Origin of the sequence: Halalkalibacter okhensis (assembly GCF_000787375.1) — a bacterium.
GTDB lineage: Bacteria > Bacillota > Bacilli > Bacillales > Bacillaceae_D > Halalkalibacter > Halalkalibacter okhensis.
In genome coordinates this window covers 1-48626 of the sequence record NZ_JRJU01000028.1, presented here as the reverse complement: position 1 = coordinate 48626, position 48626 = coordinate 1, and the positions used below count along the sequence as shown (strand labels likewise).

The 48626-nt window shown below is 38.5% G+C and carries 49 protein-coding genes, 2 tRNA genes, 2 pseudogenes and 2 riboswitches; of the genes and pseudogenes, 12 read left to right on the top strand and 41 right to left on the bottom strand.

Features of this window, described 5'->3' with window-relative positions:
• Positions 1 to 22: 22 nt before the first annotated feature.
• The gene (locus LQ50_RS17680; RefSeq protein ID WP_034631779.1) at positions 23 to 610 is read right to left on the bottom strand and encodes a cob(I)yrinic acid a,c-diamide adenosyltransferase; all 588 of its coding nucleotides are present in this window, start codon (positions 608 to 610) and stop codon (positions 23 to 25) included.
• A gap of 230 nt (positions 611 to 840) precedes the next feature.
• Positions 841 to 1026, top strand: a riboswitch (cobalamin riboswitch).
• Between the two features lie 127 nt (positions 1027 to 1153).
• Here LQ50_RS17680 and metE point away from each other — a divergent pair.
• Both metE and LQ50_RS25515 read left to right on the top strand, forming a co-directional pair.
• A pseudogene (metE, locus tag LQ50_RS17675) lies at positions 1154 to 3425 on the top strand (5-methyltetrahydropteroyltriglutamate--homocysteine S-methyltransferase).
• Positions 3426 to 3435: 10 nt separating this feature from the next.
• Complete coding sequence (locus tag LQ50_RS25515; RefSeq protein WP_161784697.1) at positions 3436 to 3609, top strand: hypothetical protein; 174 nt, start codon at positions 3436 to 3438, stop codon at positions 3607 to 3609.
• Between the two features lie 48 nt (positions 3610 to 3657).
• On the opposite strand, the gene LQ50_RS17670 is transcribed toward LQ50_RS25515, so the two are convergent.
• From LQ50_RS17670 to LQ50_RS17625, 10 genes are all read right to left on the bottom strand, one after another.
• Positions 3658 to 5436 carry an ATP-binding protein gene (locus LQ50_RS17670; RefSeq protein WP_034631778.1) on the bottom strand — a complete coding sequence of 593 codons (1779 nt, stop codon included), beginning with the start codon at positions 5434 to 5436 and terminating at the stop codon, positions 3658 to 3660.
• A gap of 2 nt (positions 5437 to 5438) precedes the next feature.
• Entirely contained in the window at positions 5439 to 6152 is a 714-nt protein-coding gene (locus tag LQ50_RS17665) for a response regulator (protein WP_034631777.1), read from the bottom strand.
• A gap of 165 nt (positions 6153 to 6317) precedes the next feature.
• A complete protein-coding gene (gene ccsB, locus LQ50_RS17660; protein ID WP_034631776.1) occupies positions 6318 to 7508 on the bottom strand; it encodes a c-type cytochrome biogenesis protein CcsB in 1191 nt (396 codons plus the stop codon).
• A 74-nt stretch (positions 7509 to 7582) separates the two neighbouring features.
• Complete coding sequence (gene resB / locus LQ50_RS17655) at positions 7583 to 9211, bottom strand: cytochrome c biogenesis protein ResB (protein WP_034631775.1); 1629 nt, start codon at positions 9209 to 9211, stop codon at positions 7583 to 7585.
• A 15-nt stretch (positions 9212 to 9226) separates the two neighbouring features.
• Positions 9227 to 9754 carry a thiol-disulfide oxidoreductase ResA gene (gene resA, locus LQ50_RS17650; RefSeq protein WP_034631773.1) on the bottom strand — a complete coding sequence of 176 codons (528 nt, stop codon included), beginning with the start codon at positions 9752 to 9754 and terminating at the stop codon, positions 9227 to 9229.
• Between the two features lie 79 nt (positions 9755 to 9833).
• Complete coding sequence (locus LQ50_RS17645; protein ID WP_034631785.1) at positions 9834 to 10562, bottom strand: pseudouridine synthase; 729 nt, start codon at positions 10560 to 10562, stop codon at positions 9834 to 9836.
• 141 nt (positions 10563 to 10703) lie between these two features.
• Positions 10704 to 12119, bottom strand: coding sequence for an NAD-dependent succinate-semialdehyde dehydrogenase (locus LQ50_RS17640; RefSeq protein WP_034631772.1), 1416 nt, complete (start codon positions 12117 to 12119; stop codon positions 10704 to 10706).
• 243 nt (positions 12120 to 12362) lie between these two features.
• Complete coding sequence (locus LQ50_RS17635) at positions 12363 to 12896, bottom strand: spore maturation protein (RefSeq protein WP_034631771.1); 534 nt, start codon at positions 12894 to 12896, stop codon at positions 12363 to 12365.
• Complete coding sequence (locus LQ50_RS17630) at positions 12897 to 13490, bottom strand: nucleoside recognition domain-containing protein (protein ID WP_034631769.1); 594 nt, start codon at positions 13488 to 13490, stop codon at positions 12897 to 12899. It abuts the gene before it with no gap.
• Complete coding sequence (locus LQ50_RS17625; RefSeq protein WP_034631768.1) at positions 13483 to 14631, bottom strand: D-alanyl-D-alanine carboxypeptidase family protein; 1149 nt, start codon at positions 14629 to 14631, stop codon at positions 13483 to 13485. Before LQ50_RS17625 ends, LQ50_RS17630 begins: the two co-directional genes overlap by 8 nt.
• Before the next feature lie 211 nt (positions 14632 to 14842).
• On the opposite strand from LQ50_RS17625, the gene LQ50_RS17620 reads away from it, so the two are divergent.
• Positions 14843 to 15556, top strand: coding sequence for a DUF421 domain-containing protein (locus LQ50_RS17620; RefSeq protein WP_034631767.1), 714 nt, complete (start codon positions 14843 to 14845; stop codon positions 15554 to 15556).
• A 280-nt stretch (positions 15557 to 15836) separates the two neighbouring features.
• Here the strand turns inward: LQ50_RS17620 and LQ50_RS17615 are convergent, their stop codons facing one another.
• The 8 genes and pseudogenes from LQ50_RS17615 to LQ50_RS17580 all read right to left on the bottom strand — a co-directional run bounded on the left by LQ50_RS17615 (position 15837) and on the right by LQ50_RS17580 (position 19899).
• On the bottom strand, positions 15837 to 16697 hold the full coding sequence (locus LQ50_RS17615) for a DUF421 domain-containing protein (protein WP_034631765.1): 861 nt from the start codon (positions 16695 to 16697) through the stop codon (positions 15837 to 15839).
• A gap of 14 nt (positions 16698 to 16711) precedes the next feature.
• A complete protein-coding gene (locus tag LQ50_RS17610; RefSeq protein WP_034631763.1) occupies positions 16712 to 16918 on the bottom strand; it encodes a DUF1657 domain-containing protein in 207 nt (68 codons plus the stop codon).
• Positions 16919 to 16931: 13 nt separating this feature from the next.
• Positions 16932 to 17282, bottom strand: a complete 351-nt coding sequence (gene spoVAE, locus LQ50_RS17605; RefSeq protein ID WP_034631761.1) for a stage V sporulation protein AE — start codon at positions 17280 to 17282, stop codon at positions 16932 to 16934.
• Positions 17282 to 18295: a stage V sporulation protein AD gene (gene spoVAD, locus LQ50_RS17600; protein ID WP_034631759.1), complete on the bottom strand. Its 1014-nt coding sequence runs from the start codon at positions 18293 to 18295 to the stop codon at positions 17282 to 17284. The genes spoVAE and spoVAD overlap by 1 nt, the downstream gene beginning before the upstream one ends.
• Before the next feature lie 3 nt (positions 18296 to 18298).
• Positions 18299 to 18760: pseudogene (gene spoVAC / locus LQ50_RS17595) on the bottom strand (stage V sporulation protein AC); the annotation flags it as partial.
• A gap of 32 nt (positions 18761 to 18792) precedes the next feature.
• Positions 18793 to 19230: a hypothetical protein gene (locus tag LQ50_RS17590; RefSeq protein ID WP_152608249.1), complete on the bottom strand. Its 438-nt coding sequence runs from the start codon at positions 19228 to 19230 to the stop codon at positions 18793 to 18795.
• A 176-nt stretch (positions 19231 to 19406) separates the two neighbouring features.
• Complete coding sequence (locus LQ50_RS17585; RefSeq protein ID WP_034631757.1) at positions 19407 to 19610, bottom strand: DUF1657 domain-containing protein; 204 nt, start codon at positions 19608 to 19610, stop codon at positions 19407 to 19409.
• An 85-nt stretch (positions 19611 to 19695) separates the two neighbouring features.
• Positions 19696 to 19899, bottom strand: coding sequence for a DUF1657 domain-containing protein (locus LQ50_RS17580; protein ID WP_034631755.1), 204 nt, complete (start codon positions 19897 to 19899; stop codon positions 19696 to 19698).
• A gap of 153 nt (positions 19900 to 20052) precedes the next feature.
• Here LQ50_RS17580 and LQ50_RS17575 point away from each other — a divergent pair, with 153 nt between their 5' ends.
• Genes LQ50_RS17575 through LQ50_RS17565 form a run of 3 tightly spaced genes read left to right on the top strand, consistent with a single transcriptional unit; the run spans position 20053 to position 22916 of the window.
• The gene (locus tag LQ50_RS17575) at positions 20053 to 20583 is read left to right on the top strand and encodes a hypothetical protein (RefSeq protein WP_034631754.1); all 531 of its coding nucleotides are present in this window, start codon (positions 20053 to 20055) and stop codon (positions 20581 to 20583) included.
• A gap of 59 nt (positions 20584 to 20642) precedes the next feature.
• Entirely contained in the window at positions 20643 to 21323 is a 681-nt protein-coding gene (locus LQ50_RS17570) for a DUF421 domain-containing protein (RefSeq protein WP_034631752.1), read from the top strand.
• A gap of 18 nt (positions 21324 to 21341) precedes the next feature.
• Positions 21342 to 22916, top strand: coding sequence for an alkaline phosphatase family protein (locus LQ50_RS17565; RefSeq protein ID WP_034631781.1), 1575 nt, complete (start codon positions 21342 to 21344; stop codon positions 22914 to 22916).
• 64 nt (positions 22917 to 22980) lie between these two features.
• Here LQ50_RS17565 and LQ50_RS17560 read toward each other — a convergent pair whose 3' ends face one another.
• The 3 genes from LQ50_RS17560 to LQ50_RS17550 all read right to left on the bottom strand — a co-directional run bounded on the left by LQ50_RS17560 (position 22981) and on the right by LQ50_RS17550 (position 25325).
• The gene (locus LQ50_RS17560) at positions 22981 to 23883 is read right to left on the bottom strand and encodes a superoxide dismutase (protein ID WP_034631750.1); all 903 of its coding nucleotides are present in this window, start codon (positions 23881 to 23883) and stop codon (positions 22981 to 22983) included.
• Positions 23884 to 23979: 96 nt separating this feature from the next.
• On the bottom strand, positions 23980 to 24561 hold the full coding sequence (gene scpB, locus LQ50_RS17555) for an SMC-Scp complex subunit ScpB (protein WP_034631749.1): 582 nt from the start codon (positions 24559 to 24561) through the stop codon (positions 23980 to 23982).
• Positions 24558 to 25325 (bottom strand): segregation/condensation protein A, encoded by a 768-nt coding sequence (locus LQ50_RS17550; RefSeq protein WP_034631747.1) that lies wholly within the window; start codon positions 25323 to 25325, stop codon positions 24558 to 24560. Before LQ50_RS17550 ends, scpB begins: the two co-directional genes overlap by 4 nt.
• Before the next feature lie 183 nt (positions 25326 to 25508).
• On the opposite strand from LQ50_RS17550, the gene LQ50_RS17545 reads away from it, so the two are divergent.
• Complete coding sequence (locus LQ50_RS17545; RefSeq protein ID WP_034631745.1) at positions 25509 to 26036, top strand: DUF309 domain-containing protein; 528 nt, start codon at positions 25509 to 25511, stop codon at positions 26034 to 26036.
• A gap of 27 nt (positions 26037 to 26063) precedes the next feature.
• On the opposite strand, the gene LQ50_RS17540 is transcribed toward LQ50_RS17545, so the two are convergent.
• The 6 genes from LQ50_RS17540 to ribD all read right to left on the bottom strand — a co-directional run bounded on the left by LQ50_RS17540 (position 26064) and on the right by ribD (position 31425).
• Positions 26064 to 26417: a GNAT family N-acetyltransferase gene (locus LQ50_RS17540; protein ID WP_034631743.1), complete on the bottom strand. Its 354-nt coding sequence runs from the start codon at positions 26415 to 26417 to the stop codon at positions 26064 to 26066.
• Positions 26418 to 26732: 315 nt separating this feature from the next.
• Positions 26733 to 27662: a manganese-dependent inorganic pyrophosphatase gene (locus LQ50_RS17535; RefSeq protein ID WP_034631741.1), complete on the bottom strand. Its 930-nt coding sequence runs from the start codon at positions 27660 to 27662 to the stop codon at positions 26733 to 26735.
• 230 nt (positions 27663 to 27892) lie between these two features.
• On the bottom strand, positions 27893 to 28360 hold the full coding sequence (gene ribH, locus LQ50_RS17530; protein ID WP_034631739.1) for a 6,7-dimethyl-8-ribityllumazine synthase: 468 nt from the start codon (positions 28358 to 28360) through the stop codon (positions 27893 to 27895).
• 80 nt (positions 28361 to 28440) lie between these two features.
• Positions 28441 to 29661 (bottom strand): bifunctional 3,4-dihydroxy-2-butanone-4-phosphate synthase/GTP cyclohydrolase II, encoded by a 1221-nt coding sequence (locus LQ50_RS17525; protein WP_034631737.1) that lies wholly within the window; start codon positions 29659 to 29661, stop codon positions 28441 to 28443.
• Between the two features lie 21 nt (positions 29662 to 29682).
• Entirely contained in the window at positions 29683 to 30339 is a 657-nt protein-coding gene (gene ribE / locus LQ50_RS17520; protein ID WP_034631735.1) for a riboflavin synthase, read from the bottom strand.
• Positions 30340 to 31425, bottom strand: a complete 1086-nt coding sequence (gene ribD / locus LQ50_RS17515; protein ID WP_034631734.1) for a bifunctional diaminohydroxyphosphoribosylaminopyrimidine deaminase/5-amino-6-(5-phosphoribosylamino)uracil reductase RibD — start codon at positions 31423 to 31425, stop codon at positions 30340 to 30342.
• A gap of 198 nt (positions 31426 to 31623) precedes the next feature.
• A riboswitch (FMN riboswitch) is annotated at positions 31624 to 31769 on the bottom strand.
• Positions 31770 to 32042: 273 nt separating this feature from the next.
• Between ribD and LQ50_RS17510 the strand changes: the two genes are divergently transcribed.
• Positions 32043 to 34496, top strand: a complete 2454-nt coding sequence (locus LQ50_RS17510; RefSeq protein ID WP_034631732.1) for an SNF2 helicase associated domain-containing protein — start codon at positions 32043 to 32045, stop codon at positions 34494 to 34496.
• A complete protein-coding gene (locus tag LQ50_RS26310; RefSeq protein WP_034631731.1) occupies positions 34484 to 35245 on the top strand; it encodes a DEAD/DEAH box helicase in 762 nt (253 codons plus the stop codon). The genes LQ50_RS17510 and LQ50_RS26310 overlap by 13 nt, the downstream gene beginning before the upstream one ends.
• A 66-nt stretch (positions 35246 to 35311) precedes the next feature.
• On the opposite strand, the gene rbsK is transcribed toward LQ50_RS26310, so the two are convergent.
• From rbsK to LQ50_RS17480, 5 genes are all read right to left on the bottom strand, one after another.
• A complete protein-coding gene (gene rbsK, locus LQ50_RS17500) occupies positions 35312 to 36208 on the bottom strand; it encodes a ribokinase (protein ID WP_034631730.1) in 897 nt (298 codons plus the stop codon).
• A gap of 105 nt (positions 36209 to 36313) precedes the next feature.
• Complete coding sequence (locus LQ50_RS17495) at positions 36314 to 36784, bottom strand: SMI1/KNR4 family protein (RefSeq protein WP_034631729.1); 471 nt, start codon at positions 36782 to 36784, stop codon at positions 36314 to 36316.
• 108 nt (positions 36785 to 36892) lie between these two features.
• Positions 36893 to 37930, bottom strand: coding sequence for an FUSC family protein (locus LQ50_RS17490; protein ID WP_034631728.1), 1038 nt, complete (start codon positions 37928 to 37930; stop codon positions 36893 to 36895).
• A gap of 96 nt (positions 37931 to 38026) precedes the next feature.
• Positions 38027 to 38641, bottom strand: coding sequence for a hypothetical protein (locus tag LQ50_RS17485; protein WP_034631726.1), 615 nt, complete (start codon positions 38639 to 38641; stop codon positions 38027 to 38029).
• Positions 38642 to 39104: 463 nt separating this feature from the next.
• The gene (locus LQ50_RS17480) at positions 39105 to 39770 is read right to left on the bottom strand and encodes an SIMPL domain-containing protein (RefSeq protein ID WP_034631725.1); all 666 of its coding nucleotides are present in this window, start codon (positions 39768 to 39770) and stop codon (positions 39105 to 39107) included.
• A 140-nt stretch (positions 39771 to 39910) separates the two neighbouring features.
• On the opposite strand from LQ50_RS17480, the gene LQ50_RS17475 reads away from it, so the two are divergent.
• Positions 39911 to 40672 (top strand): PRC-barrel domain-containing protein, encoded by a 762-nt coding sequence (locus LQ50_RS17475; protein ID WP_034631723.1) that lies wholly within the window; start codon positions 39911 to 39913, stop codon positions 40670 to 40672.
• Positions 40673 to 40903: 231 nt separating this feature from the next.
• On the opposite strand, the gene ltaE is transcribed toward LQ50_RS17475, so the two are convergent.
• Entirely contained in the window at positions 40904 to 41920 is a 1017-nt protein-coding gene (gene ltaE / locus LQ50_RS17470; protein ID WP_034631722.1) for a low-specificity L-threonine aldolase, read from the bottom strand.
• A gap of 150 nt (positions 41921 to 42070) precedes the next feature.
• Here ltaE and LQ50_RS17465 point away from each other — a divergent pair, with 150 nt between their 5' ends.
• A complete protein-coding gene (locus tag LQ50_RS17465; protein ID WP_034631721.1) occupies positions 42071 to 43249 on the top strand; it encodes an MBL fold metallo-hydrolase in 1179 nt (392 codons plus the stop codon).
• 2 nt (positions 43250 to 43251) lie between these two features.
• The gene (locus tag LQ50_RS17460; RefSeq protein WP_034631719.1) at positions 43252 to 43524 is read left to right on the top strand and encodes a DUF3006 domain-containing protein; all 273 of its coding nucleotides are present in this window, start codon (positions 43252 to 43254) and stop codon (positions 43522 to 43524) included.
• Positions 43525 to 43614: 90 nt separating this feature from the next.
• Here LQ50_RS17460 and LQ50_RS17455 read toward each other — a convergent pair whose 3' ends face one another.
• The 7 genes from LQ50_RS17455 to LQ50_RS17430 form a co-directional block, all read right to left on the bottom strand.
• A complete protein-coding gene (locus tag LQ50_RS17455) occupies positions 43615 to 44532 on the bottom strand; it encodes a fumarylacetoacetate hydrolase family protein (RefSeq protein WP_034631718.1) in 918 nt (305 codons plus the stop codon).
• 15 nt (positions 44533 to 44547) lie between these two features.
• Complete coding sequence (locus LQ50_RS17450; protein ID WP_034631717.1) at positions 44548 to 45603, bottom strand: DmpA family aminopeptidase; 1056 nt, start codon at positions 45601 to 45603, stop codon at positions 44548 to 44550.
• 239 nt (positions 45604 to 45842) lie between these two features.
• On the bottom strand, positions 45843 to 47018 hold the full coding sequence (locus LQ50_RS17445) for a M20 peptidase aminoacylase family protein (RefSeq protein WP_052144833.1): 1176 nt from the start codon (positions 47016 to 47018) through the stop codon (positions 45843 to 45845).
• Positions 47019 to 47109: 91 nt separating this feature from the next.
• Positions 47110 to 47796 (bottom strand): AEC family transporter, encoded by a 687-nt coding sequence (locus tag LQ50_RS17440; RefSeq protein WP_052144832.1) that lies wholly within the window; start codon positions 47794 to 47796, stop codon positions 47110 to 47112.
• Between the two features lie 25 nt (positions 47797 to 47821).
• Complete coding sequence (locus LQ50_RS25025; protein WP_052144831.1) at positions 47822 to 48055, bottom strand: hypothetical protein; 234 nt, start codon at positions 48053 to 48055, stop codon at positions 47822 to 47824.
• A 241-nt stretch (positions 48056 to 48296) separates the two neighbouring features.
• Positions 48297 to 48378: transfer RNA gene (locus LQ50_RS17435), tRNA-Leu, on the bottom strand.
• A 37-nt stretch (positions 48379 to 48415) separates the two neighbouring features.
• Positions 48416 to 48488, bottom strand: a tRNA-Lys gene (locus LQ50_RS17430).
• Between the last annotated feature and the right edge of the window lie 138 nt (positions 48489 to 48626).

Below are 48626 nucleotides of genomic sequence, written 5' to 3'. Positions count from 1 at the left end.
CTTTTACAGTGCCTTCTTCTAGTTATTGTTCTTTCTTGCGATTGCCTCCCTTAAACACAATCGCACTCCGTTCATATTCTACATCCCCTACCCCTAGCCTAGCATTCACTACTCGGGCAATCGCAAAGAAATAATCAGATAAGCGATTTAAATACTTTAGAACAATTGGATTCACTTCCTCATTACGCTGGAGTCTTGCTACATATCGCTCCGCTCTCCTTGTCACCGTACGGCACACATGAAGTGTAGCGGCTGCTTCTGCTCCACCAGGTAAGATAAACCGTTCTAATTTTGGAGCTTCTTCAATATAGACATCAATTCGTTCTTCTAAGAAATCAATCATTTCTTGTTTAGCTTTGTAAGGGTAATCTTTTGTTGATTTGATCATTGCTAAATCTCCACCACAATCAAACAGTTCATGCTGAATTTTTATCAATTCCATTTTTATATCAGAAAATTGATTTTCATTTAATTGCGCCACCGCCTGACCGATAAATGAATTCAATTCGTCTGTTGTTCCATATGCAATAACCCGTGTATCATCTTTATAAAGCCTTCCTCCTATTACACTTGTTTTGCCTTCATCCCCAGTTCGAGTATATAGTTTCATCTAAATTCCTCCTTTAGTGTATTTGTTATCCCAGTATATTTAAACCCATTTATGAAACCGCTTTGTTAAGAAATATGTATGCTTTAAAAACAACAATAGACAGCATTCGTTCTTACTAGTATACATGATTTGTTCTTTCAATTTCACATGATTGCAATAGAATTTTTTATCATATGAAAATTAAAAAAACTGTTGACAATAAGCTCCCTATTAAGCTAAAGTTTAAAACAATTTCATATGTTGAAAATAGGTACTTTGAATTTGATTCAAAGTTTAAAAGGGAATCCGGTGTAAATCCGGAGCGGTCCCGCCACTGTATTAGAGGAGTTATCATGAAAGTGTCACTGGCTAAGCTGGGAAGACCATGATGACGTTGATTCTAGAGCCAGGAGACCTGCCTATTTTAACAACACTGCTTTACCTACGGGAGATAGGGAGGTGTTAACAATATATCATTGATTTTCTATGGATATCGTTACCCTTTTTTCGGTAATGATATCCATTTTTTCGTCTTACTCTAACAATATTTAGGAGGTTTATTTTATGAAATCAATAAAAAGTAGTAACTTGGGTTATCCACGCATTGGAGAAAATCGCGAATGGAAGAAAACATTAGAAGCATTTTGGGCTTCATCCATCAATGAGGATACTTTTTTAACACAGATGAAAAAATACCGATTGAACCATCTTAAGAAGCAACAAGAAAAAGGGGTTGACCTCATTCCTGTTGGTGATTTCACTTATTATGATCACGTCCTTGATACAGCTTCTATGTTTGGACTCGTACCAAAACGATTTGAACATCAAGCTGGTCCCATTTCATTGTCAACTTACTTTGCCATGGCCCGTGGCAACCAAGAAGCTCATGCTTGCGAGATGACAAAATGGTTTGATACAAATTATCATTACATCGTTCCAGAATTCGAAGAAAAAGAACCAGTATTAGTTGAAAACAAACCTCTTAAGGCCTTCTTAGAAGCAAAAAAATGAATTAAATATAATTGGAAAACCAGTTATTCTTGGGCCATTTACATTCTTAAAGCTCTCAAAAGGCTATAAAGAAGATGACTTTGCTCGTGTCTTAAGCAGCTTTGTCCCACTCTATATACAGTTATTATCTGAATTAGCTGATGCTGGTGCCGAATTCGTACAAGTTGATGAACCATATCTTGTAATGGATATGACAAATGAAGAAATGGAGGTATTCTCACGCCTTTACGAAGAAATTTCATCAAATACATCCGTTCATATTATTTTGCAAACATACTTTGAGTCTGTTTCTCACTATGAAAAATTAGTAGGAATTCCCGTTAAAGGCATTGGACTCGATTTTGTCTATGGCTTAGAAGACAACATTGAAGCAATTGAGCAATATGGCTTTCCAAAAGATAAAATTCTAGGGGTAGGAATTATTGACGGTAGAAATATATGGAGAAGCAACCTTAGAGAAAGTCATCAACTTATAAGTAGGCTCAGCAAACATATACCGTTACAAAATCAACTTTTACAACCATCATCTAGCTTGCTACATGTTCCGGTTAGTTTAGCCCAAGAAACACACCTAGACCCTATTGTAAAAGATGCGTTAGCTTTTGGAGACGAAAAGCTTGAGGAGTTGCGTCTACTTCGAGATGTAGCTAATGACCCATCTCAAACATCGTTATTAACTCATCACCAAGAGACGTTTGAAAAACTAAATCAATCAAACTGGCGTGATAAGAAAGAAACCCCTTCTCTTCCTACGAAACGAACGCAGACGTTTAGCGAAAGATATCGAGTACAAAATCAAAAATGGGACTTACCACTTCTGCCAACAACAACGATTGGTAGTTTTCCACAAACAAAGGAGGTTAGAAGAGCGCGCTTTAGTTGGAGAAAAGGCGAAATATCAAATGATACATACGAGACTAACATCAAGTCTATGATTGAAAAATGGATTCGAATCCAAGAAAAATTAGACATTGATGTACTAGTACATGGCGAATTTGAACGCAATGATATGGTTGAATTTTTTGGTGAGAAGTTAAATGGATTTGCCTTTTCTAATAATGGTTGGGTCCAATCCTATGGCTCAAGGTGCGTCAAGCCCCCCATCATTTTCGGTAACGTTTCACTCGATCACCCTATGACGCTTAAAGAAACGCTTTATGCTCAGTCACTTACAGACCGGCCAGTTAAAGGGATGTTAACAGGGCCGGTAACGATTCTAAATTGGTCTTTTGTTCGCAATGACATACCACACCAAGAAGTCGCTTATCAAATTGCTGAAGCCTTACTAAAAGAAGTCCAATCCCTAGAGCATGCAGGAATTACCATGATTCAAGTAGACGAACCTGCTTTAAGAGAAGGTCTGCCATTGAAGAAAGAAAAGCATGAAACCTATCTACATTGGGCAGTTGAAGCATTCCGAATGAGCACGTCAGACGTGGCAGTAACGACTCAAATTCATACACATATGTGTTACAGCGATTTTAATCAAATTATTGAAGCGATCAAAGCGCTTGATGCAGATGTCATCTCCATTGAGACGTCTAGAAGCCACGCAGAAATCATCTCTGCATTTGAATCGACCGTATATGATAAAGGGATTGGCTTAGGTGTATATGATATTCACAGCCCTCGTGTACCAGCCGTAGAGGAAATGACATCAGTCATTGAGCGTGCACTGTCTGTTTTACCAGCAGAATTGTTTTGGGTAAATCCAGATTGCGGATTAAAAACACGTGGCGAACACGAAACGGTTGCCGCTTTAGAGATTATGGTGAAGGCGGCCAAAACGGTGCGAAACCAGCTAACTAAAGAATTGATTCGATAAGGAGTTGCAAATGAGATATGAACTGATCACCTTTTTAACTAAAACAAAAGATGAGAAAGTCATTCTTACCATGATTAAAAATATGGATCGCAACAGCTTAATGACCTTATTCCATTATCTCTCATTTACTGACGCGAAAACAAAAGAGCGATGGCTTACTGCATACGATAAGCTATCTTCGTAATAAATAGAAAAGGTGTTCCTGCTTAACAAGGAACACCTTTTCTTAACATTAAAGTTGAATATTTCTAGGAATGAAGAAAGAAAATGTCGTTCCTTCATTCATTTTACTATGAACAGAAATATGTCCTTCATGCGCATCTATGATATTTTTCGCGATGGCAAGTCCGAGACCTGTGCCTCCACGCCCTCTAGTTCTAGCCTTATCCGCCTTGTAAAAGCGTTCAAAAACATAAGGAAGATCCGCTTCTGGGATGCCTGTTCCTGTATCAACAACATCAAATTTGCATCCTTCATCATAACCACGTATCACAAGTTTCACTTGACCATTCTCACTGTGACGAATCGCATTATGCAGCAAATTTGTTAGCACCTGTTCGATACGATCAGGGTCACATATAATTGTTGTTACATCAGCCATGTCTAAAGAGACTTCAATTCCTTGCTCTCTTGCTAACCCGTGGAACTTCCGAATCACTCGTTCTGCAAAGGAGCGAACATCCAACTCCTCCACATTCAACTCAACATGCCCAGCCTCCATTCTAGCAATGTCGAGTAACTCATTCACTAATCTACCCATCCGAAGCGATTCATCATAAATAATTTTCGCTATTTCTTTTTTCTCTTCGTCCGAACCTGCAATATCATCAATAATAGCTTCACTATAACCTTGCAACATTGAAATTGGTGTTCGCAGCTCATGTGAAACATTAGCAATAAAGTCCTTACGAAGTTTATCATGCCTACGCTCTTCCGTCATATCTCGAAAGACAGCAACAGCTCCACGAATTTCCTTTCGGTCATATAATGGAGTCATTAAAACGGTCCAGCTTCTTCCTTGCATTTCTACTTCTGTCACTTGCTCTTTTTCAAGAAGGACCACTTTTTCAAACAAAGTTTGTAAAGTAGCTGGTAAGGGCTCATCGATCTCTTGCTTCATGCCCTTTTCATAGTACCATGATTGAATAAAGCGATCTGCCGGTGGATTAGTTAAAACAACTCGTCCTTTTTTATTTAATGTAATAACACCATCAGCCATACTTCCTAGAATACGAGAAAGCTGTTCTTTTTCTTGATTTAAAGCATTAATATTATTATTTAACTCACGTCCCATTCGATTGAAAGCAATCGCGAGATGACCAATTTCATCATGGGTAAGGATCGGTATTTTTGTATCAAATTTCCCTTGTGCCACTTCTAATGCGACTTCCCTCATTTTACGTAATGGCGCATTAATTCTTGTCGACAAGAAAAAGGCAAATATCGTTGTTAACACAAGGGCTATACCTGCGGAGAAATAAATAATTTGTCTTGTTTCATTAGAAGCTTCTTCAATAGCAGACAATGATTGATATAAAAAGACTGCCCCGTCATCAAAACGTTCAGAAGAAAGTGGAACGCCGACGATCATAATTTCTGAATGAACTTCTTCTCCATCTCCAATAAAGAGAAAGTCTCCTTCTGTCATCACAACTTGTTCCCCTGAAAACACTTGGGATAATGTCTCATCTGTAAAAAAAGTATCTAACGCCACTTGATGAGCTTCCGCTTCATCTGTACTCCACGTTTTTTCACCTTCTACAAGGATAATAATGTGTGTATCAAAAGCCCGTCCGTATTGATCAATCGTATAAAGAGCGTCCCTTTCATTTTCATAGCCTTCATACATAGAAGCAATCATTGTTGCATGATTCAAGAGTTGAGACTCTGCTTCATTTACATGAAACCTTTCAAATGATTGTAGCATTAACACCATTAAAATACTTAGGACTACTGATACTAAAGCTAATATAGTAAACCAAAGCTTTCCTACTACACTTCGCCAAAACATTCTTATTTCACAGCCTCAAATTTATAACCGATCCCCCAAACAGTGGAAATCATAGAGGCAGCTTCAGGTGATATTTTGTTTAGTTTTTCACGTAACCGTTTAATATGTGTATCAACCGTCCGTAAGTCACCAAAGAAATCATAATTCCAGACATCCTTTAACAATTGCTCCCTTGAGAACACTTTATCTGGGGATTGAGCCAAATAATGAAGCAATTCATATTCTTTTGGAGTTAAACTAATTTCTTCATCAGACACAGTTACCCGATGAGCGTCGTTATCAATCATCAAATGTTGAAACACAAGGACATCTTTAGTTTGTGTGTCCGTTTGCAAGAACTTTGTCGAAGACGAGCGTCTTAATAAAGCTTTTACTCGTAATATCACTTCACGTGGGCTAAATGGCTTCACGATGTAGTCATCCGTACCTACTTCAAAACCTTGAACGCGATTAGCCTCTTCCCCTTTTGCGGTCAACATCATCACAGGAGTAGCTTTTGTCTTTCTAAGCTCCTGGCATACTTCAATGCCATCCATACCTGGCATCATAATATCAAGTAGTATTAAGTCATACTCCACATCAAGAGCCATTTCTAATGCCTGTTCGCCATTCTCTGCTTCTTCTACTTCATAATTTTCACGCTCTAAGTACATTTTTAATAATCTGCGAATTCGATCTTCATCATCCACTACTAAAATACGTGCTTCTTTTTCCATTATACTGCCTCCTCAAACGACCTTATTATATGTATTTCATTTTACCACAAAATCACAAAATGGAAGAAAATCCTCATTAAGTCCTCCATCTATTAGAGGAGAAGCCTACTAAAAAAGGTAGTTTCTCCTTTTTCAGTAGGCCTCTTAATGATTTCTTCGAGCTTCTTACATGGCATATGAATGTAAACCTGCAATAACTAAGTTTACAAAGACAAGATTGAACATAATGATGGCAAATCCACCTACGCACAACCAAGCTGATTTCTCTCCATGCCAACCTTTTGATAATCGCAAATGCAAATAAGCTGCATAATAAAGAAATGTAATTAATGCCCACACTTCTTTTGGATCCCAACCCCAAAAACGTGTCCAAGCAATTTGCGCCCAAATCATTGCGAATATTAAACCACCAAGTGTAAATACCGGAAAGCCTATTGCGATGGCACGGTAACTTACTTCATCAACCGCTTGGGGACTAACCCCTTTAAGAAGCGGTTGTATGGCAGCTCCGATTCTCTTTCGCAATACTAGACGCAACAATAAATAAAGGATTAGTCCTGTAAGCAAAGACCAAAGAACTGTATTTAAATCATTAGCAACAATTACTGCCGGAACATTAAAAAATGGTGTCATGACCCCTTGTGTTAACAACTCACCCTCATGAGGACCTACAAGAGCAGGAAGCGTATAGGTCATTTCTGCTTCGGCATCATTTTCATTAATATATGCGAAATTCGCTTCGTAGTTTAATCCATTAAAAATCGAACCTATTAAGATAAAGCCTGCTAATGAAAGAAGGCAATACATGACAAATTCTAGTGAACGTGTTTGTATGTTCGATTTAGTAAAATCCAATGTACGAATTAAGTAAATCAATCCAGCTGCCATCCCAATTGTCAAAATTCCTTGTCCTAATGCAACGGTTATGACATGAATGGTTAACCAATGGCTTTGCAATGCCGGTATTAATGGAGCGACCTCTCCTGGAAACATAGAAGCATATGCAATGACTAACATGACAAGAGGCATTGTAAATAACCCTAAATAATTTGACCGATAAATAGCATAGATAATCACAAAAGCAAAACCAATAGCTATTCCAAGAAACGTCATATATTCAAACATATTACTTACTGGAGCATGCCCTGCATGAACCCAACGAATAATAAAATATCCTATTGAAAACAACGACCCTAAAATGGAGAAGATAAAACCAAATGTTCCCCATCGATTTCCACTCATTTCCCCTTGTTTGTTGCGCCATTTCTTTCCTGTTATAGAAACAGTAAAAGCAATGGTCGCACCAAGATAGAGGAAAAAGGCAATGTAGAGTAAATTTCCACTAAGTGATGCCACGTTTAAACCCTCCTCACAAAAAGGGTAGAGAATGTTCATTCCCGCTACCCACTTTTGTACACACTCTTTAATCTTTAATTTTTATCTTTCTCATCTTCAACTAATTGGTCTTTTGGAGATGAAATAGACGTATTATCTATAGAAAAATCGATATCTTTCCTAAGTGCCAAATAGTTTTTGTTCGTATGACCAGCAATCCAAACTTTTCCATCAATCTGTTGAAACCATATACGGCGATGAGCCCAATAAGAGCCTTGAACAAGACCAATCATAAAAATGATCCCACCAATGATAAGTAAAGGAAGCGTGAAATCCTTTCTTACAATTAACGCTGAAACATGTTTCGTATCAACATCAACAAACGTCATTTTATAATCATTTTCTCCCATGGGTTCAAGGTTTGTCCGGATACCAACGAAACTTACTTCTCCCTCTGGAGTTTCTGGCGTATACATATCGAATATAAACACAGGATTATCAGGTATTTGTGATCGAGTTGATGGAACATTGGAACTTGACATCACAAAATCTGGGAAATACTCTCTTATTTCAATTCTGTATCCATCCCCTAAATCATATGTAGGTTGCGGATCAAACAAATCAACCGTAATTTCCCCAAATGTCTCCCCCGTGTCCTTCTCTTCAAGTGTAAAAGTCATCGAGTTTAATTCATGGAGCTTATAATCCACTTGATATAGAGCAAAACTATCAAATTTCATTGGCTCATTTACCCGAATTTCTTTTCGATCAACTTCAACTAAATCTCCTTCAGCTCCTACAGCTCCTGTATTTTCACGTTCATATAATACCGCATTCGTTTGGTATGTTCTAACAACGGGTCCCCCCGCTCGCTGCATGGCTTCTCCGAATACTTCATCCTCTTCATCATAAAGTTCAATGATGAATTGTTCATTCCCAATATGGTACTGTCCACCTGTGGTTGGAACAACGGTCGTCTCTCCTTCTCTAATCCACATATGTTCATCAACATACATACCTGGAAAATAGCGAAGCATACATCCGATTAAAAAGATGATTAATCCAATGTGATTGACATAAGGGCCCCAACGTGCGAACCTATTTTTTTCAGCAAGTAGATTCCCATTTTCTTCTTTAACATTATATTTTTTCTCTATTAACCGCTCTTTTACAACATTAAATTTTTGATCTACATCCTCTACTTCAGATGTACCAAAAATACGCTGTCTTTTTAAGAAGTTTGCATGTTTCGTAACTCGTTGTTTCTTTAATGCACGGTAAAGTGGAAAAAAACGATCTATACTCGCTATTAAGATCGAAACCCCTAAACTGGCAATTAAAAGCATATACCACCAAGAGCTATATAAATTATGAAACCCTAATTGATAGTATAGTTGACCAGCTAATCCATATTCATCAGCGTAGTAATCAACAGGACTAACAGTAGGTGGAATATACATTTCCTGTGGATAAATTGTACCTATTGATGAAGCTAAGAGTGTGATTACAATAATCCAGATCCCAACTTTTACAGATGAGAAAAACATCCAAACTTTGTCTATCATCGTTGTTGTATAAGTTTGAGACCTCCTGGCCACCCCTTCATACTTCATATCTAGTAGCTTTTCTTGGTTGTCATTTGCTGCAAGTGGCTTCCCACACGATTCACATGCTATCGTTCCACGTGGGTTCACGTGACCACATTCACACGTCAATTTACTCATTTCCCCACACCTCAATTATGTTCCGGGCTTAATCTCTTCCATGAAATCTCGTACCATTTGCTCTGTCATACCACCTGTAAATACCCTTACGATTACACCATTCTCATCAATTAATACTGTTGTGGGTAACGGTCTAATCCCATATGCTTCAATCACATTCAATCCGTTATCAATTGCAATGGGGAATGTTAAGCCATGACGATTTGCAAATCGTTCAACCGTAAGTTTAGGCTCATTGGCATTAACGGCAATAATTTCAACGCCCTTCTCTTTATATTCAGCGTATAGTTCTTCCATAATCGGCATTTCTTTTACACACGGAGGACAATATGTTCCCCAAAAATTTAAGAAGACGCCTTTTCCTTTAAATTCCTCGAGCTCAATGCGTTCACCTTCTAAGTCATGCAATACAAAATTAACAGACAAATCCCCAGCTTTGGCTACACTCCGATCTGCCATGAAGTTGGAGTAGAATGTATAGGCAAGCGCTAAGGCGATAATCGCCAAAATACTTGATCTCATTATTAATCTTTTTTGTTTCAACAACAGATCCCCCTTCCTAAAACACCATACGCTATTTCCTCTATTATAACGTTAGAAACTGTATGTAACTATGGGAGCTTTATGACGGTTTCGTGACAGCTAATTCACGTAAATGCTTTACTTCAATCGGTTTAAGAGGTCGAACGTCGCCCGGGTTCATCCCTCTTAAATCAAGAAAGCTGTACTGCTCACGCTTCAATTTCATGACAGGGTGTTCAATCGCATCAAACATACGACGGACTTGGCGGTTTCTACCTTCATGAATAGTCAAGCGGATTATAGATGTTTGTTTCTTTTTATCTATTGACATCATTTTCACTTTGGCAGGGGCTGTTTTTCCATCTTCAAGCATGACACCATTTTGTAGTTGCTTTAACTTTTCTCTTGATGGAATGCCTTTTACTTTCGCTACGTATACTTTTTCCATTTTAAATTTAGGGTGCATCAGCATATTAGCAAAATCGCCATCATTCGTCAGCAAAATTAAACCTGATGTATCATAATCAAGTCTGCCAACCGGAAACACACGTTGTTCAATTTCAAGAAAGTCCGTTACCGTTTTGCGACCTTTTTCATCATTTACACTTGATATAACACCACTTGGTTTATACAGAAGAAAATAGACTGGTTCCTCCCGATCAATTGGAACACCTTCAACTTCAATTTCATCCTTGTTCGGTGTTACTTTCACCCCTAATTCTCGAACTACTTTGCCATTTACTTTTACTTTTCCATCAATAATTAATTGTTCTGCCTTACGCCGTGATGTTATTCCAGCTTGGGCAATTACTTTCTGTAACCGTTCCATCTCGTTCACCTCATGTACCATCATACTCTTCCAATAATGAATTCTCAAGCGAAAGAAATTTCAGCTATATTTTGATATAGAAAAACGCTATGGAAATTAGACACCTCTCCATAGCGTTCGTTGCTTATCATACCATTATGTTTAAATCCCAATTGAAATATACTTTGTCTCTAGAAACTCCTCAATACCGTGATGTCCTCCTTCTCTCCCTAATCCACTTTCCTTAAATCCTCCAAATGGAGCTTGAGCCACCGAAGGAAGAGCATCATTGACACCCACAATTCCATATTGAAGTGCCTCACTCATTAAGATTGCATTTGATAGATTCTGTGTATAAAGGTAAGCAGCTAAGCCAAAACGAGAATCATTGGCACGCTCAATAACTTCATCAATTGTTTGGAAGGTTGAAACTGGTGCCACTGGACCAAATGTTTCTTCTGTCATACAAATCATTTCATCAGTCACCCCAGCAATAACGGTTGGCTCATAAAACAATCCAGAAATTGGCTCTCCACCAATTAACACTTGAGCCCCTTTATTTTTTGCATCCTCGACCTGTTCTACGACCTTCGTAACAGCATCCTGATTAATTAGCGGACCGATGTCATTTCCATCTATAAAACCATCGCCAACTGATAAATCTCTCACTTTTTCAATAAACTTTGTTAAAAATGAATCAACGACATCTTCGTGTACATAGATTCTGTTCGCGCATACACATGTTTGTCCGGCATTTCGGAATTTGGAGGCAATCACTCCTTCTGCTGCTAAATTTAAATCAGCATCATTCATAACAATAAAGGGTGCATGGCCCCCTAATTCTAGTGATAGTTTCTTCACCGTGTCAGCTGCTTGTCTCATCAAAAGCTTACCGACTTCAGTTGAACCAGTAAAAGTCACTTTTCTAACGCGTTCATCCCTCATCCATGTCTCACCAATTTTTTTTGGATCCCCTGTAACTACATTAATTACCCCCGCTGGAATTCCTGCCTTTTCAGCTAATTTAGCTAAATATAATGCCGTTAAAGGTGTTTGTTCTGCTGGCTTGATCACAGCCGTACAACCAGAAGCAAGAGCTGGGGCGATTTTTCTTGTTATCATCGCTGCTGGAAAATTCCAAGGCGTGATCGCAGCAATGACACCAACTGGTTGTCTATGAACAAAAAGCCGCTTATTTGACGCTGAAGCTGGAATTGATTCTCCGTATATTCGTTTTCCTTCTTCTGCATACCAAGAAAGGAAACTATTAGCATATCCTACTTCTCCGATTGCCTCTTTTAACGGTTTCCCTTGTTCTGCTGTCAATAATTTAGCAATCTCTTCTGTCTCCTCTTTTATAAGTTCATGCCATTTCATAATGATTTCACTACGTTCATTCGCTGTCAGGCTGGACCATTTTGAAAAGGCTTCGTGAGCGGCGTCTACTGCCTGCTTCGCTTCTTTTTCCCCTCCTTTAGGTACTTTTCCCACTAACTTCCCATTAGATGGATTCACTATATCTATTTGTTCACTTAGTGACACCCATTCACCATTAATAAACAGATCCCATTTTTTCATATTGCCCCTCCTCGAAATTTCGAACTTTTCTTTCTTTTAATGAATATTTACCATAGTTTAGTAGACAAAGCAAGGGACGCATATGGCCTTTTATATCAAACATTACTAACCCCATTACTAATTTAATACCCTAAAAGATTGTTAAATAATCCGATTTCTCCGAAGTTATTCCACTCTTTTAGATAAATAAAGCAAAATGCTTCACTTCTTTTAAGAAGCCAAGCATTTAACATTCGCTATACCTTACATACCAAATACATACGTAACAATAAGAATAGAAGCAATGATGCCAACAATATCAGCAAGTAATCCGACTTTTAAGGCATCTCCCATTTTCTTTATTCCCACCGCTCCAAAATAAACCGTTAATACATAAAAAGTTGTATCTGTACTACCTTGCATTGTTGATGCAAGCCTCCCAATAAAGGAATCAGGTCCATAAGTGGCAATTAAATCGGAAGTCATCCCTAGCGCACCTGTGCCAGAAATCGGCCGAATCATCGCCAGTGGAACGATTTCTGACGGGACGCCAATGGCCAAAAGTGCAGGTTTCATTAATTCGATAAGAAAGTCCATCGCACCAGAAGCCCGAAAAACAGAAATGGCGACAAGCATCCCTACTAGATAAGGAATAATAGAAATCGCCATATCAAACCCTTCTTTTGCACCTTCTACAAACGTTTCATAGGTTGGAACCTGCTTGTACGTTCCATACATAAGGACAAACGCGATTAAGACAGGAATAAACCAAATGGAGATAATGGTGATCCATTCCATTTAAACACGCCCCTTCCTTACTCTCCTAAAGTAAAAATATCGATCAATTAATAAAGCACCAATTGTTGAACACGTCGTTGCAACAAGCGTGGTTCCGACAATTTCTGTAGGCGAAACGGAACCATAACTCATTCTGATTGAGATGACCGTTGTCGGAATCAAGGTAATACTGGCCGTGTTAATGGCAAGTAGCGTAATCATCGACCGACTCGCAGAATCTCGTCCACCATTTAATTCTTTTAATTGTTGCATTGCTTTAATTCCCATCGGTGTAGCGGCATTCCCTAACCCAAATAAGTTAGCCGTCATGTTTGATAATATATAACCCATTGCCGGATGGTTCGCCGGGACTTCAGGAAATATCCTACTGGCAATCGGACGCATGAGTTTAGCCAGGGCATTTAAGAGCCCGCCTTCTTGAGCAATTCTCATTAACCCAAGCCAGAAGACAAGGATGCTAATTAACCCAAAACAAATGGTGACCGCATCCTTAGCTCCAGCAAAAATCGCTTCATTTACTTCTTCCATTCGGCCATTGGCTGCACCAAAGGCAATTCCAATGACGAGCATCGCTACCCAAATTTTATTAATCACTACTTCTCACCCCAATAGTCAAAGAAAAAAGGTCGATAAAGCGAGTCCAAAATCCTCTTTTTTCTTCTATCTCTGGAGGGTCATATAATAAAGGAACCTGCCCAATTTCTTCATTCGCAATATACAATTCCACCTTGCCTACGGGTTGTTGTGGGATGTAATGATCCCTACGCTCCTCAGTCGGTGGTTTATAAAGAGTTACCTCCATTGAGAGTGCCTCTTGTTCTGATTGGGACAGTGGGTACTGGAATGAATATGGTGCATACACATGATCCTTATAAAATTCATCTTCAACGTCTTCGAATATTCCTTCTTCTATGATCACTTTCGAGTGATACGTTTCAAATGCCCAATTAAATAAGTTCATATGATCATGCCAGTCACTCGGTGCATTTAATGTAACAGCTATTAAATTCTCATCATCTTTTTCCGCTGTTGATACGAGAGTACGCTTGGCTCGTTTCGTATAGCCTGTCTTGCCCCCTGTTGAATATTTGTAAAGCTCTGTTAATAACCGATTTTTATTGTGCCAAACTCGGATTTGATCACCTTCTGAGCGATAGTTTTTTGTGGATGATATTTCGCGATACAATTCATTCCCCATCGCATATCGTGTTAAAACCCCCATATCATAAGCACTTGAATAATGATCTTCATGATCGTCAAGACCATGTGGGTTCTGAAACATCGTGTTTTCCATTCCTAGCTGTTCTGCTTTTTCATTCATCAAATAGACAAAGCCTTCAAGGCTCCCCCCGACATGTTCTGCAATTGCCACGGCTGAATCATTTCCACTTCGAAGCATTAATCCATAAACGAGATCCTTCAATTTAATCTCCTCGCCTGCACGTAAATAAATAGAAGATCCTTCTGTTCCTTCAGCACGTGATGAAACTTTTACCACATCCTCCATCTTTCCTGATTCAATAGCAAGAATGGCAGTCATGATCTTGGTAATACTCGCTATTCGAAGTGGCGTATGTTCGTTTTTCCCATATAAAACCCGTCCAGATTCCTGCTCAATCAGGACAGCTGCTTGAGCAGAAACCGAGAAGTTACGTTGCTCTGCGTTTGCATTAAGAGGCAATGTTGGAATAATCAATAACACAGCAATCAAAATAAGTCCAAGTTTTTTTCCCATTTTCTGATCCCCGTCCTGTCTTAATAATGTTATCTCCTGATGAGACACATACGTGCCTGTCTTTTTTCTTCTCTTACTAGCCAAGTCTATGCAGGACAACCAATGATATGACTGTGACATTGATTACCTGCATAACTAATAAGTTTAACTTTATTAAATAAGGAAATAATGAATGAAAAAATCAGGCTACACGAACATAGGGGGAAGTAGAATGCTAATAGATTTCGCAAACATAACAGGTCGAATCATAACCATTTTTCCCCTTCTACTAGCAACGACATTATTTATGGGAAAAAGATCGATTGGACAAATGCCTATTTTCGATTTTCTAATTTTTGTTACGCTCGCAAGTGTCACTGGAGCGGATTTAGCAGACCCTTCAGTGAGTCATATTCATACAGCTTATGCGATTGTGATCATCGGCATCTTGCAAAAAGCGATAGCAAAGTTAGCACTTAAACGAAGAACATTTGGCAAATTTATTACGTTTGAGCCAACTGTGGTCGTAAAAGACGGGCAATTATTAGTTCACAATTTAGAAACCATTCAGTTTACAATAGATAATATTCTACAACTGCTTCGTCAGAAAGATATTTTTGATATTTCTGATGTTCAGCTTGCCATCATTGAAGCAAATGGTGATATAAGTGTTCAAAAGAAGCCGAATAAATCAGCTCCAAACATTGAGGATTTGGGTATTAATAAGAAAAGTAGCGGAATGTCTTACCCAGTCATTATACATGGAGTTATCCAAGAGGAAATTTTAAAAGAACTACGTGTATCGAAGGAAGAATTTCGTCAAAGATTACAGCAGGAAGGAATCGCCCGGATAGAAAGTATTTTTCTTTGCACAATGAATGATGAGGGGGAACTACATCTTGCCTATACGAACAAAGATGAACAATATCAACGCATCCAACACTAATGAGATGGTACATTAAGCTTATTTATATGCAAATGACTTCCCACGGGTACGAGTCGCTGGAGCTCAGGTGGAACGAACATTTAGAGAACACATAAAACAGCCTTTTAATATTAGGCTGTTTTCGCAAAGGATTGTTGCGATTAACTAGTTTTCCTCTTAGTGAAATGGAGCGCAAGGGAACGAACATATGGAGAACTCGTCCTCCCCATAAAACAAATAGAACAGCCTATTATTAAAAACCCTTCGCTACCGAAACGAAGGGCTTTATCCCCAAAGTAGTTTACGATTTTGTAAATGGAGATACATGCTCATGTACTTGCTTCATTTGTTCAGCACACCATTTGTAACTTTGTTTTGCTTGAGGGTTTTCCGTATCTAACGTGAATGTTTCTAAATCGGCGATGACGCTTTTCAGATTGGCTTCAAGCATCGGTAATTCTGTAGGTTTAGGTACTTGCAAGGCATCATCAAATAAGTCTATAGTTAATTGACCGTATTCATCAATTTGAGCCATAAAGACATTTTCAATGATTGCATTCATTTTTTCTAACTCCGCCTTTAACCATTCTTGATTTAGCCCTCTTGTTGTCAATGGTTCATGTAGGACCTTTCCATCCATTACAACGGTCTCTGGTTCTTTGATTGGAGGAACCTGTTGATCGAGCATTTTTGCCGTGATTGGCTGTTGCTCTTTTTTGACAAGAACATTTAGTTCTCCATTACCTTCTAAAACCGCAAATTCAACATCAGCCACTTGAAAGACTTGTTTCCCTCTAAGTTTACGTAATAATTCGTCTGTGGATAAATGCTGTTTCTTCATATTATCTTCTAAAATCTTGCCATCTTTCATAATCGGTATTCCTTTTCCATAAATAAAAGATCTGAACGAGGCATTTTTAACACTTAACATCATGATTACAATTGCACCACCCGCCCAAACGATCAAGGCAACTAGTAAATACCCAACCGGAATAGTGAGCTGAATGGATCCAATAGCTAGGATTACGGCGACCGAGGCGATCAAACCAAACTCTAACTGTGAAGCTTCACCCAAAGGTTTACGAACGAACAGACGCGCCATAGCTATTAATAATAAGAAACCAATAAAACTTCGCAGTGCAACCTCAACCCATCCTAGCATTTAGCCCTCCTCCTTTATGTTTGTTGATAAGTTGGTTCATCAAATTCAATTTGACCCTTTCTTTTTTTAATTTCTTGAATTACCGTTCTTGTCTTTAACGCTCCTTGATGAAAGGCTTCGCGCGCTTTCGGTTCTTTTGTTTTTAACGCTAACGATGTTAATGTTGCATCAATAGACTGTAATGAAATGAGCAAACCTTGGACTTTGCTTCCAACTGTCATAAATCATTCTCCTTTATCCTTTTGGTCTAAATACTAATGATGCGAGGAAACCAAATATAATCGCTGCTGATATCCCTGCACTGGTTACTTCAAAAATTCCTGTTAAAACTCCAACAACGCCACTTCTTTCCGCTTCAGCCATAGCACCATGCACAAGGGAATTACCAAAACTTGTAATCGGAACTGTTGCACCGGCACCAGCAAAATCAATCAGTGGTTCATATAGGCCAAATCCGTCTAACACCGCTCCAGCTACTACTAGTGAACTCATTGTATGAGCAGGGGTTAACTTAAACACATCCATTAATATTTGTCCGATCACACAAATAAGTCCTCCGACAACAAAAGCTGTGATAAAAATCATTACATGCCACCTCCAGCTTCAAAGGATACAGCGTGCGCGATGCAGGGGATCGTTTCCTTTTGTTGAAAGGACATGGGGGATAATAAGGCTCCTGTTGCAACAATTAAAATCCGTTTTAATTCACCTTTGTTCATCCGATTTAGCAAATGCCCATATGTGACAGAAGCAGAGCACCCAGCACCACTTCCACCAGCAAGAACCGGCTGCCCTTCTCTATAAATCATTAAGCCACAATCTTGCAACGTTTCTTCAGGTAACTTTAACCCTTTTTGCTCAAGTAACTCTTTGGCAATTGGAAGTCCAATTTTACCTAAATCACCTGTTGCGACCAAATCATAATAGTCTGGGGGCAATCCCCGATCACGAAAATGTGAAACAATTGTATCCGCTGCCGCCGGAGCCATTGCTCCTCCCATATTAAATGGGTCAGACAGCCCCATATCGATAACTTTTCCAATTGTAGCTGACGTCACAACCGGCCCATCACCCACATCAGAAACCAGAGCAGCTCCTGAAGCTGTCACCGTCCACTGAGCCGTTGGTGGTTTCTGCCCTCCATATTCTGTTGGATATCTGAATTGCTTTTCTGTGGCCGAATTATGACTTGAAGCTGCAGCTATGATTCGCTTCGCACCTTTGGCATTTATAATAAAAGAAGCTAATGCTAATCCTTCCATAGAGGTAGAACAAGCGCCAAACAAACCAAAATAAGGAATGGCCAGCGTTCTCCCTGCAAAGCTAGAAGGCGTGATTTGATTAATGAGATCGCCAGCAAACATGAATTGAATATCTTCATTCCTTAGTTCTGCCTTTTCAATAGCTCTTGAAATCGACTCCTCCACCAATACTTTTTGTGCTTTTTCATAGGAGTCTTGTCCAAGCCATAAATCGTCATGCAATAAGTCAAAATCATCTGCTAGCTCTCCACTTGCTTCAAATGGCCCTCCAACTGTACCTGTTGACATAATGACAGGCCTGTTTTCAAATTCCCATGTTTGATGACCTTGTAACATGATTTACAACCCTCCCCACTGAATGAGAATCGTTTTAATAAGTGCAATGACAAAAGCTGCGACTGTCCCAAAAACGATCACCGAGCCTGCTAGTTTGAAAATATTACCGCCGACACCAAGAACATAGCCTTCTGTTCGATGTTCAATAGCTGCTGATGCTACAGAATTCGCAAATCCTGTGACAGGTACAGCCGTTCCACCACCCGCAAACTGAGCAAAACGATCATATACCCCAAAACCAGTTAATAATACAGAAATAAAAATTAAGGTTGCAACCGTCGGATCCCCAGCTGTCCGCTGTGTAAAATCAAAAAAAGTATAATAAAAAACATGAAGACCTTGTCCAATTAAACAAATAAAACCACCCACAATAAATGCTCGTATACAATTTTTCACTACCGGGCGTTTCAGCTCATGTTTTTTTTGTAACTTTTGATACTTTTCCTGAGCAGGAGTTAGATTTTTTTTGCTTACTAGACGACATGACTTCCCCCCCTTTACCCTCTCATCATCTCTTCAAGCTTTGATAAACGTTCTGTCAATCGCTTTTCACTGATTGTTTGATTTTTCAATTCCATTTCTAATTTTTCTAGCTCCATGAAAATTTTTTGATCTGTTGATAAAAATACTGTCGCTTCTGGGTATCGTTTTTTAACAGAATCAAATCCTGATTTCCTGATTTCTTTTAACCTAAAACGGTCGAAATGCTTAACTCTAGGTGCTAAATAGATCTTATCTTTATTATCTGTTACCCCTTTTATCTCGACAACTTCTTCCATTGAAAGAACAATTTCTTTCGCTTCATCTGCCTGTGCTTGATTAATGATCGCGTTTTGTTGTAATTGCATTGGTTTCACATCTGGTGTAGCTCCACTTAGTTGTTGACAACCTGCGAACAAACATAAGACGAATATTCCACTTATAAATCCTTTCACGGGTTACTCCTCCTTTTTCACATTTCTATGTAGTAAGGGGGCTTACTTTTCACATTGAGATAACCCCGAAGCTATGCGAATGCTCATTTTTCTTAAGCCTTGAAAGGAGTTCTTGCTCCTTTCAAGGCAAATTGTGACAGAGCTAAGTCAATTTTGTTCTGAGACAGCCTTTTACATTACTGTTTATATTGAGGCTCTTCTTGCTCAATTTCCTGTAATCTTGGTTCTAACCCATCAACCACTGATTGTGTTTGCTGGGCTGCTTGTTGGAACAACTGCTTTGCTTGTTGGTTTTCTGTATCAAGAGCAAATGTCTCTAAACTTGCTTGTGCACTCTTTAATCCGGCTAATGTTTGTTTGAATTTTGCTGCGACAGTCATCGTTTATACCCCTCTCATATGCTTTATTGTTAGAATAAGTAAATTGCCTGCAACTATGAGATACAATTTTTGTCAACTTCTTATCTTACTGCTTGTATTGAGGTTCTTCTTCTTGAATTTGCTGCAAGCGCGGTTCTAACCCATCTATAACGCTTTGAGTTTGCTGAGCCATTTGCTGATACAACTGTTTTGCTTGTTGATTCTCTGTATCAAGAGCAAACGTCTCTAGACTTGCCTGTGCGCTTTTTAACCCAGCTAATGTTTGTTTAAATTTAACTGCTACTGTCAATGTAGGTCCTCCTAAATTACGGTGTCTAATTATGAAGGTGATTCCTTCTTTAGTTAGGATGGAGTAATCATAAAAAAACTATAAGAAACAAATTTTGTAAAGCAATACGATGATTATGCTATATTGGGGTTAGCACATAATAGGAGGCTTCATATGATAGTTACTTTCATATTATATTTGCTTGTTTTCATACTGATTGGAATAGCATTAACCATTTTACGTATCCAAATCAAAGCTAGAAATGAGCTTCAATCTTTAAAGGAACAAATTGAAAAAGTCTCATCTCATTCATCCGAGTTTACTGAGTATATTCAAACTAGGCTGATCGATGAGAAAAAAGCACACCTTCTTGTTTTGATGTATGATATTCGGGACGCTGTTTCTAAGCAAAAAAATGATATACATGCCAATCTCATTATCAACACACCTCGTCATCACAACCTTTCTAATGCCGAACTAGCAAAAATGTTCTCAGCTGAACAAATTGGCACCATTCAACAATTTTGGGCTAGTTATACACGTTATTTACACTCGCATTGGATTGACCATGACGGAAAAGTAAAAACGATCTTTCGAGGTAATAAAGATGCTACAAATTCGGAACTATTTAGGCTTCACCATTCCTCTAACCTCCTCGTCAAGCAATTCGATCAGTTGCTAACAGAATTAAATTATTCCTCATAATCCCCCCCTTGTTCGCTCACACTATTAGATAATGTGATCACGAACAAAGGGGTAATACTGTGAATACGAATTTCATGTCCTTAACTTTAGAACTCTTTGTCGGTTTTTTTGCTCTGTTAGTCATGACCAAAGTTCTTGGGAAAAACCAAATCACTCAATTAACACCTTTTGATTTCATTTCAGCTCTCGTTTTAGGAGAACTAGTCGGAAATGCCATATACGATAAAGACATTGGTCTTCATTACGTTCTCTATGCAGTAGCCGTATGGGGAACGTTAATTTATACCATTGAAATGATTACACAAAAAATGCGAAAGTCTAGGCCATGGCTAGAAGGTACGCCTTCTCTTATTATTTCTAAAGGTAAAATTCAATATGAAGAGCTAAAAAAGAACAAACTAGATTTAGATCAATTGTTACACTTATTACGAGATAAGGGTGTCTTTTCTGTGCGAGAAGTTGAATACGGAATTCTTGAAACAAATGGAGCAGTCAATGTATTACGTAAGCAACCATTAGATTTCCCCATTAATCGCGACTTACAAATCCCTGCCAAACCAGTTCATTTGCCAGTCCTTCTCATTCTAGATGGAGAAGTAAATGAAGAAGGATTATCACACATAAATAAAGAGAAATCATGGCTAATAGACGAGTTATTGCATCGAGGAATTGCTGGTCCTTCTGCCGTCTTTTTTGCCGAATGGCAAAAAGGAGAAGGGTTTGAGATTCAGACGTATTAGAAATGGATGGTGATTCAAATGAGAACCATATTACTATACACCCTTATTGCCTGTTTGTTAGTAACTGGATGTCAACAAGATCGTCCCGAGGGCGCAACCTTGGCCCAATCGTCGAAATCGGGACCGCTTGAGAATTCAAAAAATGTCATTGTCATTGTTATTGATTCTATGACGAAACCTGTTATTGAAGAAACCATGGAACGTGGATCTCTCCCTGCTCTATCCTTTCTAGCCGATCGCGGGAAAGTTTATCACGATTTAGTCGCTCCTTTTCCATCTATGTCTGTCGCAATAGAAAGTACGTTAATAACAGGAACGTCCCCAAAAGAGCATAAGGTTCCTGGCCTTGTTTGGTATGATCCATTAGGAGATGTTATTGTAGATTACGGTTCTACGTTATCAAAGTATTGGAAATTAGGATTTAATGATACACTCATGAATACATTGGTTCACCTTAACTCAAACCATATATCACCTGAAGTTAGTACGATTTATGAGGATTTAAAAATAGATGGTCGAACAAGTGGGTCCATCAACCTTCTTGTCTATCGAGGCGATCAAACACATAGAGTTACTGTACCAGGATACATGAAATCGTTATTGCATTTACCTGATAAAATAGAAACAAAAGGACCTGATTTACTTGCATTTGGTCAAGCAATAAAACCCAAAGCAGTTGAAGGGGCTAAATTAGATGAAGGCATTTATCAAAAATTTGGTCTTAACGATTCCTATTCGGCACAAGTAACCTCCCAATTAATTAAAAAAAAGGAACAGCCTGATTTCCTTATGGTCTTTTTCCCAAATTATGATAAAGATGCCCATTATCACGGACCAGTTAGTCCTGAATACTTTGCAAAAACAGATGGCTACCTTCAAGAAATTTTAAATGCTTATGATAGCTGGGACGAGGCCCTTCGTGAAAATATCTTTGTCATTATGGGAGACCACGGACAAGTCCTACTAACAGATAAAAAAGAGGAAGCTGCTATTGAATTAGCACCTTTACTCATTCCTTACCAAGTAGCACCACTTATGGACGAACCATCTAGTGGTGATATTGTGATTGCAAACAACCATCGTTCAGCTTACTTGTATACAGTTGCACCTGATTTAGATTTTATAGACATCGCAAATCAACTACAGCAAGATAAACGAATCGATCATTTAGCTTGGCTTAATGGCAATGAATTAGTTTTGTATCGAGTAGGTACTCAAGGATATTTACGCGTTACGGAAGGTGGCGAGTGGTCCGATCAGTATGAACAAACTTGGTCTTTTGAGGGAAATGAACAAATTGCCGATATCGAAGTTAATGAATCAGATAGAACCATTAGCTATGGTGATTATCCCGACATCTTTCATCAACTGTATGGAGCCCTTTCTAGTCATTCTGAGACCATGATCGTGACGGCAAAACCTGGTTATACTCTGAAGTCTGAAGGATCTCCTGTGCATAACGAAGGTGGTGAACATGGTGGCCTGCATAAAAATGATACATTAACTTCAATTATTGTTTCTGGAACAGATAAAGAACTAGATGAGCGACGGATGGAAGCTCTAAAAGGTTATTTTTTACAGCTACTTGAATAAGGTAATGAATAAAATTGAAAACAAAGAGGTGCCCTTATCATCGGAGCACCTCTTTGTTACTGCACTATTTATAAGTTTCCCACTTTAATTGGCGTGCCTCAAGATAACGCTTTTCCACTTCTGGCCAATTTACGACATTCCACCAATTATTTATATAGGGCTTTCGTTCATTTTTATATTGTAAGTAATAGGCATGTTCCCATACATCTAGAACAAGTAATGGAATGATATCTTGTTGGCTCAGATTTTGATGTTTCTCAGCTTGAAGAATCTCTAATCGGTGTGTTCTCGGTGAATAGACTAAAAGGGCCCAGCCAACTGCCTCGACTTTTTCTGCTGCATTTGAAAAGTGCTCCTTCATTTTATTAAAACTACCAAAGTCACGGTTGATTTGTTGAGCTAATTCCCCACTTGGTCTACTGCCGCCACGAGGACTCATAACCTTCCAGAAAATCGTATGAAGATAATGTCCAGCCCCATTAAAAGCTGCTTCTCGCTCCCAATGTTTAATCAAATCATAATCACTTTTCTTTCGAGCTTTTTGCATTTCCCTTTCAGCTTTATTCAGGCCATCTACATAGCTTTGGTGATGCTTTTGATGATGAAGACGCATAATTTCCTCTGAAATATATGGCTCCAATGCGTTGTAAGCATACGGTAAGGGTGGCAATTTATGACCTCCAATTGGTACAGGGTCTAGTGTTACTGGTGATGTTTCTGCACGTGTAGGTACTAATTCCTCCCACCTTTTATAAACGTCATTAGCTAAGCTGTCAAAACTCATCTCATCACCATGTCCTCGTTGTTCGTTTGGATATTCACATTTATTAAGTAACGTTATCAATGAGTTCATAAACGGTTTAATCTTATCATATCCTACACGAGCTTCTACTTCGGAACCATATTGATTCCAGATGTTTTTGACCTCTTTGGCCCAGTCATAAATCGCTTGTTCATGTGCATTCACACTTCATTCCTCCTCTTAACATAGCAGTAACGTTCTATACTATGTTAAGAGGCGGTCTCTGTGTGTTTGTTTACGAAAAAAATATATTCACAACCTCTACTCCAACGTTTCTTCAAATTTCCTAAAAAATAAATCAGCCTCATCCTCCAGTGAATTCTCATCAATATTCTCAGGTAAAGGTGGCAATTCATCCAAACTTTTTAGCCCAAAATGATCTAAGAAAAATTTGGTTGTCCCATATAATATTGGTCTTCCAGGTCCGGGAGCACGATCTACTTCTTTTATTAACAATTTTGAGGAAAGCGTATGAATCGCCCGATCTGACTTCACTCCTCTAATTTCATCAATATCCATTCGCGTAATTGGCTGTCTGTATGCTACAATGGCTAACGTTTCAAGTGCTGCCTGTGATAAACTCGAATGAAGAGGAGAAGCCGCTAGCTTTTTGAAGTACGGTGCATGTTCTGGTCTCGTTGTTAGCCTAAACGCCCCGGCCATTTCAACAATTTGTAATCCGCGTTCCTGTTCTTTATATAACATTTGGAGGGAAACAATGGCTTCTTGGATCGTGTGAACGTCCATTTCCAGAATCGTTGCAACATCTTCTACTGTCATTCCTTCATCGCCAACTACAAATAATAACCCTTCAATGGTTCCATGAAGTTCTTGAATCTTCACTTACGAAACCCCTCCTCTATGCTGTAAATCATGATGTCTGAAAAATTCCCGGATTGCTCACAACGAATCGTTTTTGTCTTCATTAATTCTAAAATGGCAAGAAAACTTACAACTATATGGCTCCGTTCAGGGATAGGAAACAAATCATTAAAGCAACAAAATCCATTAAATCGTGACCTTAATTCTTTTACTATCTCCTGCATTCGATCTTCAATCGAATATTCTTGACTCTTGACTGTCGTCATACGGGGTGCTTTTAATTCTTTTCGCTTCATAAGCTTTTGATATGCACTTAACATATCAAATAAAGAAACACCTGATATCGCAATGTCACGCCGCTCTTCTTCTGAAATATACGGCTCTAAATCTTCAGGAGGACGTGTATGTACAAGACTTCGCTCTTGTTCTTTCTCTTTTAATTCTGATGCTGCTTCTTTGTATTTCTTATATTCAATCAATCGAAACATTAACTCATCTCGTGGATCCTCTTCCTCTTCTAGTTGCCACTCATCATCAAAAAGCTCCTCCTCTTGTTTCGGGAGAAGCATCTTGCTTTTGATTGCAAGCAACGTAGCAGCCATTACTAAATACTCACTAGCAATATCTAATTCAAGATCCTGCATAGCACGAATGTAAGCTAAATACTGATCCGTTATAACGGCAACAGGAATATCGTATATATCAACTTCTGCTTGATTAATTAAGTGCAAAAGTAGATCAAGAGGACCCTCGAATGTATCAAGCTTCACACTATAAGGATTCATCCAACCACCACTAGCTTAATATAATTATTGCTAGTGGAGATTATATCATACTTTACAGATGCGTGGAACATAGCTTCTGTTATAGAAAGAAAATCTATAACTTGATCTCATTTAATTAATGAGGATCATTTTCACATTTATGTTAGACTATACACAAACATATGACGTAGAAGGAGTTATTTAATGTACCCTACCGCTTACTTAGACTACCTTATATATTTTCACGTTGAGAGAGATTATTTTGAATGCCATGAAGTATTAGAAGAATATTGGAAGGAACATGACCCTAAAAATCGTTCATCCCACTGGGTTGGACTCATACAAGTTGCCGTTGGCCTTTATCATCACCGTAGAGGCAACATAAATGGTGCAAGTCGAATGTATGACAAAGCCATAAACATTCTAAAGAAAAACAAAGATGCTTTATCGAAACTCGGCATAAATGGCTCAGAATTAGAAAAAAGACTATTAGCTCAAAAGAAAATAGCAGCCACTTCTAACCATACTTTTGTCGATATTGATTTGCCAGTTGAGAAAGAAGAGGTCTTCCAAGCCTGTCAAAAGCGCTGTGAGCAATTGGGGGTAAATTGGAAATTCCACCACGATATTCATGAGGATATTATTCATAAACATACACGACGAGATCGGTCTGATATTATTTTAGAGAGAACCCGTAAACTAGCATTAAGAAATAAACAAAATCCTAAATAAGGTTCACCAAAAAGAAGAGAAAAACGCTTACACGCTTTTCTCTTCTTCCACACATGCGACCAAAAAACTTTTGGTGTCTTTTGTTGGTTTCAAATCGCAAGGAAGGATTTTCATCAACTCCTGAAGCATTGTTTTTCCAATTCCTTCCCTTCGGTGCGAAGGATTTACACAAAGGTGTTGCAAAAATGCCTCTTTATCCTCGACTGATATACCTAGAACACCAACAAAGTCATCTTCCTTCCACAAATACAGTTTCCAATCAGGATCATTTTCATAACGTTCCATTGTTTTTGTTAGTTTTCTAACATCTTTCTCCTTAGGCATAAAAGAAAGAAGCCCCATAGCAATTTTTTGATTCGTAGTTTTATAAGGTATGAGCATAATAGACCTCTCACATTCTAACTCAGGTGATGAGTTGTTATCGTATGCGCTTTCACCAACAATATTTTACCACAATTAAGCAGATTTCGTTTTATTTTTTTCAAATTTCTACGTTCTATTTTTACTATATGCAACTAACATGAAAATGGTTAGTGAACCATATTTACTTTACTAGCTTGGCCACCTGACGAATTAATTAATGAAAAATCAAAAAGAGCAACTAAAAAGGCCATCGTCTCATACACATGATCATGCGTATTGGACTAGGTGTGCACTTATTAGTTACTCCTGTTTTATTCTAGATTTATATCGAGATTACTTCGCTAAAACCGTATCCAATCCAGGGACAATTTGCTTCTTACGAGATACGACACCTTTTAGAACTGCCGTATTGTCTTCTAATGTAACATCATACGCTTTTTCTACTGAAGCTGTTAATTTACCTAATGCTAAAATTTTCGAGTCGTTTTCTAATATATTCGTCACAACTAACAAGAAAAGATCTAAACCTTTTTCTTCAATGACAGCGTTTAATGCTTCTTCAACCTCTGCTTTGCGATTGAAAACATCATTTGTATCTACCACATTTACTTGAGCGATTTCTAATTTATTTGCTCCCATTGTAAATTCTTTCGCATCTAAAGAAATAAGTTCAGCAACAGATTTACTGCTCACATCAGCACCTGCTTTAAGCATTTCAAGTCCATAACTATCTAAGTCTACCTCAGCAATTTCAGCTAATTCACGAGCTGCAGCAATATCTTGATCCGTGCATGTAGGTGATTTAAACAGCAATGAGTCTGAAATAATAGCTGATACCATTAAGCCAGCAATATTTTTCTCAATTGTCACACCGTGTTCCTTATATAGCTTATTTAAGATAGTAGCCGTACATCCAACAGGCTCTGCACGGTAGTATAATGGGTCACTTGTTTCGAAATTTGCAATACGGTGATGGTCAATTACCTCAAGAACACGTACTGAATCTATGTCCGTTGCACTTTGTTGACGTTCGTTATGGTCCACTAAAATAACATTTTCTACCTCATTTGCTACGGTCTCTACTAAACGAGGAACTTCTACTCCAAAATGATCTAATGCATATTGTGTCTCACCATTAATTTCACCTAGGCGAACAGGCTCTGCATTTACCCCTAATTTGTTCTTAAGATCAGCGTAAACAATTGCTGAAGTAATCGTATCTGTATCTGGGCTTTTGTGTCCAAAAATTAAAACTTTATCCATTTTTTTAACTCCTTTTTTTGTAAAGTATAATTCCTTAAAACCTTATCCCTTTAGAAGGGTATGTACAACCATCATTCATTTTATCAATTTTCTTACCAGAAATAAACAAGAGAAATGAAAATTGTGTAAAAGAAAAAAGAGGCAATCTAGAAAAGCACATCGAATCTTGTTCCTTTATGTGTTGGGAGGAAACATAGATTCGCATTCTTTTAAGATTACCTCTATCTTAACTACTCGAAACTTCTGCCTAAATTCGCCATTTCAATCGCAGCCGTTGCCGCATCCCAGCCTTTATTCCCAGCCTTCGTTCCGGCACGCTCTACAGCTTGCTCAATTGTATCAGTGGTTAAAACTCCAAAAATAACTGGTTTGCCTGTTGAAAGAGCAAGCGAACCAACGCCCTTTGCCACTTCGCTACATACATAATCAAAATGTGGTGTCGCACCGCGAATAACCGTTCCTAACGTGATAACAGCATCGTATTTGCCTGTGTCAAGCATTTTCTTAGCTGCAAAAGGAATTTCAAATGCACCAGGTACCCAAGCTACATCCACATCAGCCTCGTTAACGCCATGACGTTTTAAGGCATCTTGTGCACCACCTAATAATTTACTTGTAATAAATTCATTGAAACGTCCAACGACGATACCTACTTTCAACCCTGTTCCAACTAAATGCCCTTCAAATACTTGTCCCATTTCCTTTTCCTCCTCAATGATTTACGTTTATGTTTTTTTGTATGTAACAAACAAGGTCTATCTCAGCCTTGTTTGTCCTATTAAAAATGAAGCATATGCCCTAGTTTTTCTGATTTTGTCTTTAAATATTTCTCATTGTCTTTGTTATGTGGCAATTGAAGTGCAACTCGCTCAACCACTTCAAGCTCATATCCTTTTAAGCCAGTAATTTTACGTGGATTATTCGTTAATAAGCGCATTTGTCTCACACCCAGATCGCGCAAGATTTGGGCTCCAATTCCATAATCGCGTAAATCAGCTGGGAAACCAAGCTTCTCATTAGCTTCGACGGTATCATAGCCTTCTTCCTGTAATTGGTAAGCCTTAAGCTTATTCATCAAACCAATTCCTCGACCTTCTTGGCGCATGTACAGAAGAATCCCACGGCCTTCTTGTTCAATTTGAGCTAATGCCGCATGCAATTGTGGTCCGCAATCACAACGATGCGAGCCAAACACATCCCCTGTTAAGCATTCAGAATGGACACGAACAAGCGTTGGCTCTCCTTCAATAATTTCACCTTTTACTAGAGCCACACTTTCCTTCCCATCGATAATATCAGAAAATCCGATGGCGCGGAAGTCACCAAAATCAGTAGGTAACTTAATTTCCACTTCGCGTTTAACAAGCTTATCTTTACGGTGACGATATTTGATTAAATCTTTAATCGTGATCATCTTTAAGTCATGCTCATCAGCAATTTTTCTTAACTCAGGTACACGTGCCATCGTACCATCTTCATTCATAATTTCACAAATAACTCCTGCTGGTTTCGCACCTGAAAGACGAGCTAAATCAATCGCAGCTTCCGTATGACCCGCACGACGTAGGACTCCTCCATTTTTCGCTACGAGCGGGAACGTATGACCCGGGCGTTTAAAATGATGTTTTTTTGCCTGATCGTCAACAAGTGCTCTAACTGTATCTGCCCGCTCTTTCGCTGATATCCCCGTTGTGTTTGTATAATGGTCAATACTAACAGTAAAAGCTGTCCCGTGAGGATCCGTATTATGATCAACCATTGAAACAAGATCAAGTTGTTTAGCACGCTCTTCTGTAATCGGTGTACATACAAGCCCACGTCCATGTGTAACCATAAAATTGATCACTTCAGGCGTCGTTTTTTCTGCTATTGCCACAAAGTCTCCTTCATTTTCACGGTCTTCGTCATCACATACGATAACACAACGACCTTGCATCAGCTCATAAATCGCTTCTTCAATTGGATCAAATAATTTTTCTTCTCCTTTTTTTTCACCCATTCGTCTCACCATCCAATCCTTTTATTTATATCCGTGTTCAGAAAGAAAACTTTCTGTTAAAGAAGAACCTTGCTTTTTCGATGATTCAAATCGCCTTGAAATAAATTGTTCAATGTATTTCCCAACCATATCAGATTCGATATTGACGATATCTCCGACCCCTTTTGTCCCAATGATCGTTTCCTCAATCGTATGAGGAATTATCGAGATCGTAAAACTTTGATCATCCACAGCAAAAATCGTTAAACTCGTGCCATCAACTGCAACGGATCCTTTTTCAATCATATAATGACGTAACTTTTCTGTTACACCAATGCGATAATAAACTGCATTTTGTTCTGGAGTTTTCGCCAATATAGTGCCTGTTCCGTCAACGTGACCAGAAACAAAATGTCCTCCAAAACGACCTTTTGCACTCATCGCACGTTCTAAATTCACATGGGAACCACGGCCAAGTCCTCGCAAACTAGTTGCCCTAACCGTCTCCGGCATAACATCAACCGTAAAATGAGTAGATGTATAGGATGTGACGGTTAAGCAAACACCATTAACAGAAATGCTGTCCCCAAGATTCACGTCATTCAAAATACGATTCGCCTGAATCTTCATAACCATTGATTCGCCGCTTGAACGCATTTCTTGAATTTCTCCTACTTCCTCAATAATACCTGTAAACATTTACTCACTTCCTTTCACACGTGAGACGATTTTTATATCTGTTCCTATCGTTGTCACTTCTTTAACTTCTAATTCAAGTGCTTCTTCTACTTCATGAAATCCAGCACCACCGATTGCCGTTTGTGCCTCTTTGCCACCAAACAACTTGGGAGCTAAGTACATAATCATTTGATTAACGGCTCGAGCTTTCAAAAAGCTTCCATTCACCTCAGCACCGCCTTCAACATACAATGATGTTACACCTTTTGTACCAAGGAGCGCTAAAGCTGCTTCAATCGAATCATCTTCTAAACGAAAAACACTTACTCCTAACTGCTCAAGTTCCAATTGCTTTTTTATGGATGCTTGTTCTGTTGTTAATACCCAAGTCGGGGCCTCTTGGTCTTGAACAAGCTTAGTATCAGTAGGAATGCGTAATGACCGATCTAGAACAATTCGAATTGGATTTTTTCCGCCATTTGGCAGACGTGTTGTTAACGACGGATTATCAGCTAACACCGTATTAATCCCAACAAGGATTGCATCGTGCTGATGGCGGGAGCGATGAACATCTTCTCTTGCATCTGGACCTGTAATCCATTTGCTTTTTCCGGCAACTGTTGCTGTTTTACCATCAAAAGTCGTAGCGGATTTGAGAGTGACATACGGGACTTGATTTTTCATAAAATGAAAAAACACTTCATTTAACTCGTTTGCTTCTTCTTGACAAACGCCAACCTCGACCTCAAGCCCTGCCTCTTTTAATTTTGCGATCCCTCGCCCAGATACTTCGGGATTTGAGTCTTTCGTTGCAACAACAACTCGTTTACAGCCCTTTTCAATAATGAGATCTGCACATGGAGGTGTTCTCCCAAAATGACTGCACGGCTCTAACGTAACATAGATCGTTGCACCTTTCGCTTTTTCCCCTGCCATCGTAAGTGCTTGAACTTCGGCATGACCCTCTCCAGCTTTTAAATGGGCACCAACACCAACAATTGCACCTTCTTTCACAACAACAGATCCAACCATTGGATTCGGGGACGTTTGCCCTTTTGTGCTCCTTGCAAGATCAAGTGCAAGGTTCATATAGTAAACATCATTCATGCTAATCCCTCACATTACTAATAAATACGAAAAAAGCCCTGAGTAAATACGCCTCAGGACTAATATGTTAAAGTGATTACGAAATAAACGTATACCTAGTAGGTCAACGTTATTCGGTGTTAAAAAAGGATAGACTACTCCCCTTAACTGTAAGGCTAATTCAAAAAAGACATACGAAAGAAACCTTACTACACCGATTCGTTCCTTCTCCCATCCAGACTTTCACTGTCGGTCCCGGATTTTCACCAGGTCCACCGCCTCTAATGCTAAGAGTCGGGTCACGGACTAAGAAGCATTGCTTCATCACCGCCGGTCGGGATTTTCACCCAGCCCCGAAGAAACTTATTCAATTATGAATCTAATAGAAAAGTCACACTTTATTACAATTCCAATGTTTTTTTAAATCATTAGAAAAAAGTGCCTTTAATAAAAGGATCGTACCACTTAATTTTTGATAAATCAAGAATTTTCACTTAGTCAAATAAACTAGCTTACAAGTTTTTTGACTAATCGATCGGTTTATCCTAGTATTTTACCGGCGTACGTTCTAACTAATCGTCCGTTTTCTTATAACATGTTATGATAGATATATTGTTTTTAGAGGAGGCACTTCTTTCATGACTTATCCGTGGCTCACTGCTACCTATATATTGTCAATAGCGACTAATCAATCTACCTTTAATAGAGGAATCAACTATTTCCGATTGGAACGTGTGGCTAACCTTGATTTTGAACCAGCCACCAATACGTTTTATGCATTTATTGATGGATCGTTATTGTACGAATGTGAGATTACATTCAAAGGACCTGAATCCATTCATTATTCTTGTGATTGTGAAGCATCAAGAACATATCCAGGTGCGTGCAAGCATATCGTTGCAATGTTATATGCTATAAAAGAATGGCAAGAAGAGAAAGAGTCATTCAGCCCCTTCCCTGCCACACAACCGCACCAACTACGCAGTAAAATGCTCGAACAATTTCAAGACGTTTTCACGAAGAAGCAAAAGCAAAATACCATTGAAAAGGAGCACATGCAAATCGAATTTGAGCTCTTATTCTCTCATGTTTCTTTCCGTTCATTACTAGATCGAGTTGAACTTAGGCTTAAAGTGGGGACAAAGCGTCTGTATGTTGTTAAAAACATTGAAGAATTCTTACAATCTTTTATGAAATCTGAGCCCTATACATTTACAGCTAATTTTTCATACGATCCTAGTTGTCACTATATTGATGAAAGTGATGCAAGCCTTTTGAAACAGGTATACACTCATTTAGAAATTATCGCTGCTAACAAAGATGATTATCATTATCGAACGAGTCAAATGCGTTCATATGAGATTCCTGCCGTTAGTTTACCTTCATTTCTTGAGCAACTAGCAGACAAACCGGTTGTATTAACAATTGACGGTACACTTCAATCGGAACAGATTAAAATTAAGCCACTCGAAAATAATCAAGTTCTTACTTTTAAATTAGAGGCTGGTGAGGATGATGCACCCGTTCAATTAATTAGTGATAATGCCTACGAATTTGACTTTGTTGATGTAGAGTTCCGTACACTGATTCATGGAAATACCATCTATCAGCTAAGCGAAGATCAAGCAAAACATTTACACATTATCGCTGAACAAGCTGACGATACTGGCACAATTGATGTTATTCCAAGAGAGCAACTAGAGGCATTTTGTTCCTACGTCCTTCCCACTCTTAGAACGATCGGGACCGTTCAATTGTCCGAAGAACTATATGATGCCATTGAAACAAAACCTCTTACGGCTAAATTTTATCTCGACTTAGATGATGGAACGCTCACAGGAAAAGTTTCGTTTGAGTACGGGGAACATGCACGTAATCCATTTGAAGAGTCAACTCCAACAAATGGAAAAATTATTACTCGAGACATTCAAAAAGAAGAATCAATCTTAGCTACATTAAAAGAAACAGATTTCCATCTACTTGATGGACAACTTACTTTGACTAATTGGGAAACGATCGTTCCCTTTCTATTTGAACAACTCCCTCTTTTGCAAAAAGAAATCGAGGTCTATACAACCTCTGCCGTTCGGAGTGTGATTGCTACTCCAAGTTCTACACCATCTGTCCAGCTTGATGTAAATAATGAGACGAACTGGCTTGATGTAACATTTTCGATGGACGGGATTGCAGAAGAAGACATTATCGATGTACTCCGAGCCTTACAAACAAATGCAAAATATTACAAGTTATCTTCTGGATCCTACCTTCAACTAAATCACAGTCGTTTCGATTCTGTCAGACAAGTGATTAATACGGTTGCTTCTCCAAAGCATAAGGTACAAACAGAAATGACCATTCCTTTGCATAAGGCTTTTGAATTAGATACCCAAAATGGACAAACACGGATATCAAAACAGCTTCACCAACTGCTATCTGATATTCAATCACCTGAATTTAGCGATTGGCCTACTCCTTCTAAGCTGCAAGCAGAGTTGCGCGACTATCAGATGAACGGGTACCGCTGGCTTCGTACCCTCTCTCTAATTGGACTTGGAGGGATTTTAGCAGATGACATGGGTTTAGGAAAAACGGTTCAAACCATCGCCTATATTCAAGGAGAAAAAGAAGAACGTCCAAATTTCCAAGCGTTAATTATTGCTCCAGCTAGTTTAATTTACAATTGGGAAAAAGAATTAACTAAGTTTGCCCCAACATTAAACGTTGCGGTTATCGCAGGAACAAAACAAGCTAGAAAAGAACTAACAGCAAAAGACTTTGATGTTTTTATAACATCATATCCATTAATTCAGCGTGATTACGATCTTTACGAATCTCGTATTTTTTCTGCAATTATTTTAGATGAAGCTCAAGCAATAAAAAACGATGCAACGAAGACAACTAAAGCTGTCCGTACACTTCAATCGAATTGTTGTTTCGCATTAAGTGGGACACCGATTGAGAATCATCAAGATGAGCTATATTCGATTTTTCATAGCATTTTACCTGGGATGCTTGGGACAAAAAACAATTTAAAGAGCTTTCCAATGAGACGATTTCAAAACGTGTACGCCCATTTATTATGCGGAGACTAAAACGAGATGTCTTATCTGAACTGCCAGATAAAGTTGAATCCGTTCAATATACTGATTTAAGTCCTGACCAAAAGAAAATGTATGTTGCACAAGTGAAACAATTAACAAATGATGTCGATGCTGCTATTAAAAGCAATGAATTTCAACAAAAGCGAATAGAAATTCTTGCAGGCTTAACACGTTTGCGTCAAATTTGCTGCCATCCAAACCTGATTGATCCGCATGCAACGTATCAATCAGGAAAAATGGAACGCTTACTTGAATATGTAGAGGAAGGTTTACAGTCAGAGCAAAAAATGGTCATCTTTTCTCAGTTCACATCCATGCTTAGTTTAATAAGAAAATCCTTTGATGAGAAAGGTTGGACGTATCATTACATTGATGGTCAAACTCCACCTAAAGCTCGTGTTGAAATGGCCGAACGATTTAACAATGGTGAGAAATCGTTATTCTTAATCTCATTAAAAGCAGGCGGCACAGGCCTTAACTTAATTGGAGGTGATACGGTCATCCTTTACGATACTTGGTGGAACCCAGCGATAGAAGAACAAGCGGCTGACCGAGTGTATCGGTATGGTCAAACGAAAAATGTTCAAGTTATTAAGTTAATTGCCAATGGAACGATCGAGGAAAAAATCCTCACCATGCACGAGAAAAAGAAAGCCCTAGTTGACTCGATTATTCAACCAGGCGAAGAAACGTTACAATCAATGAGTGTTGAGGATATTAAACAGTTACTCACCTTGTAAGAACCGAAAAATGAGGGGAGGGTCTCAAAAGGTCTGTCTTTAACCTTTTGAGACCCTCCCTTTTTATTACGTTAGCGTTTCTTGTCCTTTTTCATATGTCCCAAGAAACGTTTCAACTTCTTCTCTTGTTGGCATTCCAGACTGAGCTCCAAGCTTCGTTACAGCCAATGCTCCTACAGCCGTTGCAAATCGACAAGCATCCTTTAATGAGGATTCTTCGGCTAAGGCCACAGCTAACGCTCCGTTAAACGCATCTCCGGCACCCGTTGTATCAACAACATCCACTTTGTAGCTGGCGATATTCATAGTTTGATCATTATCCCAAATAGATACGCCTTTACTCCCTTTTGTTACAACAACCTTCTCTTTCATATTCACGATCTCATTTAACATTTTTTCTTCATGCTCGTTTGGTGTAATATACGTTACTTTCTCCAAAGTATCCATCGATAACGGCTGAAACGGAGCTGGGTTTACTATGACAGGAACATTATACAGACTTGCTATTTTTATCACATATTCAATTGTGTGTATCGGGATTTCTAGTTGTAACAAAATGATGTCACTTGCTGCAATGGTTTCGTTAAATGGCTCAATCCCTGTAGGAGTTACTTCTTCATTTGCACCGGGAACAACGATAATACTATTGTCGTGATCGCTTATCGTAATAGACGCGATCCCTGTATGTTTTTTTGTTTCATTCTTTACCTCACAAAAAGAAACCCCTTCGTTCATTAAATGACTTCTTAATTCCTGTCCAAACGCATCCGCTCCAACACAGCCAATTAGAGTTACACCTGCACCGAGTCGTGCTGCTGCAACAGCTTGATTCGCCCCTTTCCCACCAGGAATGGCCGAAAAGGACGTACCTAATACGGTCTCTCCAACTTGTGGACGAAGGTTAGTTATTGTTACTAAGTCCATATTAATACTGCCTATCACAGTAATTTTTTTCTTACTCACTTTTAGGCCTCCTGTCATAAAATTGATTCTATAACCTAAACAAAAAATATAACAAAAATCATCCTTTCCATATGTGAAAAGATGATTCTTGTCTTTTCATCTAATTTACTTTAGAAATAGACGTTCTACAAACTGATCAAAAGTCTCCGCCAGCAAATATTCTTGCCACAACCCATTGCCAGATTCATCTTCTGCAACATACACAACTCTAGGGACAGAACGTTCATTTCGGTAGTCTAGAGCGACCCATGAATGAAAGTCACCTGTTAATAAAACAAGGTGCTCAGGCAAACCGCATTCCTCAACAAAGATGGGAGATAATCCGACACCTCGATCTACTTCTAGCTCATGAAAATATGGAACAACCGCAGCATCACCGTCATCAAAGAGCACGTAGCGGTAGGCTAACTCTCCACCATTTTGCTCTTGCATCAACTCCACATATTTCTTTGGTAAACGAACACCTAGCATCTGTTCAATTTCAGAAACTTGTGTATCGGTTACTGCTTCACCCGGTTTGTATTCTGACGGCGACTTCCAAAAATGTTTTCCTTTATAAAATTGTAAACTTATCACTACGTATCCTCCATATCATTGAAACCATTTAATTTTCCTTCAAATTATTATATTATGCTATCATACTGTTATTTAAATTCATCAATGGAAATCAAATGCCCTATTGATTTATATTTTATGTCTAGAAAGTCGCTCAATTTCTTCAAGTACATCATGAATAGAAAGAATGACAAATAAAATGATTGTCTCTGGCGCAAAGTGATGATGATATTTTTTTGCGGCTGGATGATTACCTTCATTTGTATGCCAAAACTGCTGATCAAGCTCCCTAATTTTCTCAACATGTTCTGAGGATAGCTTGGCACCCGATGATTCTAAAAATTGAACCGTTGAATGAACAGACTGTCTTAATAGATCCTTATCAGAATTTGTAAACATATTTCCATTAATATGGACAGAGATGATATGCCCCAAATGATAATGTATTTGCTGTAATCCATCCAATTTTTTCGTTTCATAGATAAAGGTTCTTAACTCTCTCCATGTATGACGATGATACTTCCATTCTTCTCGTTGAAAACGGCATAGTTGAAAAGATCTTGATAACTCACTTGTAATACGTTGATATTCTTTTTGACATTCCTTAGAAACTGATTTCTTTTCATTAATTAATTCATCAATTCTCTTTTTTAAAAGATTTGCCGTCTCTTTATATAATCGATCATTTCGTTCTTTTATTTCAGTGGAGAATTTTGCTGGTAATATAAAAAGATTCACAAGCGTCGAGATAATCAACCCTATCGTTGTTGTGCCGACTCTTTCAACAAAGGTTAAAAAGTAATGATCATATGTAATAGGTATCATCGCAACTGCTGTAATTGTAGCAATTAAGGCTCCTGCTTCTAATTTACATTTAATACAAACATAGATGGTTAAAACCGCTGCAAGTGTAAATGTTAATGGAGTTTGCCCAAACCAATAAGTAAAAGTCATCGCAAGTCCCGCCCCGATTAATGCAGCTGGAAAACGAATCATTCCTTTTCTAATTGAATCAGAAGCTGTCGGTTCAATTGTTGCAATCGCAATAATAACTGCAAACGCCACAGGTAAATTAAATAAGTAGCAAATCTTTGCTGTTAGAAACACAGCTATTCCTGTTTTTATTAATCGAGCACCGAAGAACTTAAACACTATTCTTTCTCTCATACAAACCCCTACCTGCTTTTAATCTATAAATCTAGCATATACGATTTAAGGATAAGATTCTAGCAGAGGAAGAAAATAGATTAACAAATCCAACAGTTAATCATTAGTCTCATCTGTTAAATAAGAGAGTAACTGATCTTGTTCCGATGGATTACCAAAAGCATGTGTAACATTCCAAATTTTATCCACCTCTTGATCATTGATTTCTGCATCTAGATCATGAAATATACGATGGAGGTAAAGCAATGATTTAGTGTCTCCAGAGCTTGCTACATTCATAAATTCTTTGGCATTATTCATATCGGTTAAGACCTCTGATTCACTAAAGCCACTTTCTTGTAACCACTCAATGTCTTCTTTAAGTTGCAGCCATTGTGGATCATCCTTTAATTCTTGATAGTCAAGCGTTTCTGCATTACCCCAACCAGCCAAATTATTCAAAAAATGGTGTTGTTTCGCTATCATTTCTTTAACCGTTTGTTCTTGATTTTCCTGGTAAGCTACTGGCTTCCATACATCAAGATCTCCTTCTTCATTATTCAAAACTTCTGCATTCGTAGATTCCACACTGTTTTCGCCTTCCTCGTCATTACGAAGCTCTTCTGCATTGAGTTCTGAAGTTGTCCCTTCATATTCATTATTAAAAGCTATGTAATATAAACTTACCCCTACTACGATTACACCTAAGATGGAAATAAGAATTCGATGCATAGTAAGTCATCTCCCTTTAACATATCAGTTTATGAAAAGACTACTATGAAATGAACCGCGCAATCAAGCACATGACAAAACTAGAAGAAACTCGTTTTTATACGTCATATTCTCATATGCTTTTTCGAGAAGATCTTCTAAGAACAAACAAAAAAAGCATTCATCGAAATAATTGTAGAATGCTTTTTTGTTACTTTGTTTCTGCAATACCACCGACATAGGATCAATTAAGAAGAATACGTATATTCCAAGGCCACTGAAAAAGGTGAAAGTTGCACCTTTTTCAGTGGCCTTTAAGCAATGAGCGGAACCGTTGCTTTGTTTTAAGCCTGCTATGAGTGGGTTTCATAGGTGCAAACTTGCTTTGCACCGGCAGCCGACTTTAGGAGGCTCATGTTTCTCGTAGCAGGCGGCAACGTGTGGAGCCATTGCTGCTTCCCTCGACTCTTCTAAAAGGACTTTTTTAGCGGCCTCTATATTCCACCTCAACCGCTGCTTTAACTGAAAGCTCCCCTTCTTGTATTGGTGTTGCTGCAGCTTTGGCCGATAAGACGGTAGGATAAGGCATAGCCGCGTCCTGATTAATCTCAGTCACTCGTAAGGGAATGGGATTGAGCGATACTCCCATTGTGTTGCTCATTACTATCGCTTTTTGATTAGCACTTTCTATTGCTTCAACGAGCGCCTCTTGATAAAAAGCAGAAGGATTCCTGAAAGTAAAGCTAATGGAAGGGACTGTATTTGCTCCTTGTTGTACAGCCGCATCAATAACAGCTCCTGTCTGTTCAACTTGGTCTAGTGTAATTTGTAATAAGTGTGCGACACGGTAGCCTCGAAAAATTTGTTCCCCTTCAATATAATCATACTGAGGATCAACTCGATAAGTCGAAGTTTGAATACTTTCTTGTGGAACCCCTAAGTCTGTTACCGCTTCAATTACAGCAGAAATAGTAGCAGTATTTTCTTGTTGAGCACTTTGCACTGTCACATCTTCTGTGATTACACCTAATAGAATTTGAACCCTGTCTGGAGCTGCTGAAATACTCCCTTCCCCAATAACCTTTAGTTTATGGTGATCGTTTCTTTCCTGGCCAGACGATGTTGCGGCATGCGATAAGTTCCTATACATATTAACTCCCGCCTCTCTGTTTATGAGTTATAAATATATGTATTTTTTAAAGGCCTTTTACATACATTAAATTATTTTTTGTGTTTAACTATTTTCTCCGCTGGGAATAAGTAAACAACTTCTTAAAAGGGGAGATTTCAATGTATCACAAGTTTAATCATCTCACTTCATTTTCAGTTGTTACAAAAGAGGGCGCCAAAGCAACCATTGATGATCTTACATTCGACCCAAGCCTTTTCTCACTTCGCTATATCGTTGTAGATACGAGAACATGGTTTATCGGCGGCAAAACACTGATAAGTCCAGCTACTATTAAAAACATAAATATTGAGGAGAAAATCATTGCTTTAAATGTTACGAAAGAGCAAATGACAAACAGCCCCAAACGAACGATACAATCACCAATCTCTTTCGGACAGAAGGAAAAATCAGTTATTGATTACGATAGGAAAAAAGAGGGGCTAGACAGTACCACTTCTTTTATCAATGGAGGGGATCTTAGCGGTACGCCAATAACAGGAATTAAAATGAGTTCAGTGATTCATGACTATGGCAAGAATGAAGAACAAATGGTCAGATTACAAAGTGTAAAGTCTTTGAGAGAATTTGATGCCTATGCAATGAACGATAAGCTTGGAGTGGTGTCTGATCTTATCATAAACGATCAGAAATGGACGATTGATTTAGTTGAAATTGAAATAGGCGATCTCCTTTCTAAGCAAGTTGCTGCGCTTTCCACCTCTTGGATTACGGAAATCAATTGGAATCAAAGAAAAATCTTAATGAATAAGGAAAAACTCGATAAAGATGGACAAATTCGTGGCAGATCATTATTTACTCAGAACGAACTCCGTTTTCACGTTGAAGCAGGACAACCACCTTCATCGAATGGTTGCCAATAAAACGTTGAAAAAGGAAATCGCCAAGCAAATCTAAGACCAGTAAAAAAAGTACCTTTTTCACTGGTCTTTAAGCAATGAGCGGAACCGTTTCTGTGTTTTAAGCCTACTACGAGTGGCTTTCTCGTAGTAGGCGCGCAACGCGTGGAGCCATTGCTGCTTCATCGATTTTACTAGAGCGGACTTTTTCAATGACCTTGTAGAACTCCCTTTTTAGCGCCTTATGACATGCACCTAAATTCTTTGTATAGCTGTCAATGCTTCATTAACTTGCTCTCTATTTATATCAAAGTGAGTTGTCAGCCTAACTGTTGTCGGTCCAAATGAAACAGCTAATATCCCTGCCTCCTTCAACTTTTCCACATACATGTTAGAAGGAATTCCTTTATCTGTCGTATCCACTAACACGATATTTGTATCAACAGCGTTTATAACTGAAAGCCCTGAAATATTATTTACACCTTCAGCCAAATACATTGCATTCTCATGGTCAATTGCCAATCGATCCACCATTTCAGTTAAAGCTATAATCCCTGGCGCAGCTAATACGCCTGCTTGACGGAGACCTCCTCCTAAGCGTTTTCTCCACTTTCTTGCTTTTGTAATAAATTCATTGGACCCTGCAATAATCGAGCCAACTGGCGCCCCTAGTCCCTTTGATAAACAAATTTGAACGGTATCTGTATACTGTGTAAATTCTTTTACTGACTTCCCCTCTGCTACAGCCGCATTAAAAAGTCGTGCTCCATCTAAATGAATCGGAATATGAGCATTTGTTGCTACTTCAAAAATAGCCTGCATATTCTCTACGGGTATAATCGCTCCACCTGCACGATTATGTGTATTTTCCAAACAAATTAAACCTGTTTCTGGCTCGTGAATATCCTCCCCACGAATAGCGGCTTGAACATCATCTGGATTCATGGCCCCTTTTACACCAGAAATCGTTCTTGTTTGAACTCCTGTAAACGCGGAAATAGCCCCACCTTCATAATAAAAAATGTGAGAATCTTTTTCTAATAACACTTCATTGCCAGAAACACAATGGGTCAGGACCGCAATTTGATTTCCTTGAGTCCCACTTGTGACAAACAAAGCATTCTCTTTCCCTAACAACTCTGCTGCTAGTTTTTCTAATTTACTAATCGTTGGGTCTTCCTTGTAAACATCATCACCAACCTCTGCATTATACATTGCTTTTCTCATAGCTTCTGTTGGCTTTGTTACTGTATCACTACGTAAATCAATCATTAGATAAGTTCTCCTAACTATTTATTTAGCTATCATTATACATGATAATTATTATTTTAGAAAAAATCACCGAAAATGAACTAGTGCATATCAATGGGATATTCGATATACTTGTTTAGGCAAAAATTCAGTCATCACAGGAGGCTATCTATGTTTAATAAAGGATCAATCATCCTATTTTTATTCTTTATAATACTAGTCACAGGTTGTGGAACCCAGCAATCAACGGAACAAACGCTCACCAGTTCAGATTCGGAGACCATTTTAAGAAATCATGAAGAAGTTAAGTTAGCAAACGAGGAATTTAATGAATTAATCGTTCATTATATTAATGTTGGCCAAGCAGATTCGACGCTGCTCGAGTTGACCAATGATACACAACCCTTTCATATTTTAATTGATTCTGGAGATTGGAATTCAAATGATGTCGTCACATATCTGCAAAAAGAAAGGATTTCTCATATTGATATTTTAATAGGAACACATCCTCACGCAGACCACATTGGGCAAATGGATCAAATTCTTGAACTATTTGATGTATCAGAAGTATGGATGTCCGGAGATGAAACAACGTCACAAACTTTTGAAAGTGTGCTTGATGCCATTATAGAAAGTGATGTCGATTATCACGAGCCAAGAGCAGGAGAAGTGTACGATATTGGATCACTTGTTATTGATGTGTTGAATCCTGATCAATTAACTGGAGATATTCACGAAGGCTCGCTCTCACTTCTAGTAACGTACGGTGAAGTTTCTTTTCTATTTACAGGTGATGCAGAGCATCAGACAGAACAAGCGATAATTGATCGTGGTCATCACCTCAATTCTACTGTGTTACAATTAGGTCATCACGGATCAGAAACTTCTACAATTCCAGCGTTTTTAGCAGCTGTCGATCCAGAGATAGCCATTATCTCCGCAGGAAAAGACAATTCATATGGACACCCTCATGAAGAAGTCGTAACAAGAATTGAAGATGCTCAAATCGATTTATACGCCACCTTTATTCATGGAACGATTATCATCTCTACTGACGGACAACACTATCATGTAACAACAAAGAGTACCGAACAAAGTAAAGAAATACCAACTGAAAATATTGATTCACCAAATGAGTCAGACATAACTAGTGAATCCAATTGTATTGATATTAACTTTGCATCCGCTTCTGAGTTAGCAAAAATTACTCATATTGGCACAGAGCGAGCTTCACAATTGATTGAACTGCGCCCATTTGAGACAATTTCAGATCTAGCGCAAATAAACGGGATCGGTCCAGCTCGAATAGCTGAAATAAAAACAGAGAATTTAGCATGTATTGGAGGATAAAAATGGTAAAAGGGGTCCTAGACCGCATAGTTGATCAACATAAAGCTGTGATTTTAGTAGAGAGCTTGGGAAAAGAATTTGTAATTGACACTGCTCAATTACCATTAACCAGCATTGAAGGCACATGGTTTATAATTAAAATGGAAGGCAATACGATCAAAAGCATAGATATTGATCATGAACAAACCTCAAACGCAAAGCAAAGCATTGCTGAAAAAATGCAGAAATTAAGAGGCAACAAGAAAAGCAGTCGATTCAAAAGGGGCGAAAGATGAAATCATCTTTCGCCCCTTTTTATAACAAAGTACTCCTTTCTTGATAAACCAATTGACTATATCCTCTATTAAAGGAGGAGTTCTAAACGTTTAATCGACACTGCCTGTTTGTTTCTTTTTCACTATATTTTGCAATGTACCAACTTGATCAATGTTAATCGTACACACATCTTTATCTTTTAAGAATACTTGTGGGTTACGAAACACTCCTACTCCATGAGGGGTTCCTGTTGCAATGATATCGCCTGGTTCAAACGTGAACCCTCTTGATAAATACGAAATGATATAAGGAATGGAAAAAATCATATGTTTAGTGTTCGAATCTTGCAATACTTCTCCATTTACATGTAACTTAATATTCAAATCATGTGGATCGGCTATCTCACCCTTACTAACTAGAACTGGACCAAGCGGGGCAAATGTATCAAAAGATTTCCCTCTCACCCACTGACCATCACCAAATTGAACATCCCTTGCACTTACATCGTTCAATATTGTGTATCCAAATATGTAATCTTCTGCCTCGTCTTCAGAAATTAACTTCCCTTTCTTTCCGATTACAACAGCTAGTTCCGCTTCAAAGTCAACTTGCTGTGACTCTTCCGGTAATTCGATCTCCTCACCATTTGCAATGATGCACGATGGCCACTTCGAGAAAATAAGTGGCTGTTTAGGAGGATCGACATTTTGCTCTAGACAATGGTCCATATAATTGTTACCAACGCAAACGACTTTTCCTGGGTTCTCAATAGGCGCAAGCAGTCTTACATCTTCTACCTTTCTTATAACGCGAGGATCTACAGTTCCATTTACCTCAAATTGAGTTAGCAGTTCCGTAACATATTGAAAAGCTTCATTTCCAGCTTGAATAAATGATTTCATGTCTTTTAAAAATGCTGGAACTACTCCGTTATGATCCTTTGAAAGCTTAGCTACATCGATAACCGAATCTTCTAGTTTCACCCCAAAACAAGTTTTGCCCTCTACTTCGTACGTTACAAATCGCATCGTTGTTCCACCTTTCTATTCAAATAAATGATATGGAAACTGCTCTTTCGTGTGTCCGTTTTGCCCTACAATCGTTGTTGCTCTACATAATGAATTCCAAATCGCTTCTTCAACAGCCTCAACAGCCATTTCGAAAAAATTAGAAATTACCGGGCCATCCTCAACAAAAAACGAGAAGGATTGCCTAGCTCCACTTGGATAATGCTTTATTCGGTGAGCCGTTGAAAAGGATATTACAATATCACCACTACCATGTGCAGCAGATGAACCTGTCCTTGAAAGACCAAAAGGAGCCCTTTTTGAAATTCGCTTCAATTGACGTTCATTAAAAGGCGCATCTGTTCCTATGATGATCATAATGGACCCATCTGGAAGTTCGCTTCTTTCAGGTTCCATATATAATCGTTTATTAGACTCTGGCATAAGAATATCCTCTTTTTTCCCATAATTACTTAAAACAAGAACACCAAGGGTATAGTTTACCCCATCAACTGTCGTCACTCGCGAGCTCGTACCTATCCCCCCTTTATAACCAAGACAAGACATGCCCGTACCTGCACCAACACAACCTTCTGCCATATCCTTACTTGCAGACATAATGGCTTCTATGGCATGTTCAGGTCTGACATGCATCCCCCGGATGTCATTTAAGTATCCGTCATTACATTCACCGACAACAACATTTACAGTGCCCGTAACCATACCAATATCGTCATTTTGTTCTAATAAATAACGAATGGTTCCCTCTGTAACAGCAGGGACAGAAAGTGTGTTTGTAAGCATAATGGGACTTTCAATTACTCCTAATTCCTCAATCTGTATCGCACCTGTTGTTTTTCCGAATCCATTAATCACATACGAACTACCGATCACTTTTTCTTTAAATAAATTTCCGGAGTGGGGCAAAATGGCTGTTACACCTGTTCTAACAAAATTTCCGTTATGCAAGTCTTCAATAATGGTCTTATGACCTACTTTGACACCTTTAATGTCCGTAATGGAATTTAAATTACCTGTCTCAAATCTACCAATCTTGATACCAAGATCACGAAGTCTTCGTCTATGTTCCAAGTTCGCCTTTCCTCCTACACGAATATATTAGTACTTTCGTTTGTTCTTTCTATAGTTCCGCTCTTATTTATTCCTTTCTTCTCATGCTTACATATGATGTACTAACCTCAGCAATGAGGCAAGCTTTTTCGATCAGCAGTCGCTGGGTGTTGTTTTGCTCGCATCACCTAGACAAGCATCACGCTGGTTCATTTTCCTCTCCTTTCTAGTAAGAGAGCGTCATTTTCATGACGCTCTTTTCATTTGTGTTTTTGATTATTCAGAAAAATTTTCTCGATTGATTTCGCTAAAATGACAACCCCGTCCTCTAACGCGGACAAGTCAAACGTCATCTTAGGGTGATGGAGACCCGGCTCTAAGTTTGCACCAAGCCCAATCATCGTTGCATGTAAATGAGGTCGACTCACTGGATAAAAATGAAAATCCTCTCCACCTGGAGTAACTAGTGGTAAAGCTAGCCCATCACGTCCTAGCGCTTCCTCAATCGCCTCAGCAATAATCACCTCTATAAATCGATTAGGAACAGCCGCAACCGTAGCAGCTAATGTCTCCAGTTCCACCTCAGAACCATTAATACTAGCAGCTGCTTCTATCGCCCTCTTTACCTTTATTACGAGCACATCCATAGCTTCGTTTGTCTCGGCTCGTAGATCAACACCAAATAACGCCTCATCAGGTATAATATTCATATTTTTCCCTTCAGTTTGAACCATTGTCACTTTAGCTGAACTTGAAATGGTTGGATCTAGTTTAATCGAATTAATGGCACTTATAATAGCTGCAATTGAATCAAGTACATTAATCCCAAGGTGAGGTCTAGCTGCATGAGCTTGTATTCCTTTTACAGTTCCCTTTAACACCATTGTTGCTCCGTGATAAATTGCTGGTGACGCTTGTCTAACACGCAATTCTTGAATCGGTCTAACATGAATTCCAACTAAATAAGTAAGATCATCGATCACTCCTTTTTCGATGAATGCTTTAGCCCCTTTACCGGTTTCCTCTGCTGGTTGAAAGATCATTTTAATCGTACCTCTAGGACAAAACCCAGCTTCTTTTAACATCTTAATGGCATAAAGTACCATTGTTGAGTGAGCATCATGCCCACATGAATGGTTCGCTTTCCAAGTTCCATCTACATTTTGCCATAAGGCATCGATATCAGCTCTTATTCCTACGACTGGTCCAGCACGATCGCCTGTCCATGTCGCTACAACTCCAGTATGGTCAGAAAAAGTTTGGAACGGAATTCCCATTTCCTTCAATTGCTGACAAACATATTCAGTGGTTTTCTTTTCTTCCCAACTAACTTCTGCAATGGAGTGGAAATGTTGATACGTTTCTATTAATCCCTCTCTATTTTCGTTTAGCCAGTTACGATAAACAACGATTGTACTCACCTTTCTTTCTGTCATGTTTTTACTATTTACTATAAGGTATTCAAACTAACCACAACATTCTAATCTTACCGACTATGCTTTTGACGAATTGTAAAAAACGGGCTTATTATAAGAATTTCTGAATGAGAAAAGCGACAACTGGAATCGTTAGCAAAGAAAGAGCTGTAGAAGTCACCACCGTAATTAAACCAGAACGATCACCATCGGAATATCGCACAAATAAGACCGTTGCAAGTGTTAATGTCGGCATGGCAGATTGGATGATAATTAACTCCTTCATAAACGTTTCAATAGGCATCCCTTTCATGACCAGCAATGTAATAACAGGCATCATGAGAAGCTTTAAAAATATAGGGAGCGCAACATTTTTTGTCTGTAATTTCGCAACTCCTTTATTTTTTTGAAAAATAGACGGAATTAATAGACCTACGTACAGCATCGCCAATGGTGCAGCTATTCCAGCTAATGTCGAAAAAACCTGCTTAACTATACTAGGGGCTTCCAACCCACTAACAGCAAAAAGCAACCCAAACGTAATAGCCATTACAGGTGGATTTATTAAAGGCTTCAAATTAGCAAAAGAAAACTTCACTTTTTCTTGCAATAGTAAGACAGCAACTGTAAATGCAGTAAAGCTCATTCCCGCATCAAAAATGGAAGCCAGCAATCCTCCCATTGGACCAAAGATACTTGCACATAGAGGAATTCCTATAAAGCCTGTATTTCCTAATCCCGCTAAGACAGCAATTTGTCTTGCTTTTAGTGAAGTAAATCCACATAGTTTGGCAACCATCAGTCCTAAAATAATTCCCAGACAATTAATAATTAATGAGAATAAAAAAAATCAAACCCATTTGTGATAGAACATGTTCAGTTATCTCCGTTTGAAAAATAGCGTTTAATATTACACTTGGAACAGCAATTGTTACAAGTATTTGAATAATTATTTGCTTCGCTTCTATAGCTGGTTTTGTTTTGCGTTCAAGCAAAAACCCTATAATCATAATAATTGCCATAACACTAACTGATGCAATAACAGATTGTAAGTTCATAAAGCCCTCCTGATTGTCAATCAAACTATAGTAAACTATACAGGAAAATAGCAGCAATTTGTATATGAAGAACACTAGGTTCATAGAAATAAAGGAAAAAATTCATATGTGCCTTTTACGCTTTTTCGCTTATTCCTTTTCAAATTGTAAAAATCAACAGAAAATGTATTATGAATCTTTGATGTTTAGACATACAAAAAACACAACCCACAAGGATTGTGCTTATTCTTTCTTTATAAAATGCGGGTGAAGGGAGTCGAACCCCCACGTCATAAGACACTAGATCCTAAGTCTAGCGCGTCTGCCAATTCCGCCACACCCGCAAGTATAAAATGTATAATACATTTTATTAGTAAATGATGAGCCATGAAGGACTCGAACCTTCGACCCTCTGATTAAAAGTCAGATGCTCTACCAACTGAGCTAATGGCTCTTGCTGTTTTTTCATAGGAGTATTTCATGATGCTTACGGACGATGTTTCGCTACGCCGTCTTACCTGTTCTTTCCTCTTCTCGTAACGCTCTGTTGCACGATGCGTCAGAACAACTCGTAGTCTATTCAAGTCGCTTT

Excerpts from the sequence above, each read along its gene's own strand:
- LQ50_RS17680 (WP_034631779.1), bottom strand. The coding sequence starts at position 610 with ATGAAACTATATACTCGAACTGGGGATGAAGGCAAAACAAGTGTAATA.
- LQ50_RS25515 (WP_161784697.1), top strand. The coding sequence starts at position 3,436 with ATGAGATATGAACTGATCACCTTTTTAACTAAAACAAAAGATGAGAAA.
- LQ50_RS17670 (WP_034631778.1), bottom strand. The coding sequence starts at position 5,436 with ATGTTTTGGCGAAGTGTAGTAGGAAAGCTTTGGTTTACTATATTAGCT.
- LQ50_RS17665 (WP_034631777.1), bottom strand. The coding sequence starts at position 6,152 with ATGGAAAAAGAAGCACGTATTTTAGTAGTGGATGATGAAGATCGAATT.
- resB (WP_034631775.1), bottom strand. The coding sequence starts at position 9,211 with ATGAGTAAATTGACGTGTGAATGTGGTCACGTGAACCCACGTGGAACG.
- LQ50_RS17645 (WP_034631785.1), bottom strand. The coding sequence starts at position 10,562 with ATGGAACGGTTACAGAAAGTAATTGCCCAAGCTGGAATAACATCACGG.
- LQ50_RS17640 (WP_034631772.1), bottom strand. The coding sequence starts at position 12,119 with ATGAAAAAATGGGATCTGTTTATTAATGGTGAATGGGTGTCACTAAGT.
- LQ50_RS17635 (WP_034631771.1), bottom strand. The coding sequence starts at position 12,896 with ATGGAATGGATCACCATTATCTCCATTTGGTTTATTCCTGTCTTAATC.
- LQ50_RS17625 (WP_034631768.1), bottom strand. The coding sequence starts at position 14,631 with ATGGGAAAAAAACTTGGACTTATTTTGATTGCTGTGTTATTGATTATT.
- LQ50_RS17620 (WP_034631767.1), top strand. The coding sequence starts at position 14,843 with ATGCTAATAGATTTCGCAAACATAACAGGTCGAATCATAACCATTTTT.
- LQ50_RS17615 (WP_034631765.1), bottom strand. The coding sequence starts at position 16,697 with ATGCTAGGATGGGTTGAGGTTGCACTGCGAAGTTTTATTGGTTTCTTA.
- LQ50_RS17610 (WP_034631763.1), bottom strand. The coding sequence starts at position 16,918 with ATGACAGTTGGAAGCAAAGTCCAAGGTTTGCTCATTTCATTACAGTCT.
- spoVAE (WP_034631761.1), bottom strand. The coding sequence starts at position 17,282 with ATGATTTTTATCACAGCTTTTGTTGTCGGAGGACTTATTTGTGTGATC.
- spoVAD (WP_034631759.1), bottom strand. The coding sequence starts at position 18,295 with ATGTTACAAGGTCATCAAACATGGGAATTTGAAAACAGGCCTGTCATT.
- LQ50_RS17585 (WP_034631757.1), bottom strand. The coding sequence starts at position 19,610 with ATGACTGTCGCAGCAAAATTCAAACAAACATTAGCCGGATTAAAGAGT.
- LQ50_RS17575 (WP_034631754.1), top strand. The coding sequence starts at position 20,053 with ATGATAGTTACTTTCATATTATATTTGCTTGTTTTCATACTGATTGGA.
- LQ50_RS17565 (WP_034631781.1), top strand. The coding sequence starts at position 21,342 with ATGAGAACCATATTACTATACACCCTTATTGCCTGTTTGTTAGTAACT.
- LQ50_RS17550 (WP_034631747.1), bottom strand. The coding sequence starts at position 25,325 with ATGAATCCTTATAGTGTGAAGCTTGATACATTCGAGGGTCCTCTTGAT.
- LQ50_RS17545 (WP_034631745.1), top strand. The coding sequence starts at position 25,509 with ATGTACCCTACCGCTTACTTAGACTACCTTATATATTTTCACGTTGAG.
- LQ50_RS17540 (WP_034631743.1), bottom strand. The coding sequence starts at position 26,417 with ATGCTCATACCTTATAAAACTACGAATCAAAAAATTGCTATGGGGCTT.
- LQ50_RS17535 (WP_034631741.1), bottom strand. The coding sequence starts at position 27,662 with ATGGATAAAGTTTTAATTTTTGGACACAAAAGCCCAGATACAGATACG.
- ribH (WP_034631739.1), bottom strand. The coding sequence starts at position 28,360 with ATGGGACAAGTATTTGAAGGGCATTTAGTTGGAACAGGGTTGAAAGTA.
- LQ50_RS17525 (WP_034631737.1), bottom strand. The coding sequence starts at position 29,661 with ATGGGTGAAAAAAAAGGAGAAGAAAAATTATTTGATCCAATTGAAGAA.
- ribE (WP_034631735.1), bottom strand. The coding sequence starts at position 30,339 with ATGTTTACAGGTATTATTGAGGAAGTAGGAGAAATTCAAGAAATGCGT.
- ribD (WP_034631734.1), bottom strand. The coding sequence starts at position 31,425 with ATGAATGATGTTTACTATATGAACCTTGCACTTGATCTTGCAAGGAGC.
- LQ50_RS17510 (WP_034631732.1), top strand. The coding sequence starts at position 32,043 with ATGACTTATCCGTGGCTCACTGCTACCTATATATTGTCAATAGCGACT.
- LQ50_RS26310 (WP_034631731.1), top strand. The coding sequence starts at position 34,484 with ATGCGGAGACTAAAACGAGATGTCTTATCTGAACTGCCAGATAAAGTT.
- LQ50_RS17490 (WP_034631728.1), bottom strand. The coding sequence starts at position 37,930 with ATGAGAGAAAGAATAGTGTTTAAGTTCTTCGGTGCTCGATTAATAAAA.
- LQ50_RS17485 (WP_034631726.1), bottom strand. The coding sequence starts at position 38,641 with ATGCATCGAATTCTTATTTCCATCTTAGGTGTAATCGTAGTAGGGGTA.
- LQ50_RS17480 (WP_034631725.1), bottom strand. The coding sequence starts at position 39,770 with ATGTATAGGAACTTATCGCATGCCGCAACATCGTCTGGCCAGGAAAGA.
- LQ50_RS17475 (WP_034631723.1), top strand. The coding sequence starts at position 39,911 with ATGTATCACAAGTTTAATCATCTCACTTCATTTTCAGTTGTTACAAAA.
- ltaE (WP_034631722.1), bottom strand. The coding sequence starts at position 41,920 with ATGATTGATTTACGTAGTGATACAGTAACAAAGCCAACAGAAGCTATG.
- LQ50_RS17465 (WP_034631721.1), top strand. The coding sequence starts at position 42,071 with ATGTTTAATAAAGGATCAATCATCCTATTTTTATTCTTTATAATACTA.
- LQ50_RS17460 (WP_034631719.1), top strand. The coding sequence starts at position 43,252 with ATGGTAAAAGGGGTCCTAGACCGCATAGTTGATCAACATAAAGCTGTG.
- LQ50_RS17455 (WP_034631718.1), bottom strand. The coding sequence starts at position 44,532 with ATGCGATTTGTAACGTACGAAGTAGAGGGCAAAACTTGTTTTGGGGTG.
- LQ50_RS17445 (WP_052144833.1), bottom strand. The coding sequence starts at position 47,018 with ATGACAGAAAGAAAGGTGAGTACAATCGTTGTTTATCGTAACTGGCTA.
- LQ50_RS17440 (WP_052144832.1), bottom strand. The coding sequence starts at position 47,796 with ATGGTTGCCAAACTATGTGGATTTACTTCACTAAAAGCAAGACAAATT.
- LQ50_RS25025 (WP_052144831.1), bottom strand. The coding sequence starts at position 48,055 with ATGAACTTACAATCTGTTATTGCATCAGTTAGTGTTATGGCAATTATT.